Here is a 57671-nt window from a genome sequence, read left to right on the forward strand (position 1 = left end):
TTTCTATAAAAAGGGTTGTCTTCTTTCTTATTCCATTCGTGCCATACTTTCAAATGTTCAAGCAATAACAAACCCCGTGCATCATTTTCCTTTTTGGGCAATCCTCCTAAATATGTACTATTCAAAAAATTTTCATCTACCGATGCAAGGATTATTCCTTTGGAAGCAAGCAATTCTCCAAGATATTCATATCCAGTATCTGAATAAACTTGCATATTGGTCGCTCCATGGGCAATAAGAGCCAAAGGAAAAGGGCCTTCTCCTTCAGGATACCAAACACGAGCATTTAGAGGTAAAGATTTGGAATCGAATCCAAAGTATTTTTTAATATACCAACCACCAATACCTTTCCAATCATCAATAAAGGCAAGGCCGTTAACAGAATCAGTTTCTATATCAACTTCTTCTCCGTATTCAGGTCGATGTAAATCTTTACCACTACCATATGTTAATGTCTTTACAGTATATGGCCCTTTTTGGGATGGAGAAACAGCCTTGATCTGTTCAACATTTGAATCTGAGGATAGTGCCGCATTTGTAATCGGATCAAAATCAAAACCATCTTGATAATATAGAACCCCAACAGCAATGAATCCGCCAAAACCTATAATCATTCCCAAACCTGCAATAATCCTTTTCGACTTTGACAAATTTTGAAATTTGGTTCTTTTCAAAACTAATATGACAGCTCCACAAAGTGAAGCTAAAACTATAATTATAGCAGGGATAATCGATTTGGAGCTCATAAGAATTAGCAATGGCAATGTGATAAAAAGCGCCAATCTGTAAAAAGCTGACACCTTATTTATAAGTATAATAACCCATCTAATCACAAAGGCAAACAATACGACAGCTAGAATGGAGAGCAAACTTAATAAGAGTACCCATGGATCATTGAGCTTTGTATAAATTCTAATAGAGTAAATCAGCCATAAAATAACTGTTACCATCAACAAACCTAATGAAGCTCCATTTACAGCATTCTTACCTGGTGTAATAGCTTTGATTCGGAGGTTTAGCCATTGGACAATCTGTTTGTATTTTTTCTGCATATTTAAGTTTGACTGCTAACAATTGGTTAAACCCACCATGTTAGGTCTATTACTGTTTTGTTAGTTTTACGAATTTAAACATTTGTAGTTAAAAGCATAGTCCTTTAAAACGGCCATTTTAGGGTACTATTGAAGCAAAATCCAAAAATATCCGTTCTCAGTTCCATTTGTCGTTCCATTTAGTAGTTTCGTTAATTGACTTTTTATGGGACACTTTTCGTAAGCACTAAAACCTAGAATAGCATTAATTGAAATCCATTTTTAATTTAGGAATCAAATTCGCAGCCTCCTTCATTTTATTGTCGATAATTTTGGCATAGATCTCCGTAGTTCTAATTTCGCTATGACCAAGGAGTTTGGAAACGGTATAGATATCCGTTCCATTTTCCAAAAGTAAAACGGCATTGGTGTGCCGGGTCGAATGGAAGGTGATATGTTTGCTGATTCCGGCAAACATGCACCATCGGAGTAATTGCATATTCATATGGGCGCTATAACGGAGACCCTTGAAAACCCGGTCCTTTGGTCCCTTCCGTTCACCAAGGAGCCCCCTAGCCTGCTGTGAGATATACAAATATGGGAAAACAAAAATCTAAAAACTATTGACAAGTGCTTGATTTACAACCATTTGTAATCATATGATATCAAATAAAAACAGTGTCTATTTCCCAATGCAAAAATTGGCAAAAATATTTCCCAAAAGTTCGTCATTGGTCACTTGTCCCGTAATTTCCCCTAGATGGTAAAGGGCTTCCCTGACATCTATGGCCAAGAGATCGCTGGGTGTATCCTCATCCATGCCAAATTGTACCTTTTCTATCTCTTCCAGGGCCTTTAAAAGGGAACTGTAATGTCTGGTGTTGGTTACAATGGTCTCGCTATTGCGCAGGGCTCCCGTATTTACAAAATCCAATAAGCGCGACTTCAGTGTTTCCACCCCTTGTCCGGTTTTGGCGGACAGCAAATGCAGTCCTGAAATTTGGGATTGTAGATCTTTGATTTGTTCCTTATCCAACCTATCCACCTTATTGGCAATTACCAATAAAGGTTTTTGAGGATATTTAGTTTTTATTTTTTCCAGTTCCTTTATGCTGTTTTTTAACTTATCTGCATGGGTAGCCATTTGCCAAGCATCTACCAATAGTACAACCACCTGGGCCTGTTCTATTTTCTCAAAAGTTTTTTTTATCCCTATACTTTCCACCACATCCTTGGTATCCCTAATTCCGGCGGTGTCTATAAACCGAAAACCTATACCTTCTATCACGATCTCATCCTCTATGGTATCCCTAGTGGTTCCCGCAATATCGCTTACAATGGCCCGTTCCTCATTTAAGAGGGCATTGAGCAAGGTAGATTTTCCCACATTGGGTTCCCCAACAATGGCGATGGGAATCCCGTTCTTTATTACGTTGCCTACTGCGAAGGAATCGATCAAACGCTTTAAGATTCGCTGTATCTTAACGAGTAGTTTCTTAAACTGGGTCCGATCCGCAAATTCTACGTCCTCCTCTGCAAAGTCCAGTTCCAGTTCCATTAACGAGGCAAAGTTTAATAACTGGTCCCTCAATTTTTTTATTTCATTGCTAAATCCACCCCTCATTTGCTGAATGGCGATTTGGTGGCTTGCTTCGTTGTCCGAGGCAATTAGATCCGCGACGGCCTCGGCCTGACTCAAGTCCATTTTACCATTCAAAAAGGCGCGTAGGGTAAACTCTCCTGCAGTAGCCATACGGCAACCGTTTCTTAGGAACAACTGAATAATTTGTTGTTGTATATAAGGGGAGCCATGACAGGAGATTTCCACAACATCTTCACCTGTATAAGAGTGTGGACCTTTAAAAAGTGATAATAGGACTTCATCCAACATCTTGTCATTTTCCGTTATATGTCCCAAATGAATAGTATGGCTCCTTTGTTTTTTTAAATCCTTGCCTCTAATCGATTTGAAGAAGGGATCTGCCAGGGCAATGGCATCTTTCCCAGAAATACGGATTACTGCTATGGCACCGGCCCCTGAGGGGGTAGCCAAGGCAATGATGTTGTCGTTGGTAGTCATAGCATTAAAATTGATGGTAAAAATACAATATAAAATTTTCAAACCATTTCTTAATTACCTATAGGCCCTATCGATTTTTAATTGTTTATGGGTTGTTATGGGAATGTTGTATCCCCAAGAATACCTCTATGCCGACAAGGCGGGCTAAAGGCCAGAGTAACTTTAATTGATTGATAATCCGTTATTCGGCATTTGCCTTATTTCGAACCCACGCTATAAAGTCCAATACAATGATTTTAATCATGATAATTGTAGGATAAATTGCGTAATTTCGATGGTGATCAAAAACAACGTAAAAGAACCTTATAACGCTTGGGTATCCAGGGGTTTTAGGTCATTCAATTTAATACTACCTATGAAAATGATTAGAGTTATTACCTTATGTGCAGCGGTTTTTTTCTGCCAAATCACCATGGCACAGGAAACCTCTGTTCCGGTTATTCCTGTGGGAAATACGGAACAGATGGAGCAGGCCAAAATTTTAGAGGAAGCCAAGGAGGCCAAGGAAGTTCAAAAGAGGATAGATAAGGCCGAAAGGGATGCCATGAAGGCAGAAAAAGCACAAAAGAAGGCAGAAAAGAAACTTAAAAAAAGGGAAAAACTAACTTCCGACATAGATTCCAAGAAAAGGTCTATTGCCAAGGATACAAGAAAAATAGAAAAGCTTCAGGAGAAAATGACCAAGGACCAAGAAAAGGGAAAATTATCCCCTTTGGCCATAGAGAAATTGAACCTGAAGATCGACAAATTGGAGAAGGGCATTCAAAAAGACAAAGAGAAATTGGACAGATTGGGGCGCAAACAATAGTAGGCCCATTAGGATTTGTAAATACGGTATACTGGGATATGTAACAAATGGGGAGTTTATTCGTCCTATGATTATGGAAACTAAATTATATTACTAAGACATAGTATCTCAGTAAAATTTTTCAACCTATAACAACGTATTAAAAGTAACAGATGAAGGTAGAGAATAGACAATTGTTGGTGTGGACCCATTTGAGTCAATTATTGGATATAGTTACAGGATTTGGTGGGTTTATAGTTCCTTTGGTCTTGTGGCTAACACAAAGGGATGCCATAATGAACATGGATGAAAACGGAAAATCGATTATTAATTTTCAGATCAGCATGTTCATATATATACTACTTTGTATCCCGTTGATATTACTCCTTGGCATTGGAATATTAGGGATAATTGCGGTAGCAGTGCTTTGTTTCGTGTATCCTATTGTCAATGCCATAAAGGTGTCCAATGGCGAAAAACCTCATTATCCGCTGAGCATAAAATTTGTGTAGCTAAAAACATTTTTGTTTAGGACAAAAAAGCCGTATTTCATTTGAAATACGGCTTTTTTTATATAAAAAAAGTGGGGTGTATTTTTAATTCAACTGTTGGGTCGAATATTTATTTCTAACTGTTCAGCATTACTGGCATTACCAACATGGTGACATTTTCACCTTCGTCCAAACCGTCGATAGGGGTAAGGATACCAGCTCTGTTGGGGAGGCTCATTTCCAATTGTACGTCATCCGAAGTAAGGTTGTTCAACATTTCCACCAGGAATCTGGAGTTAAATCCTATCTGCATGTCGTCGCCCTGATAGGAACAGGTCAACCGTTCTTCCGCCTTATTGCTGTAGTCTATATCCTCAGCGGAAATATTAAGTTCCGCGCCTGCAATTTTTAATCGAATTTGGTGAGTGGTCTTATTGGAGAATATGGAAACCCTTCTAACGGAACTTAAGAGTTGCGTCCTGGCAATCGAAAGTTTATTTGGATTTTCCTTAGGGATTACCGCCTCGTAATTTGGGTATTTACCATCGATCAATCTACAGATCAGGATGGTATTTTCAAAACTGAATTTGGCGTTACTTTCATTGTATTCAATAAGTACTTCCGTTTCGCTACCGGCCAAGATCCCCTTTAATAAATTCAGAGGTTTTTTGGGCATGATAAATTCGGCTACTTTGGAAGCGGTAATATCGGTACGTTGGTATTTTACCAATTTATGGGCATCAGTGGCCACAAAGGTTAAACTCTCTGGGGAAAATTGAAAAAAGACGCCGCTCATCACAGGTCGTAGATCATCGTTTCCTGCCGCAAAAATAGTTTTGTTGATGGCAGTAGCCAATATATCCCCAAGTATGGTGGTAGAGCTTGGATTTGATAATTCAACCGATTTTGGAAATTCCGCCCCATCTGCATAGGCCAAGGCATATTTACCGTGGTTAGAGCTGATTTCAACAGTATTGTTATCCTCAACAACGAAAGTTAAGGGCTGTTCAGGAAAGGTTTTTAAAATTTCCAATAACAGTTTTGCGGGAACGGCAATGGTTCCCTCATTGTCAGAATCGACCTCTAATACAGAACTCATGGTGGTTTCCAAATCGGAAGCGGAAACAGTGAGTTCTTTTTGATTTAAATCGAAGAGAAAATTGTCTAGAATAGGTAAGGTATTACTGTTATTGATGACCCCACCTAAAACTTGGAGTTGTTTTAGTAAATAAGTGCTAGATACTATAAATTTCATTGGTTTAATTTTTTTTAAGGAATCTACATTATTGTACAACCTAAAACAGTGTATAATTATCTGTTTGAATCCGCAATATTCCTTCGATTACGGTCAAAACAAAGATATTTTAAATGTCCTTTTTAAGGAAACAAACTTATCAACACTTATACCCCATATTTTTTCTTGCGAATGGCGTTAATTAGGAATCCAAAAATAAGGGTCAAACACAGTGGTAGGCCAATATTTATCAACTGCCATTTGGTTTTTTGGTCGTTAATTTTTTCTTCATCCAAGAAAGGAATGGATACTTTCTTGTTGCGAATGTTTATAAGTCCGGTATCGTCCAATAGGTAATTAAGGCAATTTATGAGAAATTCTTTGTTGCCAAAAAAGTTGTTTGTCCATTTATCATAACCCAATTCCAAAGGTCTCCCATTACGTACTTGGTTTCTGATAAGATCCCCGTCCGAAAGCACTATCATTTTGTTTTCAGGACCTTGATCCACTATTTTGTTCAGCTTAAGTGGTTTTACCCGGTTCAGGAAGGTGGATTGAAAGGTTCCTTCTATTAATACTCCCAATATCTTGTTGCCATCATTATATAAGTCTTTATCCGGCGGTGTATTAATAACGTCCAGTTGAATCTGTTTGGGAACTCCTTCGGTTTTGGATAAGGGCGAGCTACTGAGCAGGATCTGTTTACTATACTTGCCGGCAAGGGTATCCAAACTTCCTGTGAACTGGAATCTGACCGCTTCCAAATTGTTATTTATGGAATGGTCGTTTTTGGAAAATACCATTGGATTGTAGTACCATGGAACAGGGTTGTATTGGGAACTGTTTCCCTCTCCGGTCGCCAAAACTATTTGCGTAAAATATAGGTCGTTCACCAAGTCGGTATTTAACCGAACCCCGTATTTAAAGAAAAAATCGTTTAGGTTAAGATTCCGTGGCATGGCCATGGCGGAGCCAGTTTCATTGAAAAGGCTATCCAGTTCCATGGCCACTTGGTCTATGAGCCAAAGCGACTTGCCTCCTCCGGTAATGTACTGATCTAAAATAAATTTCTCTTCATCGGTAAAGGTCTCTGTAGGTTTAGCAATAAGGGCAAGATCAAACCCCTTTAATTGTTCCAGGACCTTTTCCGGATTGGTGGCCACCGAGTCCAAGGTAATGGCACCTATATTGTAATAATCCCTTATGGAGGTCAAATAATCGGCCATGAAAATATCGCCCAATTCACCATTGCCCTTAATGATGGCTATTTTTTTCTTTTCCTGGATATTCAATTTTGTAAAGGCGTCTGCAAAGGCGTATTCCAAATGTTGGACAGAATTGTTTACCCTCTCTTCCGTGGAGGCACCAAGTTTATTCTTTAATAAGGGAACCTTAACGGTACTATTGTTGTAATTGACCATGGCCCAGGGAAAAATAATCTCCTGGGAAACTTTGCCATTCTGTTCAATGGTAACGTTGGTAGGGGTAAGGCCCAAACCTTGTAAATCTGTGATAACCCCATCAATTTGTGATGCCCCTTCAAGTGGATTAACAAAATTGAACTTTATATTATTGTTTTTTGATGCAAATTCCTCCAACAACTGCCGGGTTTCCAACTTCAACTTTATAAATTCGGGAGGAAGATTTCCATCGAGCAATATATCGATTATCACAGGGGCGCTAAACGCTCCAACAGAATTTATGGATGCCTGGGATAGTGTATATCTACCGTCTTCCGTAAGATCTAATCTTGTGTAGAAAAAACTGGCCAGTATATTTGCGAGTACCAGCAGTGCAAGTGCCTTGGTTATAGATAATAATCTTTTTTTCATTATCTATTTGTATTTTTTAGTTGAATAATGGTCAGGTAGAGAAAGAACAGGGTTAAGCCGGTAAAATAAATAATATCCCTCGTATCCAAGACGCCTCTGGCAATACTTTCAAAATGGGCCTTCATTCCTAACTGTTCCACAAAAAGTATCATGGGGCCTGAGGGCAATATGGTGGACAGACTTTCGAATCCGTACAACATAACGAAGCACAGAACCATACCGATAATAAAGGCTACTATCTGGTTTTCGGACAGGGTAGAGGCAAATAATCCAATGGCGGTATAGCTAGCGATTAAAAATAAGAGCCCAAAATAAGAACCCAGCACCATACCCATATCCAAATTGCCTATGGTTACCCCCAATTGGGAAATGGTATACACATAGAGCAGTGTGGGCAATAAAGCGATCAAAGCCAAACAAAAGGTACCCAGAAATTTTCCAATAACCGTTTCCCATAGGGAGATGGGCTTTATAAAAAGAAGTTCCAAAGTGCCTAGTTTTTTTTCCTCGGAAAAACTTTTCATGGTAATGGCAGGGATCAGAAAAAGAAAGACCCATGGGGCAAGAAGAAAGAAATTGCCAAGATCGGCAAAACCGTATTCAAAAATATTAAAGGGCCCCTTAAATACCCACAGAAACAATCCGTTGAGCACCAAAAATAATCCTACGACCAAATAGCCTATGGGCGAGGTGAAAAATGATTGTATTTCTCTTTTAAATATGGCAATCATGTATACTAGTTAATGGTTTCCTTCTTTGTTAGACTCCAGGCTTCTGGTTTGGCCTCGAATAATAGTTTGGTCTTTTGCCAGACACTCTTAAAAAATTCCGAATTTTTATAGTTTTCCAAATCGGTAGCACTATTCCAGTGACTGTAGGTGAAGAATATGTTCTTATCCTCCTCACTTTGTAACAGTTCTAAAAAAGTACAGCCGTCCACTTGTCGGATTTTCTGCTTATTATTTTTAAAGATGGTCTCAAAACTAGCAATATTTTCTTTTTTGAAGGTTAATTTTACAATTCTTACCAACATTTGTTCCCCGTATTTAAGTAAAACTAATTATTACAGTGTCCCTATAGTCGAGCCCCAAAAGGGTAGAGGCCCCTCCCACGGTATTTAGGTCGCTTTTATAGATAGCGATTTCCACATAGCCTGAAGAATTAAATAGCGCCAGTAATTCGCCAGGGGATTTACGTTGACTTTTATCCAGGTCGTAATTTATAATGTCACTATATTTTTTATGGATATTTTTTATTTTCTTATTTCGGGCATGTAGTTCAAAAGGTCTGCCCTTGCCAATTGTTTTAAAAATGTTCTCTTGAATGTTGGTTACTACATTACCGTAGTTGTCTATATAAATGACACTTCCGGATATGGTCTTGCCGTCATCGGAAATTCTTGGGTTGAACTCCCTAAGGTCCTTGAGGTCTTTAAACGGCCTGCCTATTACTTCCAATTTACCACCTCTTGCAATATGGCTTGCCGCCTTAACAAAAACATCCATTTCCGGAAACGAACTGTCAATGGTATTCGGCAATTGAATTTCTACCACTTTTTCTGGAACTATTTCAGAAATAATAAGTCCTATGACCCCATTGTTGGCCATTATGAAATAGTGGTTGTCCACCAAAACGGCAATATGTTGGTTTTCTGGTGTCAATTCCGAGTCCACCCCTACTATATGGATACTGCCATCAGGAAAGTTTTTATAGGAATTTTTTAGTATGTAGGCGCATTCCTGAATATTGAAAGGTGCTATGGAATGTGAAATATCAACAATCCTTGCATCAGACAATTCCTTGTAAATTGTCCCTTTAATGGCACCTACAAAATGGTCTTTATGTCCAAAATCAGTAGTTAAAGTAATTATCGCCATAGAGGACTGTTGATATGTTTTTGGTTTGGTAAGTTGTTTTTTTACTTAAGTTTGTTAAACAAAATTACACAAAAAATTAGCGAACCAAAATATATATTTCATATCTAATCCTTTATAATACCTCTCTTCTTTGAACGAACTTATAATTGAACTTACTGACATTAGCCCAAGGGAATTTTTTGGACAGAATAATGAGAACATTGATTTATTGAAAAAGCATTTCCCCAAGCTTAAAATTGTGGCCCGGGGAAGTAAAATCAAAGTATATGGTGATGAAGACCTTTTGGACGAATTCGACAGAAGGTTCGACCTGCTAACCGCCCACTATGCCAAGTATAATAAGTTGGATGAAAACAGTATTGAGCGACTCCTTGCCGGCAATGGACAGGAAGTATACGAGTCTTCCGAAATCAGTGGTGAAGTTTTGGTCCATGGCGTAAGCGGTAGACTTATCAAGGCACAAACGGTAAATCAGCGCAGGCTGGTCGATGCCGCTAGGAACAATGATATGGTATTTGCCGTAGGCCCCGCGGGTACAGGAAAAACATATACGGGAGTGGCCTTGGCCGTAAAAGCGCTGAAGGAGAAACAGGTTAAGCGCATCATATTGACGAGGCCAGCTGTGGAGGCCGGAGAGAATTTGGGATTTTTACCAGGAGACCTTAAAGAAAAGCTGGATCCTTATATGCAACCTCTATACGATGCCCTACGGGATATGATAGCACCGGAAAAATTGGCCCATTATATTGAGAATGGTACCATACAGATAGCCCCTATGGCCTTTATGCGGGGTAGGACTTTGGACAATGCATTTGTGATTTTGGACGAGGCCCAGAATACCACCCATGCCCAAATGAAAATGTTTCTTACCAGAATGGGTAAAAACGCCAAATTTTTAATCAATGGGGATCCTGGCCAGATTGATTTGCCAAGACGTCTGATTTCAGGATTGAAAGAGGCCTTACTGGTACTGCAAAATATAGAAGGGATTGAGGTTATTTACTTGGACGATAAGGATGTGATTAGGCATAAATTGGTTAAAAAGGTTATAGAGGCCTATAAAGGAATTGAGCATAACAATTGATAGTAGCAACATGGGTAATACAATAATTGATACGAATTTTCATTTTCCAGGGCAAAAGAGCCTTTATAAGGGAAAGGTTAGGGAAGTATATCAGCTTGAAAACAATATATTGGTAATGGTGGCTACTGATAGACTTTCTGCCTTTGATGTGGTTATGCCAAAAGGAATTCCGTATAAAGGACAAATACTGAACCAGATTGCCACTAAGATGATGGCCGATACGGCCGATATTGTTCCCAATTGGTTAATGGCAACGCCAGACCCCAATGTTGCAGTGGGGTTTGCCTGCGAGCCATTTAAGGTGGAAATGGTGATTAGGGGATATTTATCCGGACATGCAGCAAGGGAATACAAGCTGGGGAAAAGAATGCTATGCGGTGTTGCCATGCCGCAAGGGATGACGGAAAACGATAAGTTTCCCTCTCCCATTATAACTCCTGCTACCAAGGCCGAAATGGGAGACCATGATGAGGATATTTCGAGGGAAGCTATTTTGGAAAGGGGAATAGTAAGCGAGGAAGATTACCTAGTTCTTGAAAAATATACCAAAGCACTATTCCAAAGAGGGACGGAGATTGCTGCTAAAAGGGGATTGATCTTAGTGGATACCAAATACGAATTTGGGAAAACCAAGGACGGTAAGATTGTACTAATTGATGAGATCCACACCCCTGATTCTTCCCGTTATTTTTATGCCGATGGTTACGGGGAACGTCAAAATAGGGGAGAGGCCCAGAAGCAACTGTCCAAGGAATTTGTTCGCCAATGGTTGATCAGCAATAACTTTCAAGGCTTAAAGGGACAGGTCGTACCGGAGATGACCGATGATTATATACAAACGGTCTCTGAACGATACATTGAGCTCTATGAAAATATTACCGGTGAAAAATTTATCAAGGCCGACATTTCGGATATACAGTCCAGAATTGAGAAAAATGTTTTGGGGTATCTGTCCTCCCTTAAATAATTAACCCATTTTTAGGAGGTCCTTTAATCGTAGTAGCCCCTTGCCCTTCAATCGACTCTTAATTTTCAGGAAGGCAATGGCAGTAATGTAGGCATCTCCCAATGCGGTATGCCTATCTTTTTTGGAAATATCGAACTTTTCGGCCAGTTCATCCAGAGAATAGTGCTCTTTCTTTTTGAACACATTTGAGTTTAAAAGTGTTTTTTTGTAAAGATGTGAGGTGTCCAGTACTTTGTTCTTTAACCTTGGAAGTCCGTTTCTTTCCAAGGCCCTATTGATCATTGTAATGTCAAAAATGGCATGGTGTGCTACAATTACCGCATTCTTTAAGAATCCCAATAATTCTTCCAGGGCTGCACTTTCACTTATGCAGGAGGCCCCACCATTTTTTAGGATACCGTGAATTTTTGCGGTTTCCGCATTGTAATGTTCCTGTTTTAAAAAAAGTTCCAAGCTTTGGTTCAGGGCAATATTTTTGTCCACCAAACTTAGGGCGCCGATACAAAGTATCCTATCGTTTAAATAGTCGAAACCTGTAGTCTCGGTATCCAATACCACAAACCTTACCAGGCTGAGGTCCTCTATCGGTTTTTTATTAAAACATTTCTCGTATTCCAGCCAATAGTCGGGATAGTTGTTTACTTTTTTCTTAAAGAAATTTATCATCGCAACAAGTTTGAAACTTTGAACCTAACACTTACCAACTCCTGTATTTCCTTTATCGTCTTAAATGTTCTTTTTAATTTAATTCTTTCCTCTTTGGTTAATTTATCTATCGCAATATACCTGCCGGAATCGTTATGGAGCAGCCCTTGTTTGGTTCTGAACTTCAAAAGGGCCCTAGTGGCATAGGAACAGGCCATAAAGATTTCCTCGTTATTGGGTTCCAGCTCCGCCAATTTTTCAAATCGCTCTGCGGTACTGTTGATGGATTTCACCGAATGCGATAATATCAATACCCTGGCAGCATCGGTCAGAGGCATCAATGCCCTTCTTTTAAGATCAAAAGAATCTTTGTGTTCCCCATCTTCCTCAACCAATAGTTGTCTGAAAAAGCCCGTTGGGGATGGGTTTTGTAAGGCGCCGCTTGCCAAGTGTAAATAGAAGATGGGATACTTTTTGGTGGTTTCAAAAATGTGTTCCGATAATTCGTTCACCAAATTTACCTCACCATAGGCAATATTGTAATCGAAAAATATGGAGGAAAGCAGTACTTCATCCGTCCCTGGATTTATGATCCAATGGGAAATCGTTTTTTTCCATTCCTCCAGGCTTAAACACCAATTGGGGTTGGAAGCCATCATTTCTGCGGGGCAATAATCGTATCCAATATCAAACAATCCTTTGTTAATGAGTTTGGCCAATTTCAAAAAATAGGCGGTTGTTTCTATGAGCTTGCCCTCTGGAACATTTTCAAATACCATGGCGTTGTCTTGATCGGTCTGAAGAAGTTGTTCACTACGCCCTTGGCTACCAAGTGCCAGCCATGCAAATTTTACAGGAGGCTTTGTTGGCATTTCCTCCAATGAAAGTTTAATAATTTGTTTAACGCAGGCATCGTTAAGTTCGGATATTATTTTGGTGGTCAATTTAATGGGAATATTTTGATCCAAATAATCCTGTAGAAGTTGGGTAATACTTTTCCTAATTTGTTTTATCGATTTTATTTTTTTGGCCCTCTTTATAGCTTTGATCAATACTGCCGGATTGTTGCCCAAGGCCACCATAACATCATGCTTGGATAGTATTCCAATGGCTTTGGAGTTGGGAGTGCCGTCTTTGGTTATACATAGATGGCTGATATTGCTTTTCATCATGGCCATCTGTGCCTGGGTTATGGTCAAATGTTTGTTATAAGTGATTACAGGGGAAACCATTATTTCCTGGGCCTTGGTGGTAATGGGATATTTACCGGTTACAATATTGTTTCGCAGGTCTTTGTCCGTTATGATTCCGATGGGGACCTTATCCTTGACCACTAGCATGGCTCCCACTTTTTTTTCGGTCATTCTCTTGGCAATTGTTTTCGCCGAGGTAGTTGCGGAACAGGTTACCAATTTTTTCGAATACTGCACAGATTGTAAATCCAATACATGGGTGTCGGGCGCAATAGGGTTTACATCGTTCACTTCATCATACAGCTTACCGCGATGACTTTTTGAATAAGGATTTCTGGTATTGGAGGCGAAACTTTCTATTAAGAAATTACCAACCGCTATATTTTGTTGGGCGTAGGGCTTAAATATGTCGATGGGAATGGCGTATAGAATGCTTTCTTCATGTGCTTTTGCACTCATTTTGTAATTCTCTTGGGCCATTAAGGGTCTAAGTCCAAAGATATCGCCTTCATCGCACATATCCATGATGGTTTTGTCCGTTCCTTTTTTAAGGGCCACGGCACCCTTGTTCACTACATAGAAATAGGGGTGCGGTTCGTCATTTTCGGCAAAAATAACACTGTCCTTTTCCTTGTAGACAATCGTAATTTCTACGGCAAGTGTTTCAAGATCCTTTTGATCCAAAACATTGAATGGTGGGAAATTTTTCAAAAAATCGGCTACTCTGTGTGAAATGGTATTCTTCATCAAATATTATTTGTTGATCCTTGGCGTATAGTAAAACCATTGTTCCCTTCCCATTTCAAGATTTTGAAATTCAATAGGAGACCAATAGCTATTTTGTTTTGGTGCTTACCAAATATTAATAAGGGTAAAGTTAAATTTTATAAAGCATCATTTAAAGAAAAGTTGATGTGATTTATATTGTTTTGCCCAGAAACCATAAATGTCAATAAGGTTCATATAATATCCAATTGGGCTAATAAATTAAAATGGGGTAATATAATTTTATGGTAACCGTAATTGTTAGCGCTATGGAATTACCCTATTTGGATTGTATAGAGGCTTGTCGTAAATGTATAGCCGATTGTCAATATTGCTTACTTCAAATGTCTGGAAAGGAAAGTAAAAATGATTGCCCCCTTTGTTGCATATTGTGTATTGAATCCTGTACCTCTACATTACAATTTTTAATGGCAGGCAATACCTATGCCAAGGATTATTGTAACCTCTGTGCAAGAGTATGTCAGTGGTGTGCAGAACAATGTGCTCAGCATGACCATAAACATTGCGAGGATTGTGCCAATTCCTGCGTGAAATGTATGGAGGAATGTCAAAAAGTGAATATGATGTTTCCAAATTGAGTTTGGCCCCGATATAAATCACCTTGAGGTAGGTGTTTTGCAACTGCAAATAGTTCTTAATCAAAGCATGTATTGGTTGTTATATACTATCTGTGGTAAGGAGGGGTGTTTTTTGTTTTTGGATTTTAAGGGGTTCGTAATTTAATAGTGATGGGATGACATTGGAAATGGGATTGGTGTTTTTGGTTTTATTTATAACCATAATCTTATTTGCACTGGAAATTTTTCCAGTAGATAAAATTGCGTTTTTTATAATTGTTTCTTTAACCTTATTGGGGCTTGTGAAACCGGAAGAGGCCATAAGCGGATTTTCCAATATTGCTACTGTTGCGGTTTTGGCCTTGATGATCCTGGCCATAGCCATGGAGGAAAATGGGGTCATAACCTGGCTCACTTCCGGTTTGGGTAAAATTAAAGGTTACCCATTGTTTGTAATAGCGCCTATTTTTATGATTGTAACTGCAGGTATATCGGCATTTATAAGTACTACGGCAGTTGTCATTGTTTTTATTAAAATTATCAACCAACTCTCCGATCGCTTCAATATTTCCAAATCCAAATTATTGTTGCCCATTTCTTTTGCAGGAATCTTGGGGGGCTCTTGTACTTTAATGGGTACCTCCACCAACCTTATCGTAAATTCTGTTGCACAGAATCTGGGAGCACCGGCACTGCGATTTTTCGAATTTACGACCTTGGGACTGTTTTTTTTGGCGGTGGCCATTGTGTACCTAAGCTTAATGTTGAGGTGGTTGCCTTGGGGCGGGAAAAGGGAATTGGGAAACGATTATGGTGTTTCGGACTATATTACCAATGTCAGGATAAAATCCGGCTCCAAGTTGATAAACAAAAGGTTGGAGGAAACATTTTTGTATAACAATCCGGAAATATCAATATTGAAATTGATAAGGGACAATAGGATTCACAATTCACCTGGAAAATATATTACCCTAAAGGAAAATGATCAATTACTATTAATGTGCAATATTTTAAGTCTAACCAAATTGAAGGACTCCCAAAATTTACAACTTAACGAGCAAAATTATTGGATGGGAGCGGATCAACACTCTACTGCGGAAGACCAGGTTCCCAAATTGGAGGAACGGGTGTTTGTAGAGCTTTTAATGCTTCCCGGAGCGGCACTCTTAGGCAAGACATTGGAAAATTTAAGGGGCTATATGCAACAGGACATTGTACCTGTGGCTATTAAAAAGCGTAGGACTTTGATCAATATAAAAGAGCGATTGGTTAGGAGCAGTTCCGATAAATTGATGCTCAAAGCCGGTGACCGTTTACTGGTGGATGTAAGTAGGCAAAATATAAAATCTTTGGAGGCCATTGAAAACATAGTGCTTTTGCAGCAGTTTGATTCCCAGAAGACCCATTCCCGATTCGGAAAGATTTTATCCCTGGTTGTTCTTGGTTTAGTGGTCGTTTTGGCTGCTACAGGGGTACTAACTATTATGGTCAGTGCACTGACAGGTGTTTCGGTATTATTGCTGACGAATAATTTAAATTTGGAAAGTGTTTACAAAAAGGTAAATTGGCAAATTTTCTTTTTGTTGGCCGGGATGATACCTTTGGGTATCGCCATGCACAATACGGGAGCGGATATGTGGATTTCGGAAAAATTATTGGGTCTGCTAGTAGGCCAATCCAAAATTATAATTATTGGGAGTCTTTTTTTTGTCACCATGGTCATGAGCGGTGTGGTTAGCAATAATGCCACTGCTATTATAATGACACCGATAGCATTGGCATTGGCAAGCGGATTGAATTTGGATGTTAAGCCATTTATCCTAGCTGTAATGTTTGCTGCCAATTTTAGTTTTTTCACTCCAGTAGGTTATCAAACCAATACCTTGATTTACGGAATTGGTAATTACAGATTCAAACATTTCTTCGTTATAGGGGGGATTTTAAGTCTTATATTATGGATGCTGGCAACCTTTCTTTTAGTAGGAATGGCATAGTTTTTTTTCTGTAGATTAATTCTCCTCTTCATAAATATACACTTTCTAAAACCAATGTAGTGCGCGATATTGACTTCATACTTGAAAATTCGGCAGTATCTTCGTAGATTAGGAAATATTGGGAGGACATTTTTTATCGAATTCCTGTTTATTATATAAAATCGCATGAAGAATATTTTTTCGCTCGCCCTCCTTATAGGCTTGCTATTTTCCTGTTCCGGAAACAAAAAGGAATTACAGGAGACGGAATTCAAGGAAATTCCCGCCACTAATCTCTCGGGAAACCAATTGGCCAAAATTCATTGTTCCAGTTGCCATCTTTTGGTGAAACCGGAATTGTTGCCAAAGTCCGTTTGGCACAACGATGTACTTCCTGCAATGGGCCATCGATTGGGAATTTATAAAGGGCATGTAAGACCAGACAGCCTCTTTGACAAGGGCAGAAGCGGGGAAGTGGTCAAAAAAGCGAATATATTTCCGGAAAGACCACTTATTGCCGAAGCGGATTGGAATAAAATAGTGGATTATTACCTTGACCGTGCACCTGACTCCCTTATACCCCCCAAAAAGACGAAAAAAATTAAAATGTGGCTTGAGCATTTTAAATACAGGGAGCCTGCTTTTTCCCATATTCCCGCCCTAACGACCATGGTGAAAATCCTTCCGGAAAATAGGGGAGTGGTATTCGCAGATAGTAAACGAAATATAAATAGCCTAACATTTCTGACCAAAGATCTTGAAAAGGATTTTGTTCTTGGACTTAAAACGGCGCCTGTGCATTATTACGAAAGTTATGATACTATTTATTTGACAACTGCAGGGAAAAACATTTTTCCCAATGACGTGTCGGATGGGGCTTTACAAAAAATATTTACCAAGGGAACAACAGATTCATACACTTCCAATGAGGTGATTCCCAATTTGCAAAGGCCGGTAAATATGGCATATGGGGATTTAAATAACGATGGATTGGAAGACGTGGTTGCCTGTGAATACGGCAATGAAACCGGAAAACTGGTTTGGTACGAAAATATGGGAGGCGATACATATACGATGAGGGAGTTAGACTATAGGTCGGGTGCCATTACTGCAGTGATAAAGGATGCCAATGGGGATGGTCTCCAAGATATTTTTGTGCTTATGGCCCAAGGGGATGAAGGGGTTGTATTTTATCAAAATCAGGGAGATGGCACGTTTTTGGCCAAAAGATTGTTGTCTTTTCTTCCTCTCAACGGTTCCCAGTATATGGAGTTGGTAGATTTTAATGGCGATGGTTTGGATGATATCTTATATGTCTGTGGGGATAATGCCGATAAAACCCCCATCTTAAAAGACTATCACGGTGTTTATATATTTCTTAACGATGGGGAATTAAATTTTAAGCAATCTTACTTCTACCATTTAAACGGGGCCTATAAAGCAATGCCCAGAGATTATGATTTGGACGGGGACTTGGATATTGCTGCCATTTCATTTTTTCCTGACTATGCCAGCACTCCAGAAGAGAGTTTCGTATATCTGGAAAATAAGGGTAATATGAAATTTGAGGCCTACTCCTTTCCGGAATCGTTCAAAGGACGATGGATCGTAATGGATGCGGAGGATATGGATGCGGATGGGGATATTGACTTGGCCCTTGGGTCTTTTGTGTATTTCTTACCATTAGGGGATACGACTGGCCTGGGCCAAAAATGGCTGTCCAACGGACCGTCAATAATAGTATTGGAAAATACCACGAAATAAATCAAATACATCAGGACAGGATTGGAATATCCAATTCCATTTATTTTTTTGATACTGACTACTGACTACTGACTACTGACTACTGACCACTTTCTACCCCTTCCTGTATTTGTCGTGCAGCCCCAGCCCTTGTAATAGGAGTGCGACACTTTTTTCCAAGCGCGCGATTTTTGTTTTTTCTTGTTTGGCCTCCTTAATGTATTCGCAGTACTCCCTTTGCTTATAGGGTGTTATGCTTTCAAAATTTGTTTTTAAGGCATTGTTGCTTTCCATAGCTTTTTTTAACAAGGAGGGTATGGCAATGGGTATATTTTTTTTGGGAACTAGTACCAATCCTTTTTTTTGGTTGGCAATAGCTTCATGATAATAGGTTAAAACGGCCGCTTTGTCTATATCGGTTATAGAGGTGAACCTCCAATGTCTCATGGCCTTTGTTTTACCCTCTTGGGCATTTTCCAGTACTTTTTTTGGGTCTTTTAAGTAGGCGCCATTATAGAACCATATTCCAAAATGATGTTTAAAGGCCAAAATACCAAGAACATTCTTTTTATCTATGGTGTATACCGGAACACCCCATTTGTAAGTTTCCAAAAGTTCGGTTTTAAGGGCCAATTTCCGCAAAAGCCCTATGGCTTCCTTAAAGGGTTGTTCTTTTGCATAATAGGCTTCTATCTTTTCCTGATTGTTCATGATGCCTTACAGAGATATTAAAAGCAAGGTTTTAGAGCAGTATAGCTTACTCCTTTGCGGCTGTAATTTCGCAAATTTTTACGATAACATCAACCGCTTTCTGCATGCTTTCCACTGGGACATACTCATATTTACCGTGGAAATTATGTCCGCCTGCAAATATATTGGGGCATGGAAGTCCCATGTAGCTCAGTTGCGAACCGTCGGTGCCACCTCGTATGGGTTTGATTATAGGCTTAATATGTAAGCTTTCCATAGCCTCTTTGGCGATATCGACGATATGCATTACAGGTTCAATTTTTTCGCGCATATTAAAATATTGGTCCTTGATATCCAACGTTACGAATTCCCCGTATTCCGCATTTAATTTTTCCGTGATATGATGTAATAGTTCTTTACGCTGTTTAAATTTTTTAAGGTCGTGATCCCTTATGATCAGTTCAATTTCGGCAAGCTCAATTTCCCCTTTAATGTGGTGCACGTGAAAGAAACCTTCCCTTCCCGTAGTTTTTTGAGGAACTTCATGTCCTGGTAATTGGGAAATAAAATCGTTTGCGATCAAAATGGCATTGACCATTTTACCTTTGGCATACCCAGGATGTACACTTTTTCCCTTAATCGTTATTTTGGCACCTGCCGCATTAAAGTTTTCATACTCCAATTCCCCAATTTGGCTGCCATCCATTGTATAGGCCCAATCGGCTCCAAAGGTTGCAACATCAAAATGGTGTGCGCCGCGGCCAATTTCTTCGTCCGGGGTAAAACCTACTCTAATGGTACCATGTTTAATTTCCGGATGTTGTATTAAATATTCCATGGCCGTAATGATCTCTGTAATTCCGGCCTTATCATCGGCACCTAACAATGTGGTGCCATCTGTGGTGATAAGGGTATTGCCCTTGTACAGCAACAGGTCATCGAAATAACTCGGAGAGAGAATAATATTTTCCGCCTTGTTCAGAACAATATCGCCTCCATTATAATCCTTGATTATTTGTGGTTTTACGTCAGTGGCCGTGAAATCTGGAGAAGTATCAAAATGGGAAATAAACCCAATTGTAGGTACCTCTTTTTCCATATTACCGGGTAATGTGGCCATAATGTAAGCCTTGTCATCAATAACAACATCCTCCATTCCTATTTGCTTGAGTTCCTCCACTAATTTATGGGCCAGTGTCCATTGCTTTTCGGTACTAGGAGTGGTATTGGAGTTAGGGTCGCTTTGGGTGTCTATGGTTATATAACTAATGAACCGGTCTATAATGTGTTGCATAAAACTAAATTTTAATCAAAAATACAGCTTATTATTTTTTATTTAGTCCTGCTGTGATAACTGTCTTGGATTATATGGTGGGCCCTATTGCTCGGTGCCATCTGATTTGGCATGCCAGTGTAATGTTCCACTTATGTATTTTATTGGTGAAACTCAATTTTGAGAAGTCGGTAAGACGCACTAAAAATTGCAAGTTGAACTAATCCCGCCTTATTTCGGCGGGATCTAGGTTCAATACCTCTACCCTTGGGTCGATCCCTATTATTGGGTTCAGGGCCTGCCTTTGTCGGCAGACAGGCCTGCCTATGTCGGCAGACAGGCCTGCCCTGAGGTTTAATACCCTTTATTCTTCAATTTGTTTATATTTAAAGATGCCTTATGGCGCGGCAAGTCATTATATTTATACCTTATATTTGTATTTTAAACCAGCACAAAAATCTATGTTCAAAAAAGTTTTTTCAACCTTGGTTCTTATTGTCGGATTTTGTATGTCTACACAGGCGCAACAGGAATGTAGTTTGGCCATTGGAGCTACGGAATCGGATACCATAATACAGATATTTCAACTTAAAGATGATCAGATAACCAACTTGGAGGAGTTTAAGGCGGCACTGGAAATTGAAACCCGATTATTGGACGAAGAACGGAAAAACCTTTTTGAAACCCACCCGCAAAGTACGCCTGAGGATTTAACGGCCTTGGGAGCGAAGTATAAGGTTCTGGAGGAGAGAATGAAGCAAATTTTTAAAAAATACGATCTTAAACTGCTAGCACTTTTCAATGAAAAACAATACCAAAGATACGTTGCGCTTTGTCAGGAAGTATCCCGGAAGCCACTTGAGGTAGTAATGGAATAACTTATGCTAAATGTTAATAAAAAGCCTGTGTTTAAGATGGTTTAGCTCGGGTAGTTTGTATTTTTGCGGAAAATAATTTAAATGTATAAGCAGCTTATCCGCCCAATCCTTTTTCTAATTGATCCAGAAAGGGTTCACCATTTTATTTTTAAGACCATTCGCTTTTTTTCCAGTTTAGGATTTGCCGGGATATTTAGGGCCATATATTTGGTCAATGATCCTCGTTTGGAACGTGAATTGTTTGGGTTGAAATTTAAAAATCCAGTAGGTTTGGCAGCAGGTTTCGACAAGGATGCCAAGTTGTACAATGAACTTTCCGACTTTGGATTTGGCTTTATTGAAATAGGTACTTTGACTCCCAAGCCTCAGGAGGGAAATCCCAAAAAACGCTTGTTTCGCTTAAAGAAGGACCAGGCCATCATAAATAGAATGGGGTTTAATAACCAGGGTGTTTTCGATGCTGTTGAAAATCTTAAAAAGAGGCATCGTGTATTGATCGGTGGCAATATAGGAAAGAACAAGGTGACGCCCAATGAACTTGCAGCAAAGGATTATTTAATATGTTTTGATGCCCTGTTCGACCATGTGGATTATTTTGTTGTAAATGTTAGCTCACCAAATACTCCCGGCCTTAGGGAACTTCAGGATAGGGAACCTTTGACGGCTTTGTTAAAGGAATTGAAAAAGGAAAATACCAAATTGGCAAAAGCTAAGGACAGTAAGCTGAAACCAATACTTTTAAAAATAGCGCCCGATCTAACAAATGACCAATTACTGGATATTATAGGCATTGTCCAGGATACGGACATAGATGGTGTCATTGCTACCAATACAACTATTGCCCGCAATAATTTGAAATCCGATATTTTGTTAAAAGAAGAAACCGGAGGTTTAAGTGGGCGACCACTTGGCAACAGAAGTACAGAAGTTATACGGTTTTTGTCCCAAAAAAGCAATAAAGCATTTCCTATTATTGGGGTCGGAGGAATTCATTCAGCGGAAGATGCTCTTGAGAAATTGGACGCTGGTGCTGATTTGGTCCAATTATATACAGGTTTTATCTATGAAGGCCCGGCGCTTATAAAGAGAATCAATAAGGCCATTATTAAAAGGTCCATCAACTGAAAGGGATAGTTCTTGTTCCTTATATTTTTTTAAAATAAAAACAGGCTTATCCCGTAATGGGCAAGCCTGTTTTTATTTCCTATTTTTCTTTGGAAGCCTCAATAAATGACGCCTATTTTTTTTATTTGGTCCAATAATCCACCACGGTAACATCTTCCAAATGTGGAGTCAATATAGCGCCAAAAGCCTTATGGTCTGGGTGGGGTAGATATATGGCACGATCTTCTTCGCTGTTGAAAGTCAGGAAAAAACAATGGGTAAACCCTTTGTCCAAACCTTCAGGGCTATTGTTAAGGCCCCATTCATAACCTACTATCTGCGGTATTTTAGCAGGTAGGGCACTAAAAGCGGCCTCTACTTTTGCAATGTCCTCTTTGGAGGTGTTGGCCTTAAATTTAAAAAGTACTACATGGCGTAATACGCTGTCCTGTTTTTTGGAATTTTCCATACTTGTATCCTCTTTCAAATTATAGGTATTAGGGCTGTTAAAACTCATTAATAATATTGCAGCCAATAAGCTTGCGGTATAAAAAACTGGTTTCATAATTTAATTTTTGTGGAAGATATAAAAAAGATACATAAGGTAGTTCGTTGGTGGGATATTTATCCACCGTTTAGGTTACGGAAGTAGGTCCAAAGCCATTGGCTTAAAGAAATACAATAATGGAACAGATGCTGTTTCTATGGTACGGTTTCTGGTTGATTCCGCTGGTCCTTGAGTCGGTGTCTTTAAGAAGACCAAGTCTTTTCCTGCGATTTATGCCATATATTTATATGAAAAACTACTAATTATTGATAATTTCAGACCTTTGTCCATTCATAAATAACAGCAAATTGAATTACGATATTTTATTAACGTTCGTATTGGCTACGGCAGCGTTGGCTATATCCCCGGGGCCGGACAATATTTTTGTGCTGATCCAGAGTATGACCAATGGCAAGAAATATGGAATAGCCACGGTCGCGGGACTAATGACGGGCTGTTTGGTACATGCCACCTTACTGGCCTTTGGGGTTTCCGCTATAATTAAGCAAAATCCAAATTTATTTTTTGTCATAAAGTTGTTCGGAGCTATTTACCTGGTCTTTTTGGCGTATAAGGTATTTAGGAGTAGTGATCATCTGGAAATATCCGATAGGGGCGTGAAAAGGAAATCATTGGGGACCCTTTATAAACAAGGATTTATAATGAACGTTCTTAATCCCAAGGTTACAATATTTTTTCTGGCTTTTTTTCCTGGGTTTTTGTTCAGTAATTATTTAAATATTGTTGTGCAGTTCTACGTGCTCGCCGGGATATTCATATTGGTGTCATTTACTATTTTTAGTGTTATAGCCATCCTTTCGGGAACTATTTCGAATTATTTATCTGAGCACAGGCAATTGGGGAAAATCTTAAAATGGCTTCAGATTGTGGTTTTTTTGGGTATTGCTGTTTATCTGTTGATATCTGATAAATAATATTAATTTTGATAAAGCTTAAGCAGGGGAATGTCCAATACCATTAAAATAATAGAATGTCCAAGAGATGCCATGCAGGGTATCAAAACTTTTATTCCAACAGAAAAAAAGGTAACGTACATTCAATCCCTTTTGAATTGTGGTTTTGATACTATCGATTTTGGGAGTTTTGTTTCGCCGAGGGCGATTCCACAAATGGTGGATACGGCCGAAGTACTATCCCGATTGGACCTGTCCATGACCAGCAGTAAACTATTGGCTATAGTTGCCAATGTGAGGGGAGCAATGGATGCCGCTGAACATAGTTCCATTGACTATTTGGGTTATCCTTTTTCCATATCGGAGAATTTTCAAATGCGAAATACACACAAGACCATTGCTCAATCGGTAGCTACCTTGGAAGAGATATTAAGGATAGCAGATGACTCAGGCAAGGAAGTGGTTACCTATATTTCCATGGGGTTCGGTAACCCTTATGGGGATCCGTGGAGTGTTGGGGTAGTAGGAGAATGGACTACCAAATTGGCAGGAATGGGAGTGAAGATTTTATCACTTTCGGATACGGTGGGATCTTCGACCCCAGAAGTAATCGACTATTTATTTTCCAACCTGATTCCAAAATTCCCTGAAGTTGAATTTGGAGCGCATCTGCATACTACACCGGCAAAATGGCATGAAAAAGTCGATGCTGCATATCAGGCAGGCTGTCGCAGATTTGATGGAGCCGTACAAGGTTTTGGGGGATGCCCTATGGCAAAGGATGAGCTAACAGGAAATATGCCCACAGAAAAAATGTTATCCTATTTTACAGCTGTCAAGGCCGACACCAGTGTTAATTGGATGGCTTTTGAAGCGGCATATAATAAGGCATCGGACTTATTCTCCCAGTATTGAAAAGACAATCGTAAAAATATGATCCTGGTCGTATTAGGGCAGGTGGCAACCTATTGGTCAAAAGTATAATATGTATATGATGCCGATATATTGATTATATTGTTGCAGAACCAACATCCTAACTACTCCAAAATGAAAAATCAATATCTTCTAGTACACTCCTTATTGTTTTATTTACTATGTCCATTTGTATTATTGTTTTCACCCTTGGTCCATTCCCAAGAAAATTATGAAATAGGGCCTAATTCCAAATCCTATGAAGGAATACCAAAGGGTAAGGTGAGTAAATATAATTGGAAAAGCAAAATTTATCCCAATACCTCCAGGGACTTTTATCTTTATATACCTAGTCAGTACAATAATGACGTGCCAACAGCTTTAATGATATTTCAGGATGGCCATGCCTATGTGGACACCTTGGGCCAATTTAAAGTCCCCGTAGTTTTTGACAATCTTATTGCACAGGGGAAGATGCCTGTGACCATTGGGCTGTTTGTAAATCCTGGACATGCCTTGGATGCTCCTGAAGTGGAAAGCCCTTGGAGATCTTCAAATAGAAGCCTGGAATATGATACGGTTTCGGATACTTATGGAAAATTTCTGATAGAGGAGATGATACCCGAAATTGAAAAAAAATATAATATTTCCAAGAATCCTGAGTCCAGGGCCATTGCAGGAATGTCATCAGGGGGTATATGTGCCTTTTCGGCTGCCTGGTTTTATCCTGAGGCGTTTCATAAGGTAATGAGCCATATTGGAAGTTTCACGGATATAAGGGGTGGACACAATTATCCTTCCATGATCAGAACCCAGAAGGCCAAAAACATCAAAGTTTTTTTACAGGACGGTTCCCAAGATCTGAACAATCAATACGGGGATTGGTGGTTAGCAAACCTACAGATGGAATCGGCCTTGGCGTATAAAGGATACAATTTTAAGTTTGAAAGGGGTACGGGAGGTCATAACGGGCAACATGGAGGCGCAATTTTACCGGAATCCCTGGCCTGGCTATGGAGTGATGTAGTTCCCAAAAGGATAAGGGAGGGAGTTTACCAATCTACGGACAGTGCTACCGATTATTCAATGGTAAAAGGGGAGACCGTACATTTTTCCGAAATGGAATTTAAAATGGTACAACTCTTAGATAAATTGGATATCCAAAAAGTGTATCATCGGGATAGGGAGCAGATATTGATTGTTAAGGAAGGGCAAATCCAAGTAAAAGTCAAGGGCAAAAATAAAATGGTGGGCAAAAACAGTGTGATAGTTATAATGCCCGGTGATAAAGGTGCTGTAAAAAGTATAACTCCAAAAAGTACCTACTATACGATGATTTATAAATCAAAATCCGAACTGGATTTGAAAAGGGGTAAAAAGGATGGTGGATCACAGATAGTTGATTTTGCTGCTTTGGAATTTAAAGCACATGACAAGGGAGGGGTTAGGAATTACTTTCATCGTTCCACGGCCATGTGTCCTTATTATGAAATGCATGTTACAACATTAAATCCAGATATAAAGAGCCATGAGCCCCATACCCACTATGCTGCAGAGGTCGTGCTGGTAATTAGTGGGCAAACCGAAATGGAAATTGGAAACGAGGTTTATAGGGCCAATAAGGGCGACTTATATTTTCTGCCTTCAAATGTACCCCATGCCATTAAGAATGTAGGTTCCGAACCATGCGAATACTTTGCATTCCAATGGAATTAATCTCACTTTAATCCCGATAAAAAAACATACAACAATGGGTTTCGCCAATTGTTAAATTTTCTCATTTATTTAGATTTAGTATAAATTAACTTTGCCAGATTGGTCGGGGCACTTATATTTGCACCCGAAAATTATATTTATCCAATCCAAATAAGAACAAACGTATAATGAAAAGAATTTCGTTACTATTCGGTTTACTATTCGCAACTGCTGTATTTGCTCAAACCGCTAATGATTCAATCACCTTAGATCCCCAGAAACAATTGAATGCGGCCCAACGTTTACTTTCTGGTAATTATGGGTCGGCTGTTACTGTAGGGGCTTATGGGGAAATGCTTTACAATCAGCCTGAAGGTGACAATGGAGAGTTGGATGTTCAAAGGTTGGTACTGCTTTTGGGATATAGATTCAATGATAAGGCCCAATTTGTTACTGAGATAGAATTTGAGCACGTTGAGGAGGTATACATAGAACAGGCCTTTGTTAACTATAATCTTGGAAATAGTGTTAATTTAAGAGGTGGACTTATGTTGGTGCCAATGGGAATCGTTAACGAATACCATGAACCCACAACTTTTAACGGTACAGAACGTCCGGCCATGGACAATGTTATAGTCCCCACCACCTGGAGGGAGCTTGGTGTTGGTGTTTTTGGTAGGTTAAACGATCTTTCTTTGGGGTATCAAGCCTATATATTCAATGGCTTTAAATCTACCGAAGCGGATGGCGAAGGAGGCATCAGTGGAGCATTGAAAGGCTCCAGTGGATTAAGGGGCGGAAGACAAAAGGGAATCAAATCTACAGTAGATAGTCCAACCCTTTCAACCAAATTGGATTATTATGGAATCCCCGGCCTACGCTTGGGACTTTCCGGATATTTTGGAAAAACCCAGGCAACCGATGATGTTGAGGAACTTACAGGAGCAAATATTGGAATATCAATGGTTGGCTTGGATGCACGATATGCATTGGGGAATTTTACCGCTAGGGGGCAATTTATATATGCCTCCCTTTCCGATACAGAGGATTATAATGCCTTGACGGGTGGAAATTTAGGTAGCGCCTTGCAAGGTTGGTATGTGGAAGGTGCCTATAACCTATTGCCAGCTGGCAAGGAACAAAAATTGTTCGCTTTTGCCAGATATGAAAAATTTGATACCCATGCCGATACAGCTGGTGGACTAATAAGGAACGATGCTTATAACAGAACGGATGTAACAACAGGTCTTACCTATCATTTGGCCCCTGGGGTTGTGTTGAAAGGGGATTACCAATTTAGATCCGACGAAGTGGACAATAGTGATCTGCAGAATGTATTGAATTTTGGTATAGGGGTTTGGTTCTAATCCAGAAAAAGAGGTTTTCGATGCATTTCGCTAAATATCCTCAACATTATTAAAAATGATTCTAAATTGGTATATTTGGGGCATGAATTCTCGAAAACGGATAACAGTTGTTTTTACAATATTTTCAATGGTATTTTTTGGGTTTGGAATCCCGAAAAATGTCCAGAAGAAAATGGATAAGGAAGTGGAGAGGGTATTTGATACTACCAACTATACCTTCATACCCGTTACGGTTTCAAAGACAGTTAACGAACAACTTCCAACCAAAATTACCCAGGATAATTTCTTTCAAATAAAACAGGGCAAAACCTTGTTGGGTTATGCCTTTGTTGATCAGGCCCCCAGTAAAACGGCGCAGTTCGATTATCTGGTCATCTTTAATCCCAATTTGGAAATCATCCACTCAAAAGTCTTGATTTATCGAGAGGAATATGGTGGGGAAATCGGAAGTAAAAGATGGCTGGGACAGTTTACCGGAAAAACGGGAAAGGATAGGGTTAGTCATGAAACCAATATAGACGGTATTGCAGGCGCAACAATTTCGGTGCGATCCATGACTACATCACTGGATAATCTTTTGCAAACCGTTGGAATCCTGCAAGAAAAAAAGATGTTTTAATGGGGTATGATGGTCTATTACTGACATTGCCCAAGGGAATAAAATGGTTTGTTGCCACTTTTGTTCTGGTTTTGAGCATCGGTTTTTATACCGGCCTGTTATTTGTTTCCGAAACAAGTACGACCTCACCCCATGGAATTGTGGAAAATTATTTGGGAAATGAGAACGATGAACAGGCCGAGGTAATGAAGTTTAAAAAAGGGAAACGGGAAATGCTAACCATAATCCATACCCATATTCTTTCCATGTCGCTCATTTTTTTTCTACTTGGCGGTCTCGTTTGGCTTACCAAAATACCCTATAAACTTAAAATGTTCTTGACCATTGAACCATTGTTATCCGTGATTTTAACTTTTGGAGGCATTTATTTATTGTGGTCGGGGCTATTGTGGATGAAATATGTGGTTATTCTTTCCGGAATTGTAATGACCATCAGCTATAGTATTGCTGCCTTCTTGGTGGTCTATCAATTGTGTAAGAAAAGGGTAATTGTCAATTAACACAATATCTGTTTATCAGTTCCTTAAAATGTAGTATATTTGCACGCAATTAATCTTTAATTGCTATGCAAGCTCACCTAAATAAAATTGTTGGAGAAGGTCTTACGTACGATGACGTACTTTTGGTTCCAGCTTTTTCAGAAGTACTTCCCAGGGAAGTCAATATTCAAACAAAATTTACTAGAAACATTACGATCAATGTTCCCATCGTTTCGGCAGCTATGGATACCGTTACCGAATCGCGTATGGCCATTGCCATTGCCCAGGAGGGTGGAATTGGTGTATTGCATAAGAACATGACCATAGAACAGCAGGCGCTGAAGGTACGCAAGGTAAAACGAGCGGAAAGTGGTATGATCATAGACCCGGTTACCTTACCTTTAAATTCGAAGGTCAGGGATGCCAAAGCAAACATGAAGGAATTCAGCATAGGTGGAATACCTATTGTAGATGGCGAAGGTAAATTGATCGGAATTGTCACCAATAGGGATCTGCGTTTTGAAAAAAATAATGATCGACCCATTTCCGAGGTCATGACTTCCAAAAATCTTGTTACCGTAGCGGAAGGGACCTCCTTAGAGCAGGCAGAGGATATTTTACAGGTAAATAAAATTGAAAAATTACCAGTTGTAGACAAGGATTACAAGCTTGTTGGATTAATTACCTTTAGGGATATTACAAAGCTTACCCAAAAACCTATAGCCAATAAAGATCATTATGGAAGATTACGGGTAGCTGCGGCATTAGGTGTTACCGGTGATGCCGTTGATAGGGCGGAAGCTTTGGTGAACGCAGGGGTAGATGCCGTTGTGATAGATACTGCACATGGCCATACCAAGGGTGTGGTAACGGTATTAAAGGAAGTAAAAAAGAGATTTCCCGATTTGGAAGTTATTGTAGGTAACATTGCAACAGCGGAAGCCGCGAAGTATTTGGTAGAGGCGGGAGCCGATGCTGTGAAAGTCGGTATAGGTCCCGGTTCCATTTGTACCACTCGTGTGGTAGCAGGAGTTGGCTTTCCCCAATTTTCGGCGGTCTTGGAAGTAGCTGCCGCTATTAAGGGAAGTGGGGTGCCGGTGATTGCCGATGGAGGAATACGATATACTGGAGATATACCCAAGGCTATCGCCGCTGGCGCAGATACGGTAATGTTGGGTTCCTTGTTGGCAGGGACAAAAGAGTCACCAGGTGAGACGATTATCTATGAAGGGCGTAAGTTTAAATCCTATAGGGGGATGGGTTCTGTGGAAGCCATGAAACAAGGTAGTAAGGATAGATATTTCCAGGACGTGGAAGATGATATCAAAAAATTGGTGCCGGAAGGAATTGTAGGTAGGGTACCGTATAAAGGAGATCTTTATGAAAGTATCCATCAGTTTATAGGGGGTCTTCGTGCCGGGATGGGATATTGCGGGGCCAAGGATATTGAAACGTTAAAAGAGACAGGAAGATTTGTTAAGATTACAGCAAGTGGCATCAATGAGAGCCATCCACATGACGTAACTATTACCAAGGAATCACCCAACTATAGCAGGTAGGTTATACTTGGATATATGGATAAATAAAAAAAGCCGGTTTACCGGCTTTTTTTATTTATCTATATTTTTCGTCCTACTATTTGCTTTCACTATCATAGGTGTTCCAATCTTTCTCCTTGTGTATATTGTCACCAAAATATTTAGCTATTTTCAGGAAAGGTTCGGGTTTTTGATAGCCCGGAACAGGAGAGAGCATATTCATTTTTTCATCTAAAAATATGGTTGTGGGATAACTCATTTTACCTTGCATCAGTGCGGCTGCAAATTCGTGGTACCCATTTCTGCCGGAAGGAACAAACTTAAAGGTTTTGCCCTTAAAGACTATGGGTTCCTTACCTTCACCATCCAACTTTACCATGTAGTAGTTTTTGGACATATATTCCGCAACTTCTGCATTCTGAAAGGTGTCCTTGTCCATTTTTTTGCACCAACCGCACCAATCGGTATAGACGTCAATGAAAATTTTCTTTGGATTTTGATCAGTTTCCGCCAGTTTGGCCGCTTCATCCCAACTAAGCCATTTTACTTCCTGTGCCATGCTACCGATGGGTAAAATGGCTAGGCCAAATAAAACAACTATTTTGAAAAATGTATTGGAAACTGATTTCATGACCATTTTTTAAAGGATTAGTCCGTTAACATCAACAAAACTAACGAAAATTCAGCAATTTTATTTTGCTATTACCTTTTCTTTAACAGCTGTGAATAGGTCCTTTACATCGATCTGATTTTTTATAAGGTCGTCAAAAGATTCCCTTTCCCTTATAAGGATTGCCTTTCCTTTATGCCATAAAACCTCCGGGGGTCTAAATCTGGAGTTGTAATTGCTGGCCATAGTGAAACAGTAGGCGCCCGCATTTTTGAAACAAAGGATGTCACCTTCTGAAATCTCGCTGATGCGTTTATTGCTCGCAAACGTATCCGTCTCACAAATATAGCCTACAATGGAGTAATAGCGTTCACGTCCTTCCGGGTTGGAAATATTTTCAATGCTGTGATTGGCTCCATAAAACATGGGACGGATAAGATGGTTGAATCCAGAGTCGATACTGGCAAAAACAGTTGATGTGGTTTGTTTTACCACATTAACTTTTGCCAGGAAGAAACCGGCCTCACTTACCAAAAATTTACCGGGTTCAAAAGCCAAGGTCAATTCCCTGCCATACTCCTTGCAAAAAGAATTGAAACGTTTTCCTAATTTTTTGCCCAACTCCTCAATATTGGTTTCAATATCCCCCTCTTTGTAAGGAACTTTAAATCCACTTCCAAAGTCTATAAACTCGAGATCTTGGAAATTTTTGGCCGTTTCGAAAAGAATTTCGGAGGCGTAAAGGAATACATCTATATCCAATATATCGCTTCCCGTGTGCATGTGTATCCCATTCACCTTCATTTTAGTCAAGTTGACGATACGGAGCAAATGGGGTATTTGGTGAATGCTGATGCCGAATTTGGAATCTATATGACCTACGGAGATTTTGGAATTTCCTCCGGCCATTACATGTGGATTTATCCTAATGCATACAGGAATATCCGGATGCTTGCTTCCAAACTGTTCCAAAATGGATAAATTGTCAATGTTGATGCGGACTCCCAATTTGGCAGCTTCTTCAATCTCTTCCAAGGATACCCCATTTGGCGTAAAAATAATGGAGGCGGGTTTAAAACCGGCCATGAGCCCCAATTGTACCTCTTGTATGGAAACTGTATCCAAGCCACTTCCCAAACTGTTCATCAATCTTAAAATGGCTATATTTGAAAGTGCCTTTGTGGCGTAATTTAATTGTAATTTCTTTACGTCTTTAAATGCATTGGTCAATCTATGAAACTGGGAAATTATTTTTTCAGAATCGTATACATAGACTGGATCACCATAAGTTTTTGCTATCTTTAATAAGTCAGTGTTTCGCATTTTTAAAAATTTTATGCAAATCTAGACTACTTATTGTTTTTGAGCAAAAATATATAGCAATAGTTGAAAAATGTAACATATTGTTAATAATGTAACATTTTTTGAGTTGTACTTGATTAATTGTTGAGTTGTCCCTTGTAATTTGTAACAAAATTTTATGCTGCTACCTATGTTTCCTTTACCGTCCGTTTTTTTTCCGGGTGAAATTGTGGCCCTTCACATTTTTGAAGAGCGCTACAAACAATTGATAAGGGATGTTAGGGAAACGACTACGAATTTTGGGGTTCCAGTATATATTGAAGGGGAAATGGAATACGGAGCGGAACTGGAATTAAAGGAAATAATAAAAACCTATGATACAGGAGAACTCGATATTATTTGTATTGGCCGGCGCACCTTTAAAATAAATACCTTCCAAAAAATTATGGACGGCAAATTGTACGCTGCTGGTAGGGTGGAGTATATGCCCTATTTTGACGACAGTGTTGCAAGTTTAAAGAAAAACGTCCTTGATCTGATCGTTGAACTTTATGGCCTAATGGATGTGTCCATCATGGGGCTTACGGATGAAAATTTCAATATTTATCAATTGATTCATAAGATAGGACTTTCCCTGTCACAGGAATACAAACTCTTGAAAATGGCCTATTTTAGTGAGCGCCTCTTGTTTATTAAAGCACATTTAACAAATACCATTCAGGTGTTGAAACAGGTAAACCAATCCAAGGAAATGATAGGGATGAACGGACATTTTAAAAATTTCGACCCTATAGATTTTATGGATTTTAAAATTTAGCTTGATCTCGGATGGCCAGGTTTGCTCTTGGAAATTTATTATTCTGTAATATTCTTGCAGGTTCGTGGAAATATCCAATTGTTATGGCCTGTTTCAAAATTAGAAATGTATAGAAATGCGATGGAGGTACGGATATGCTGTAATTTTGGCTTAGTTTCTGACGTGATGCCTTGACTCTTGGCCTTTTTCCATAATTGATTGGCAGGGTTTGTTTTGGAGTTTGCGTCTTTGCAATTTGGAAACACCTGGCCTGATTATTTGTCCATTTCAATCTAACTGACTGTCCAAGTTGCTTGTCTGTGGCGGTATGCATTTTTCTGTTTTATTTAATTAGGGTAAATCCGTTGTGTTTCCTATTTTTGCAACTGAACAAATAGAACCTTCAATTTATGAACCTTCACGAATATCAAGGAAAAGAGATTTTAGCGAGCTTTGGAGTACGCATTCAACGCGGTTTAGTGGCTTATAATGCCAAGGAAGCAGTGGACGCTGCCAAACAATTGACCCAGGAAACCGGAACCGGTTGGCATGTAATTAAAGCCCAGGTACACGCAGGTGGCAGGGGAAAAGGAGGAGGAGTTAAATTGGCGAAGAACTTACGTGAGGTAGAAGATATTGCTGGAGCTATCATAGGCATGAGTTTAGTTACTCCGCAAACCTCGGCAGAAGGTAAAAAAGTACATAAGGTTTTGGTTGCCGAGGATGTTTATTATCCTGGAGATAGTGAAACCAGTGAATTTTATATGTCCGTTTTATTGAACAGGGCCGCAGGGAGAAACATGATTATGTATTCTACCGAAGGTGGAATGGATATAGAGGAGGTGGCAGAGAAAACGCCCCACTTAATTTTTACCGAGGAAATAAATCCGGCTACCGGACTTTTGCCTTTTCAGGCAAGAAAAATAGCTTTTAACTTGGGGTTGTCCGGTACGGCTTTTAAAGAAATGACCAAGTTTGTTACAAGTTTATATAAGGCTTATGTTGAGAGCGATGCGAGTTTATTTGAAATAAACCCTGTTCTCAAGACTTCCGATGATAAGATCATGGCCGTGGATGCAAAAGTATCCATTGATGATAATGCACTTTATCGAAGAAAGCAATATGCTGAAATGAGGGATCTGCTAGAGGAAAATCCAATTGAGGTAGAGGCAAGGGCCGTAGGACTCAACTACGTCGATTTGGATGGAAATGTAGGTTGTATGGTGAACGGTGCAGGATTGGCAATGGCAACCATGGATCTTATTAAAATGGCCGGTGGCGAACCAGCCAACTTTTTGGATGTAGGTGGAACCGCAGATGCCAAAAGGGTAGAAGAGGCCTTTAGGATTATATTGAAGGACCCTGCTGTTAAATGTATCCTGATCAATATTTTTGGAGGTATTGTTCGTTGCGATCGTGTAGCGCAAGGAGTAGTGGATGCCTATAAAAATATGGGAGATGCCATAAAGGTGCCTATTATTGTAAGATTACAGGGAACCAATGCCGAATTGGCCAAGGAAATTATCGATAATTCTGGTTTGGCCGTACATTCCGCGGTTCAGTTTCAAGAAGCGGCAGATAAGGTGAAGGAAGTTTTGGCCTAATGCCCCGTAAGCATAGAAATCAACAAAAAAGGCCGCACTGTTACAGTGCGGCCTTTTTTGTTGAATAGGGTTTTACAAATATCGTTCAATAAGCGTCCAACGTACCAAGCCGGTTGTGGCCATTTCAAAAATATAGGTTAAATGGTATGCCCAATGATAGCTGTGTTTATATTATTATAAGTTGAGAAAAAAACGGAAGGTTATCCGGCCCAGTCTTGGAAGATCAGGACTTTTTTTTGTTTTTGTATTTAACTGGGGTAATGTCGTGGTCTATTTTCTTTTTTTGTTGCTCCTTGAATCCTGGTTTTTGATGGGCTTTGAAAATGGGCTCTTTTTTAGGTTTGGGCAAAGATAATTTCGGGTCTTTTGGATTCTCCCTGGTTCCACGGTAATGTATGACCAGCCCATTTAAAAAATTACGTAAAATTTGGTCGCCACATTCCACATAGTTGGGGTGATCTTCTTTTCTAAAAAAAGCGCCCAACTCGCTTTTAGTAATTTTAAAGTCGACTAATTTTAAAATTTCTACAATTTCATCATCCCTTAATTTTAAGGCAACCCTTAATTTTTTAAGAACATCATTATTGGTCATATAATAAATTTTTTCACAAGATATTACAAAAAAATAGGATGTGGTGCTAGTTTGGGTGTACTTTCCTGCAACTAAAACAAGAAATCCATCCTATTTAACGTAACTTAGTGTTAAACTGTAATTTATGAGTACGTATCTTGAGAAGTTGGGCATTCTTTCCCAAATGATTTCTTTTGCAAAGGTAGACAAGGAGATCAAGGATTCGGAATATGATTTTTTGCTGGGCGTAGCGAAACAATTGGATGTTGACAAGGAAACCTTCGATTCCCTCTTTCATAAGAAGGTTGAAAAGGTTATGCTTAAATCCGAAGCGGAGCGTATCCTTCAGTTTCATAGATTGGTACTGCTTATGAATGTGGACCAGGAACAGCGTTTGGTCGAAATAGAACTGCTGCACAATATAGGTCTGGGATTTGGTCTTCCCCAAGCGGCCATAGAACAGGTTCTTACGGTGATGCACAATTATCCTGACAAGGTAGTCCCGCCCTCCGTCCTTATCAATATATTCAAGGCTTATAATAATTAACAGGGTGACATAATGGCTTGTTTTGTCCTCAATAAGACGACATAATGTCATTAAAATTCATTCGGTACAACATTTGCCTTTTAGCTCATGAGAATTTAAAGTATAACTTAAAATATAAAAATCATGAGTCTAGTAAAAAGAAATAATGTTGTGTTTCCATCCTTAATTAATGAATTTTTAAGACCAGATTGGTTTGGTGGGGTAGATCACTTTAAACAGAGCGTACCTGCCGCCAATGTAAAGGAAACTGATAGTGAGTATGTATTGGAGCTGGCAATACCTGGTAGGAAGAAGGAAGATTTTAATGTGGAAATCGACAATGACATCCTAACAATTTCCTCCGAAGTAAAAAATGAGGAAAATAAGGAAGATGACGGGTATACCAGGAAGGAATTTACTTTTTCATCTTTCAAGAGAGTGTTTAGTTTACCAGAAACAATTTCCCTGGATAAAATTAACGCTACCTACGAAGATGGAATCCTAAAATTTGTTCTTCCCAAAAAAGAAGAGGCCTTGCCAAAGCCTAAAAGGTTAATTGAAATAGCATAAGTTTACAAGTAGTTGTGTGTCCTGTGTGACATACAATAGTTTGGTTGGTTGGTTGGAAAAGCGCTTCGGGAAATCGAAGCGCTTTTTTGTTGTGGAAAATTAAGGTGAAAGATCAATTCAACGATCGTGATGGATTTTTATTCCTGTTCCTGAAGCGATTTAATTTCGTCCCTTAACTTTGCCGCTTGCATAAAATCCAATTCCTTTGCCGCTTTTTCCATAGCCTTTCTTTTGTCCCTTATCATTTTTTCCCTTTGCTCATTGGTCAGATATAATAAGTCGGGTTCTGCTGCCTTCATTTCTTCATTTTCGAAATGATAGGTGGAAACGGAATTTTTGGCCAAAACACTGTCCAAACTTTTATTTAGGGCCGTGGGTGTAATATTGTTCTCTAGATTATAGGTGCTTTGTTTTTCACGTCTATAGTTCGTTTCGTCTATTGTTTTTTGCATGCTGTTTGTAATCTTATCCGCATACATTATGGCCTTTCCATTTAGGTTTCTGGCTGCACGCCCAACGGTTTGGGTGAGGGATCTTGCACTTCTCAGAAATCCTTCCTTGTCGGCATCCAATATGGCCACTAGGGAGACCTCTGGAAGATCCAGACCTTCCCTTAGCAAGTTCACTCCAATGAGTACGTCAAAAATACCTTTGCGCAGATCTTGCATTATTTCTACCCGTTCCAAGGTATCCACATCACTGTGTATGTAACGACAGCGCACATTTATTCTTGTCAAATACTTGGCTAATTCTTCGGCCATTCGTTTGGTCAAGGTGGTTACCAAGGTACGTTCATCCTTTTCCACCCTTATGTGGATTTCCTCTATGAGATCATCAATTTGGTTCAAGCTGGGGCGCACTTCAATTATGGGGTCCAATAGCCCTGTTGGCCTAATTACCTGCTCTACATATACCCCTTGACTTAGTTCCAATTCGTAGTCGGCGGGGGTGGCACTTACATAGATAACTTGATTTTGAAGGGCTTCAAATTCCTCAAATTTTAAAGGACGGTTATCCATGGCTGCTGGTAGCCTGAAGCCGTATTCCACCAAGTTCTCCTTTCTTGATCTATCGCCCCCATACATGGCGTGTACCTGTGGGATGGTAACGTGGCTTTCATCAACAACCATTAAATAATCTTTTGGGAAATAGTCCAACAAACAAAAGGGTCGGGTTCCGGGTTCGCGGCCATCCAAATACCTGGAATAGTTTTCGATCCCTGAACAATATCCCAATTCCCGTATCATCTCCAAGTCAAAATTAGTACGCTCTTCCAGGCGTTTTGCTTCCAAGTGTTTCCCGATTTCTTTAAAATAGGCCACCTGCAGTACCATATCCTCCTGAATTAGATGAATGGCATTCTGTAGTACATCCGGGGAGGTTACGAACATATTGGCCGGATAAATATTTAGTTGTTGATACTTTTCCAGAATTTTGTTCTTGTAGGGGTCAAAGGCCTCAATTTCTTCAATTTCGTCCCCAAAAAAGTGAATTCTGAAGGCATGATCGGCATAACTCGGAAAAACGTCTACTACATCGCCCTTTACCCTAAAATTTCCGTTTCTAAAATCGGCAGTAGTTCTCGAGTACAGGCTTTGTACCAATTGATGTAGGAATTTAGTTCTGGAAATAACTTGGTCCTTCTCAATTCCTATAACATTTTTCTGAAACTCCACAGGATTTCCTATACCGTATAAACAGGAAACCGAGGCCACTACCAAAATATCCCTTCTACCCGATAATAGGGAAGAGGTGGCACTCAAGCGCAGTTTTTCAATATCTTCATTAATGGAAAGGTCCTTTTCTATATAGGTGCCGCTTGATGGAATATAAGCTTCGGGTTGATAGTAGTCATAGTAGGAGACAAAATATTCAACCGCGTTCTCAGGAAAAAACTGCTTAAATTCAGAGTATAATTGAGCGGCTAAGGTTTTATTATGCGCCAATACCAAGGTAGGTCGCTGTACCTGCTCTATGACATTGGCAACTGTAAAAGTTTTTCCGGAACCTGTTACTCCAAGAAGGGTTTGATAGCGCTCATCTGCCTCAAGCCCCTCTTTTAATTGTTTTATGGCCTGGGGTTGATCACCAGTAGGTTTAAATTCGGAAACAACTTTAAATTTCATGTACAGTGTATTCTGGTATTCCTATGATCTGGTCCAATCTTTTCCTTGGAGGGATTAGGCTAAACAATCATATTCGTTTTATGACCTAAAATTAATAAATAGTGGGCAATACGGTAGTACTTCTACAACTAATTGCAGACATAGTTATATTCATTGTACTAAATAGTGCCGAAAGGGCTTTGTGTTCACACTACAGGCTTTACAGATCGCGTCTTTTAAGCAGGGCATAGGAAAGATATATGAAAATTACCGTCCAACAAACCACAATCAATATTTCATAAGAATGTACGGCATAGTCTTTATTAAATTGTTCTCCTACTTGCTCAACCATACTTTGTACTGCTTTAAACCTTGAGGCGGGTTCTTTGATCAGGTTGCTCATGGATTCCAAGGGGAGGTATTTCATTACGGAAGCGGATGCTTCCTTTCCGGCCAGCCACCAGACTAAAAACCGGATACCCAAATTTTCAATAGCGAACCAAATAATTAAAAAGCCCAGGGCGAAGGCAGATCGTTTTACCAAAATTCCCAGGAAAAGACAGAAGGAAAAGAAACCCAATAATTTAAAAAAATAAGCCAATAAATATTCCAAATCGGAAAATATGATGGATACTTCCGTGAAATCGGAATAAAAAAGTCCTAAAACCAATGAAACTATAAAAACGAAAAGGGTGGAAATAACCGAAAAGGCAAAAACGGTCAAGAATTTAGAGGCAATAAATTCTTTCTTGCTCAACCCATCTATTAGATTTTGCTTTAAAGTTTTATTGCTGTATTCATTTGCCATCATGGATACAATGATAATCGCAAAAAAGAGCTTCAATCCACTTGCAATCCAAGTATTCAAATGCCATATATATGGAAAATTGAAAATGCCCTGTTCGGCCACGTGGAACTGTATGGGGCCAATGTCAAATTTTATAGCGGCCAACAAGGCCATGCAGAGGATAAGGACAAAATAGGAAATGATAAGTACCCTGCTTGCATTATTGTTCCATAATTTAATAAATTCTATCTGTAATAATCGTAACATAACTATATGCGTTTAAGGGTGTTATACCAGTTATTCCTTATGGTTGGTCAAGCTAAGGAATTGTTCCTCAAGACTTTCTTTGCGTTTCACCAAATGCGATAGCACAATCCCATTATTAAATAAGTCTTGATTTAAGGTACTTGCCTGCATTTCTTCCTTCAAAATTGCGGTAATCACGCCATTTTCCTGTTTAATGGGGCCAAAACTGCCTTGGTTGCGCAAGTAGGTCAACAATGCAGGTTCATCTGTTGCCTTTAGCTCAAAGAAACCATAACTGGTCAACATTTCGTCAACCCGGCCCGAATAGAGTTTTTCGCCTTTTCTAAGGATAATTACATGACTGCAAACTTTCTCTACCTCGTCCAATAAGTGCGATGCCAAAAGAATAGTAGTGCCTTGTGCCGCAATTTTTTTTATGATCTCCCTTATTTGATGTATTCCCTGCGGATCCAGACCATTGGTAGGTTCGTCCAAAATTAGAATTTCCGGATCGTTGAGAAGGGCAGAGGCAATGGCCAAGCGTTGTTTCATTCCCAGGGAGTAAGTTCTGAACTTGCTGTTTTTTCTTTCCAGTAGTCCGACCATTTCCAATTTTTCTTCAATTTTATCCTGTGGTACCTCTTTGATCTTACAGACCAATTTCAGATTTTGGATGGCCGTCATATATGGATAGAAATTGGGGCGTTCAATAATGGCACCTACCTTTTTGAGGGCATCGTGGGTGGAGATAGTGCCTCCGAACCATGAAAAATTACCAGCGGTTCTATTCACTACATTCAATACAATTCCCAGGGTGGTCGATTTTCCACTACCATTGGGCCCTAAGATGCCATATACGTTGCCTTTTTCAATACTAAAGGAAAGGTTTTTTACGGCAGTTAGATATCCAAATGTTTTGGTAAGTTGGTTTACGGTCAGTATAGTTTCCAAAATGGGATAGTTTTTATGATAGTTTGTACTTACTTGTCGAAGAAATCGTTATTTTGTTACAAATTAAAGTTTTTTCCATGTCCGAAAGATTAATGTCCAAGAAAAAGCCTGCCTTTCCAGTCAATAGTAAATTGGATGCCTATTTGGAGCACTATAGCAGAAAAATTGAAATTCCAATTTTTTATGAGGATCTGTTGCGCTTTTCAGGGTCTATTGTGGTCTACGATTCCAAAGAGGAGGACACGCTATGGGTGCGGGTGTATTACAGTGAGTTCGACAGGACTGAAATTGATATTAGTCTTAAGAAAGTATATTCCATACTTCATTCCGATGGAAGCAATAGCATTTTTCCATTTTTAAATGTAGATGCGGTAGACTACTGTACTTTTGGTAATTCCAAGCCCTTTAGGATCAAGGTAAGGAATATACTGAATGACAATTTTACTTATTTCTATGTAAAAAGGACCGATGCCTCCAGGATTTATGGACTGGAACTGGAGCATATGTTATCGCCCTATAACCTTAACTTTTTGGTATATGGGGATACGTTGATAGAGGAACATATTGCCGGTATTCCGGGTGATGTGTTTATCAAGGATTTTTTACCTAAATGTACGGAATCGGAAAAATCACAGTTGGCCAAGGAATTTGTCAAGTTCAATGAACGATGTATGATACGTCTTTTAGGGGATATGCGGTCCTATAACTATGTTATTGTCCCTACCCACGATTTTGATCATGTGGTATATAAAATAAGGGCTATAGATTTTGACCAGCAGTGTTATGAGGGAAAATTGAAAGTGTACAGGCCCCAATTTTTTAAGGAGAACTATAAAATGGTTATGTTGGTCAAGGAGAAGTTACAACGTAATTCCGTTGATCAATACAAAATAGAGGAGCGTTCCATTGTGGCCAAAAGAATTCTGAGTTCTGGGAACCGTATTAAGAGATTAATTTCGATTGTCAAGACCGATGATATATCCAATGACGATAATATTGCGGCCCTTTCACAGCACATTTATGATCTTACAGGGGATATCGACTTTAAAAAATGTAAGACCATGGGGGAAGTCCTGGCACTTGCATTGGATTTCGTTAAGAGAAATTATGAAGATGTTAGTATGAAACAAATTATAGAGAACAAGATCAATTTATAGGTCCACACTCCATATTTTTTGATAACCTCTTTAAATATATTTTAAAGAATAGGGCCGAAGACATATTTCTCGGCCTTTTTTTGTAACCCTGGATACCTTTTAACTATATGGGGCAGATAGTTTATGGAAATTTCTAGCTTTTCTGTTCTTTGTTAAAGTAGACTAGATAATAGTACATTTGGCGCTCTTCGTCCCAGCCTTTTTCTACAAATTTTTGGGCCGATTCCGGATTGATGAAATCAAGTTTTATCTGGATATTGGTATCTAGATTAATGACGTTTTTAATTTTTTTTCTGGCGTCGGAAACCGCTTTGTTGGCAATGTCAAAAGTAGAGACATCCTCGATACTGTACTTGGGCCCTTTTTCCACTTTGTAGTGTTTAAATTCAGGAATCAGTTCCGGGTTCTCCATAACCTCGTTTAGGAAATTGGTCTCTTCAAAAGAGTCATTTTTGGCAAAATGATTCACGGCCCTGTTCATGAACAACACCTCTTGCTGCTTGTCCTCGGCCGGTAAAACTACATCTTTGGCAAAGTTCTGGCAGAATTTCAAGTAGTTTTTGGTCTTAAAATTATCGTCGGACAAAGCATCCACCCCTAAGAAATTTTCCAACCAGTATTTGGTATCGTATCGATTGCTGTCTACTGAAAGTACTTTAAAGCCTTCTTCCTTATCCGTATTGAAAATGAGGCAGCCCTTGTCCAATTTATTGATATTGATGCCCTGCTGCACCAAAATATCCAAACTGTTTCCCTTTTCCTGAAATTGTAGAAAATCGTGTTTAAGTTCGCTTTTGAATATGCCCACAGCATTCACCTTTACGTTGTCCAACATTAAATCTGTAAGATAGGCAACATAAACCTCACCGCTTTTAATGTGTGGATGGTTGGATTGGTCGAATAATTGTGTCGCAATTTTTTTTGAATTGGCATGAAGGCTACTGGGCTCTTCAAAAATGTCGGAAACAATTTTGTAGACTTCGTTAAATTCAAGGTCGGATTCATGGGAGAAACAATAGTAATTCTCCTCTTTTTCCCTAAAAGGTTTAAAAAAGTACTCCTTTAACAGCCCTGTAGTTTCATCGTTAAGCGAGAATGGTTCCTCGGAAAGAAAAATACCTTCGCTTTTATTTTTGTTTCCCACACGATGTATGGAAATAGTTTCAATTTGGGTAGGATATAAGTTGATCATGGATTTATGGGAAATATTTAATGGTTATTTGTGTTAATGGCCGATGCTAATGTGCCACTATCTTTCTCTGCAGCTACATGAATTATTAGTTCCAATTTTCATCAAAATCCAAATCTTCGTAATTGTCAAGGGTATTGTCAAAATCAAATTCGTCTTCATCTGCTTCAAACTTTTTTTCTGGTGGGGAGTCAGGTAATTCCCCAAAACTGAAAAGGGTATTGGGGTAGGTCTGTGCATCCACTTTTTCCACTATATCGGCCAACTCAACGAAGAAGGTCCACATACTTAAAAAGTCATAGACATAAATTAGCTTGGGAGAATGTTCGGTAAGTATGTCCTGTAATGCAATCTCGTTCATTAAACGAACATCGGAGCCATTTTCGCTCATATCAAATAAGGCAATTTCCTCATCTTGTCTCCATTCCTCATCACAGGTGTAAAATGAGGCCATTTCATTTCCTAAAAAGCCAAAAGCTTGGGTAATGGCATTGTGAAGGTCTTCCATAGAATTACTGTCCTCAATTTCAATATCCCTAAAAATATCATCCTCTGCATCCAGAATAATCCTTATTTTATAAATCATCGGCTCCTTTTTTTTGTGGTGGCAAAGTTACAAAGTTTTGATGGTTTTAAAAGCATTTAGAGCTTCCAAAACCAAATAGAATTGAAATCCGAATAAAACAGATGCGAGTACAAGATGTAATGGCTGGGTGGCAAAAGGAAAATCCAAATAGTACATGGCCATCCCGGAAATAACCTCCAAGAGTAGAAGGACCAATACCCATTTTATTTTGGAATAGCCAAGGTTTAATTTATAGATTCTTATTGCAAGGACCAAGTTCAAAAGGACTACGATTATAGAAAATGAACGGTGGATATAAAATGATAGGGTGGCATTATGTAGCCATAAGTTGGGGGCGTCTTCACCATAAAGGTCTGTTTGAACGTCTACAAACTGTCTCACTTGTGTGCCCAAAATAACCTGTACCAAGGTGGTTAAAAGAACAAAGATCATTAGGTTTCTCGTTACCTTTTCAGGTGTTAAAGACTTCCTCCCGATACTGGTAGCATTGATCAAGTACAGGATAAGGGCTACTATGACCAGCGCCATGACCATGTGGATGGTTATTTTGGCCGGAGCTAAAACAGAATATACCACCGTGGCGCCAAGCCACGCTTGGAAACCCATTCCGAAGACTACCACCCAGGAAAGTATAGTGATACTGGGCCTTTTCTTCCAATATGTTATAGAGGCTATGGCCATTATAAAGGTACCCAGCCCTGCAAGTGCACCAAATAGCCTGTTGATAAATTCGGTCCATGTATGGGATGGATTAAAAATAGCGTAGTCGTGCTTAGTGTAAGGCGCCCAGTTATTGGCATTATAACTAGAGGAGGTACTGAAGTCGCCCTTGGCTACCCATAAGGCTTCGTTTACAATAATGACCTGTCCTTTTTTAAATTCCTTTTTCGGTTGCCACTGCAATTCCGATATATCTGTAGGGGGAATATAATAACCAAAACATTTTGGCCAATCAGGGCATCCCATACCGCTACCTGTCATTCTTACCACTGCGCCGGCCACAATTACCAAGTAGACCAAAACTAGACTGATCTTGGCGATTTTTGTAAATTTTTTTTGCATTTGGATCTTTCAAAGGGTCCTACAAAACTACCACTCTTTTCTTAAAAAAACCGCTAAGGCAATGGGGAATTTATTTGTACGGCCCTTATATTAAAAGTAGTAATTGTGTTATAAGTTGATACTGGAGCCATCCCCATAATTTTGGTTGTTTACGGAGACGCATATCCCTTTCCTGTGGTTAGGAACCAAGGATTTATCCCAGAGGTAAATATCGTTTCACTGGAGGAACAGGTTTTTTATAAATGTAAAACGCACCGGAAGGTTTATTCGGCTTTGAGTCCCATTTCCTTTCCTTTGTGCAACATTAGGGTATAGGCTGCATTGTATTCGTTGGGAATATCACCTTCCAAAATAGCTTCCTTTATGGCTTCCTTGATCATTCCTATTTCCTTGGAAGGTCTTAGGTTAAAAGTTTTCATAATTTCCTCCCCACTAATTGGGGGTTGAAAATTCCTTATATGATCCCTCTCTTCGACCTCTTCGATTTTTTGACGGACAATCTTAAAATTGTTCCTGTATCTTTTCTGTTTTTTTGGATTCTTGGTAGTGATATCGGCTTCACAGAGGGTCATTAAATCTTCTACATGCTCACCTGCATCAAAAATCAGCCTTCGAACGGCCGAGTCGGTTACAAAATCCTCGGAAAGCACAATGGGCCTAGAGCTCATAAGTACCATTTTTTGTACGAATTTCATTTTTTCGTTCAAAGGAAGCCTAAGTCGCTTAAATAATTTGTAAACCATTTTGGACCCTACAAATTCGTGTGCATGGAAAGTCCATCCAATTTTTTTATCGAATTTTTTGGTAGGGGCTTTTCCAATATCATGTAATAGGGCAGCCCAACGTAGCCACACATTATCCGTATTTTTGGAAATGTTGTCAACCACTTCCAGGGTATGCCAAAAGTTATCCTTGTGCCGTTGCCCTTCAATCTCCTCAATGCCTTGAAGCGCAACCAATTCGGGCATTATATAAGATAAAAGTCCAGTTTCGTGCAAGAGGGCAAACCCGATTGAAGGTTTGCTACTGGCCAAAATTTTATGTAATTCGTCCACGATGCGCTCATTGGAAATAATTTTAATTCTTTCCTTATTATCCAAAATGGCCTGTAAGGATTCAGGATGAATAATAAAATTTAGCTGGGTAGCAAATCTTATGGCGCGCATCATTCGCAAAGGATCATCGGAATAGGTGATCGACGGGTCCAAAGGAGTTCTTATCAATTGTCTTTTTAAATCCCCAATTCCGTCAAAAGGGTCTAAAAGTTGTCCGTAGTCCTCAGGGTTAAGTGAAATGGCCAAGGCATTTATAGTGAAATCCCGCCTTTTTTGATCATCTTCCAAACTTCCATTTTCAACAACAGGTTTTCTACTGTCCCTGTGGTAGCTTTCCTTTCTTGCCCCTACAAATTCAATTTCGGTGTCTTTAAATTTGATCATAGCGGTTCCGAAATTTTTAAAGATGCTAACTTCCGAACTTCCGGGTAATTTCTTGGCGACCAATTTTGCCAATTCTATTCCGCTGCCTATAGCAACAATGTCTATATCCTTAGGGGTTCCCCTTTGTAACAAATAGTCCCTAACAAAGCCTCCGATTACGTAAGAATCCAATGAAAGTTCCCTGGCTGCGTCGGAAATGATAGAAAATACTGGGTTGTTTAAGGCTTCTTCGTGCTGTCTATATGTCATTTTTATTCTCGGATCACTTTTACGGTACCATCATTACCGAGCATAATAATGGAAGATGGGGTACTATTAATTTTATCGCGGTCCAAATTTACTATATAGTCCACACCTTTTAAAATCCCATCGGATATTTCTTTGTAAGAAATGGGGGTTGGCTGCCCCGCTATATTGGCAGAAGTGGATACGATCGGTTTTTTAAATTTCTTTATCAGGTACTGACAAAATTGATCAGAAGCTACCCTAATGGCCAAAGTGTTATCATTGGCGATTAAATTTGAAGCGACGCCCTTAGGTGATTCATATACAATGGTGGTTGGTTTGGTAGCAAGATCCATAATATCATAGGCCAGCTCCGGTACTTTTTCAACATGCTGTTCCAACATAAAATCATTGGCCACCAAACAGATCATGGTCTTGGAATTGGCTCTTTGCTTTAGGGTATAAATTTTTTCTACGGCAGCCACATTTGTTGCGTCACAGCCAATACCCCAAACGGTATCCGTGGGGTACAGAATTATACCTCCCTTTGTAAGTATATCACAGCATTGGTTTACTTCGGAAAGCAAATCTTTCATAATTGTCTATTGTCTTATATTCCTTAATCTCTTTAATTCCTTGTACCGGGAATATACTCCCAAGGCGTTTAGATAGCATATGATTATCCCTTTTTTGCCGTCAAGGATGCCAAATCTTAAAATATAATGATTAAAAAATTTGTAAAATGGGCGGAATACAAAGTGGTAAAAGTTGGGATCGTAATCTTTCTTAAGTTCCTCCACTGCCTTCATTTGTCCATACTTTATCATTTTCCCCCTATAGTCTTCGTAATTCTTATAGGAGTAATGAATTAGCTTGTTTTTGAGCACATCGGATTGTCCGTCCACCACCAATGTTTCGTGTACTATCCTATCTTCTGTAAAGTGTACTTTACTTTTCTTGAAAAGTCTATAATTCTTATCCCGCTGCCAGCCACTAAAACGCAAAACCTTATTTTTGAACATAAAGGTTCTGTAAAAGTAATAAGCATCTGCTGTTGGTTTGCCGGAATTAACGGTTTCCAATATCTCATTTCTAAGCCGATCCGGAACCCTTTCATCCGCATCCAGAAAAAGTACCCAGTCATTTGTTGCCTGTTGGAGGGCATAGGACTTTTGATCTGTATAATTAACAAATGTACGTTGGATCAATTTTACCTCCGGATGCTCCTTTATCTTTTCGATAGTGCCATCCGTACTATAGGAATCCACAACAATAATCTCATCTGCAAATTTTACGTTTTCCAAAACGGCATTGATATGGATATCCTCGTTATACGTAATGAGAATAGCAGAAATTTTATTTCTTTTTTCACCAACATAGATGTTCTTGGTTGGTTTACCGAACATGGAATTTATTTTGATCCTTCTGGCCAGGGATAGTTTTCTTTTTTCGGGCACTCCATGGATTTCTAGATGCTCTTTTACCGCATTTACCATGCGAAGTGCCGAATTTCCATCCTGGTAAGGGTGAAATTGCATGTTTATGTATGCCCTTTCCGCAGCGTGGGGATCAAAGTGAAAATTATCCAAAACTTTCTCGGTAAGCCCGGTGTATGCTTTTGAGTTGTCCCACAATACCTTCTCGGCAATATTCTTAAAGGATATTACAGGTTTGTTCAGGAGAATGAATTCGTATATTACAGAAGAGGTGTCGCTAACCAATATATCTGCCTGTAACAGCGATTTAATTATGTTTCTGTCCTCTTTGAAAAGTACATTGTGTATTTCATTGGACAATCTTTTGTACTCCTTTATCCATTTTTGGTCCATGAGGTCATGGAACTTTATGAGGACTACATACCCAGTGGTCTCGGCAAGATTTCTTATTTCTTTTATGAGATATGGGGCAGAGGTAAGGCTGGGAGAAAAGGTAGGGGCATACAGAACAATTTTATCCGTGTTAAATTGCTGTAGTATGGCTTTCTTTTCAAAATCGTATTTATTTTTTTCCGTGCTGTATACATCCAATTTTGGCCAGCCTGTCTCAATCACATCAAAATTCTTGTGTATTTTTTTTAGCTCGTTGAATTTATCCGTGAAATACGGGCCTTGGGTAAGATAGAGATCAAAGTAGTGCCGTATCCTGAAATGCCCTTTTTTTTCACCGGCAAGACCATGAAAAACCTGGACTTTAAGTCCCCGAACATAATAAGGTACTTCATTGCCAGGCACAAAAATGGCATCACTTTTATAGAGTTGTAAGTCTAATGTGCTAACCGTATAATCTTCATTTTTATACGGAAAATTGTCCAAAAGTTTCCCGGAAATGTACCAAAGAAAGTCGTGTCCCTGTTCCAGTAGTACATCCCGAATGGGAGCTAGGATACCAAAGGCATATGCATTTTGGCAAAATAAAATTACTTTCATTTTTGAAATAGGGTATTGGCATTTTCCAAATCTTCTTTAAAATCAACTTCCATACAATTATAATCGGAAATGTCAACAGCACTAATTTTAAGATTGTCTTTTTCTATGGCTATTTCCAAACCTCTTTCAAAATAATCATTGTCATCGCATTCTTCAAGCCGGGTGATAAAACTCTTTATATCCTGGGCTGCAATAAAATTGATGCCTACTGCTTCCCCTAACCCATTTTTTACCGTCTTGGACAATTTCTCAATATAATTGTTCTTTAATGTATATTTAACCTCTTCCTCTGCCACTTTACTGGTATTTACGGCAACAAACGATTGATTGTTAGTAATGTATGGTTTTAGGATCGATAAAAGATTTACGTCAAAAACAACATCGCCATTAAGCCAAAGCACGGATTTGTCCCTATTTTTTCTTAGAGCCTGTAAAAGGCTTTTGGAAGTATTGGTCTGATCAAAAAAAGGATTGTATATATAGGTTAGTTCCGGAAAGCGTTCCATTATTAAATCTTTTTTAAAACCAACTACAACGTTAATGTCATCTAAGTCGAAAGCATCATCCAGATTGTTGACCTGCATCTCCATGATACATTTTCCATTTTTTAAAGGGGTTAGTGGTTTAGGAAATGGGTTTCCAAGTCTTGATCCAATACCTGCTGCTAAAATGACAATTTTCATGATTTTTATATTTTTTTAATGACTAGTCCAGAACAAGACAGGTCCTATACTTTTTAACTATAACTTAATGCAAAGTTAAGGGTGGGGGCAAAGATATGTAAATAATGGTTTATAATTTTTAAGGATAGATAGCAGGAAGTCTTCAAGGGATTTGACCCTTGGCACAGATCATCCGCAGATTGATAGGATCAGGAACCAACGGGATCAAGGTAAATCAAAATAAGGAATAAGTGAACAATGCCTTGATTAAGGGATATTGATATGGGAGGAATATTTATGTGGATCCGGGGAAATAATCTCCTGAGGAATTCTATATGCAATTATGATTCTACTAAAAAATAGGCCATTTTTTCTTTTTTACCCAAACGCTGTAATTCCCTGTACCTTTCAAAATCGCCCAGGGCATTCAAATAGCATATGGTAATACCTTTTTTTCCATCCAGTATTCCCAATCTAATTATGTAGTGGTTGAAAAATTTCCAAATCGGCTTGAAAATTAAAAGAAGGTAGTTGAATTTTTTTTCTTTCTGGTGGGCTTCCTTAGCTTTTAGTCGCCCGTATTTTAGCATTTTATATCTATAATCTTCGTAGTTCTTGTAGCAATAGTGCATTAATTTCTGTTTCAATATTCCAGTGGAACCCTTTACAATAAGCGTTTCATGTACTATTTTTTCCTTACTGAATTGAGCCTTACTTTTTCTGAAAAGGCGATAATTCTTATCGGTTTGCCATCCACTAAAGCGCAGGCGGCTGTTTTTGAACATAAATTTCCTATAGAACCAATATGCGCAATGTTCGGAATCCTTCTTGGCCTTACATTTTATTTCCTTCCTCAACTTGTCCGTAACGACTTCATCGGCATCCAGGAAAAGAACCCAATCGTGTGAAGCCTGTTTTAGGGCGAAGGATTTTTGGGCAGTGTAATTTTCAAATTCGTGTTGGATAACCCTAACCTTGGGGTGATTGTTTAGATATTCATAGGTGCCATCCGTACTATACGAATCCACCACAATAATTTCATCTGCAAACGCTATGGAATCGATACATTTTTCAATATATCCCATCTCATTATAAGTGATTATTAAGGCCGATATTTTTTCCCTCTGATCTATCATGCATTCGAAATTTGTACCACTTATTAGATAGTAATATTAGAAATAGTTGCGTTGAAATCACTAAAATCCATAATGATCTTACTCAATAGATAACAAAAAAAAAACAATTATAGTATATCAAATTACAAGTAGTTTACATAAGATGGAACAACAAAAGGCTAATTGTTACTGGGAATTTCTTTGAAACAATTGGACTTTTCTACAAGGGCATTGGCAGTGCATAGCTATGTGGGTCTGGTGGAGTTGGTAAATTACTGAGGCTTTTGTTATGATAATTTTATAAATAGGGGAGTTGGATAGACCAATATGTAATAACTTAGGTAAAATAAATTTTGTCCAATACCGTTTATTACCTTTACACATTATATACAAACTTTAGGATTATTTAAAAATGACTGAAACTTATCTGTACATTCTTACTTCGAAATATCCAAACTGGAACTTTGTTACTGATCCGGATGATCAGGTAGCGTTGTATATAAGCTGTAAGTGTGAATTTGATGACGCTTTGTCAGAGATGTTGGAGATTGTAAAGAATATTGGAGTTTTTTTTGATAATAAAAATTACATTATAAAACTTAAGAAGGGTAATACCCTTGCTATAAAGGTAAAGCACAGTAAAAAGGTTAAAAAATATAATAAAATGTATACGTCCGGTTGTTTTGATATTTTTCATTTTGGACATCTTAACATTCTCAAAAGGTCAAAGCAAATGTGCAGTCATTTAATTGTGGGCGTTTCTACCGATGAACTTATTTTGAAAGAAAAAGGGAGGTTGCCTATTATCCCTTTTACGGAAAGGGTAAAACTAGTCCAGGCAATAAACTATGTGGATGAAGTTATACCCCAGACAGATAAAAATAAACAACGTATAGTGGATGAGTATAATATAGACGCCATTTCCGTTGGGGACGATTGGAAGGGCAAATTTCCAAAAACGAATTGCCCTGTGGAATACGTTGCCTATACAGAAAATGTTAGTAGCACTATCTTAAAGGAAACATTACAATTGCAGCCCCAAGCCACTTAGGCTATTGCATTGTCATCTTTGGAAGTATCCCAATTTTTCACCTGTTTTTGCCAATCTCCATATCTATAGCTAAGATATTCTTCTGTCAGTGCTGGTATTTTGTAATCGAAACCTTTAAATGTAATATGGTCAAAGGTGCGATAAAACTTGCTAGGGACAAATTTTGTTTTATTGTCAATTTCCCAGTAACTATTCCCCCAATGTTCATACTTAATAAAAACATCCAGGCAAACATCTCCTTTGATCAATCCAAAAAATCGGCGTTCCCTTATTTTTAACATTCTGATGTTGCCCTTGGTAAAAAATTCGGAAGTTTTATCAAAGTACCTTGTTCTTGTCCTATAACCAGCCTTTTTTAATTCTGAATAAAAACAGTCCAATTTATCCAATTGGTCATGGTTCATGGACATATCCACGTCGTTATCCCAAGGCAACAATCTGTTTTCCCTTTTAATACCCAATAATGTTCCACCTTCAATCCAATAGTCAATATTGCATCGGTCGAAAATAGTAGCCATTTTTTTGAGCATTCTTTCGGCTATAACTTTATTTTTTCCTTCTAGGGTTATGTTATATGCCATAATGCGGGAATGTTTGGTCTAAATTGTTATTTAGGAAAATTCGGAGTCCATCCAGATTATGTTCCTTGTTGTAAGGAAAGGTCTTTATACCAACGGAGGTGGCAGAATTTATAGCTTCTACATGATGTTCAAAATAGACAACCTCATTGGGTTTTAATTTAAAATGATTTAACATTTTTAGATAATATGCCTTATCGGTCTTGTTGGGATTATGATCCAAACTAAAAACTTGATAAGGCATATTTACAATTCCAAAGCTAATACATTCCTGTTTACTGGCATTTGTCAAGATGATTTTGGGATTGGGATAAGTGTCCAATAATTTTTTTAGATCGTAATCCATTCCCTTTTCAGTAACAAAGGTATTCCAAGCATCTACAAGAATTGTTTTCATTTTCTGGCTTTAAACAGCAACGTCGTATTCCCTTAGCGCATCATTTAGGGAGGTTTTTTTGTTGGTACTCTCTTTTCGGGTACCAATGATCAAGGCACATGGAACCTGATAGTCCCCGGCCGGAAAAGTTTTGGTATAACTTCCTGGGATAACGACCGATCTTGCAGGTACCAATCCTTTACGTTCTATAGGTTTGTCCCCGGTAACATCTATAATTTTAGTGGAGCCGGTAAGGACCACGTTGGCTCCCAACACGGCTTCTTTTTCTACACGCACACCTTCCACAACAATACATCTGGATCCAATAAAGGCATTATCTTCAATAATTACCGGGGCCGCCTGTAAGGGTTCCAAAACCCCTCCAATTCCTACTCCGCCACTAAGGTGTACATTTTTACCGATTTGGGCACAACTACCAACGGTGGCCCAAGTATCTACCATGGTGCCTTCATCCACATAGGCTCCAATATTAACATAACTGGGCATTAAAATAGTACCTGCGGAAATATATGATCCATGTCTGGCAACTGCATTGGGTACAACGCGAATGCCTTTTTCGGCATACCCCCTTTTTAGTGGCATTTTATCGTGATATTCAAAGATACCCGCTTCCAAGGTTTCCATTTTTTGTATTGGAAAATATAGTACCACTGCCTTTTTTACCCATTCATTTATTTGCCAACCGTCGGCAATAGGTTCTGCACAACGCAAGGTACCGTTATCCAAAAGATCTATGACTTTCCGTATAGCGGTTTGAGTTGGAATGTCCTTAAGTAGGTCCCTATTTTCCCAGGCTGTTTCTATTGTTTTTCTTAGTTCTTTCATCTTTAATAATTCAAATTTTAGCAAATATAAGGGCTAGTTGGTAATTAACCTTTTGTTTTTGCACTTATAACAATTTATCCCTTATTTTTGCAAAAAATTTGTGTGGGAAGGATTTTAGCATTGGATTATGGAAAGCAGCGAACGGGAATTGCCGTTACGGACGAGTTGCAATTAATCGCCTCTGGCCTGACTACCGTTGATACAAAGGAACTTTTGAATTTTCTAAGGAAATATGTCAGCGAAGAGAAAGTTGAAAAATTTGTGATCGGGGAACCAAAGCAAATGAATAACCTTCCTTCCGAATCCGAGGAATTGATCAAGCCCTTTTTAAGAACCTTGGAAGGTGTCTTTCCAAAGATACCTGTAGAACGTCAGGACGAGCGTTTTACTTCCAAAATGGCGTTTCAGACCATGATTGACAGTGGCCTTAATAAAAAGCAAAGAAGGGATAAGGCCTTGGTCGATGAAATTAGTGCCACCATTATCCTTCAGGCGTATTTAAATAGAAAATAGTAGTATGATTTTACCAATAGTTGCTTATGGAGACCCGGTACTAAGGAAGGTAGCGGATGATATAGACAAGGATTTTCCAAGATTTGAAGAACTGGTGGCCAATATGTGGGACACAATGTACAATGCCAATGGTGTAGGTTTGGCCGCTCCCCAAATTGGGTTGCCGATTAGGTTGTTCCTAGTGGATACCACTCCATTTGCGGATGACGACGATCTTACGGAAGAAGAACAAAGTGCATTAAAAGGGTTTAGGAAAGTTTTTATCAATGCGCGTATTGAGGAGGAGACCGGTACGGAATGGGCCTTTAACGAAGGTTGTCTTAGTATTCCGGATGTCAGGGAAGATGTTTCTAGAAAAGATACCATTACCATATCCTATTTGGATGAGAATTTTAAATCCTATAAGGAAACCTATAATGGTCTTTTGGCCAGGGTAATCCAACATGAATATGACCATATAGAGGGTATATTGTTTACCGATAAATTATCGTCCTTAAAAAAACGTCTTTTAAAGGGTAGGTTGGCCAATATTTCCAAAGGAAAAATAAAGGTGGAATATAGAATGCGTTTTCCCAACATAAAAAAAGCACGTTAAAACTATTTCTATTATAAACAAAAAGTAGCATATTTGCCGCTGAAACTAAAATAACAGATGGGTTTAAATAAAATTTTATCAATTGCGGGTAAGCCGGGACTTTTTAAATTATTAACGCAAACCCGTTCAGGTTTTGTGGCCGAATCCTTGTTGGATGGGAAAAAAGTTACCGTAAGTTTTAAAAACAATGTAAGTGTCTTATCTGAGATTGCAATCTATACCTTGGAGGAGGAAGTGCCATTAAAAGTGGTTTTCGAAAAGATTAAAGAAAAGGAAGAGGGAGGAAAAACAGCGGTAAGCCATAAGGACGACAAGATTAAATTGGAAGAATATTTGTTCGAGGTGCTGCCCAACTATGATGAGGACAGGGTTTATGCCAGTGATATCAAAAAAATCATTCAGTGGTATAATTTATTACATGAGCATGGAATTACGGAATTTGCGGACGAGGAAGAAAAGGAAGAGGCTTCCAGGGAAGCAGAATAGATTTAATATATTTATATGAATTGAACCTTCGTTTACGAAGGTTTTTTTATATCCCATATTTTAGTTTTTTCCTCCAGTATTGAGTGGGGCAATAGCCCCGACTATACATTTATTCTCCATTTAGCTTCGGGCATTTGTTATTGGTCTAAATTGTTGGGCAGCGGCCTACTAATTATGGAAATTAATGTTTTAATTCCTTAATAAGTTTTATCATGGCTAAATTTTATAAGAAAAGTGCTATTGTTTTTGTAATGCTCCTTGTCCTCCCCTTTTTTCTGATCGGGCAACAACGAACAGGAAATATTGTGGAGTATTTCGGAAAGGAAAAGGTGGAGGAGATCCATGAAGGAAAGGTGGTCCATGTATTCAGCAAAGCCCTCGCTTTGACCATACCCAGTTTCGGTTTTGAATCGTCCACATTTCCTGTGGATCCGGTTTTTGATCAATTCCTGATGAACCCTGGGAAAAAAGTTTCGGATGGGGAGGTGTTTGATATTGATTATTCGGGAAATGAAATAAAATGGACAGCAATAAAGGTAGATAGTACCAATAGTTTTTCGGGTAGGGGACTAAGATCGGGCTACGTATATCTTACCTATAATTCTGGATCTGAAAAAACGGTTCTATTTGAAGCTTCCGGACATTCTTTGGCATCCATTAACGGATATCCATATGAAGGCGATCACTACGATTTTGGTTGGAACCTAATTCCCATGAGGTTAAAAAAAGGGATCAATAGTATTGTTTTAAAGGTAGGTCGTTTTCCTAGGATCCGGGCACGCATACTGGAGCCTAAAGCCGAGGTACAATTTACTACACGCGATGTAACTGTTCCCGATCTTTTATTGGAGGAGGATATGGAATATAAGGCCGCCATAAGGATTATAAATGCTTCTGATAAGTGGGTCAGGAAGCACGCCATTGTGGCCAAGGTGAATGGGAAAGAACTCAAAAGTCAGGTTATGGACATTCCACCATTCACGGTCTATAAGGTCCCTTTTTCCATTCCTTCGTCCCCCTTGGACACTAACCTTGAAAAGGTAAATGTTGATCTACAATTGCTACATGGCAACGGACAGCAGGTTTCTGCCGAAACCTTGACTTTAAATGTGAAATCGAAATATAAGCATCATAAGAGAACTTTTATAAGTGATATAGATAAAAGTGTACAATATTATAGTGTAGCTCCGAACAAAAATGGCTATAAGGAGGGTACGGCACTTTTTCTTTCAGTGCACGGGGCTTCTGTTGAGGCGGTAAATCAGGCCAATGCCTATAAACAAAAAGATTGGGGGAATTTGGTTGCCCCAACCAATAGACGACCATTTGGATTTGCCTGGGAGGATTGGGGCAGATTGGATGCCTTGGAAGTGCTGGCAGAGAGCAAAAGACTCTTTAAACCAGACCATAGTAAAATTTATTTGACCGGGCATTCAATGGGCGGTCATGGAACATGGTATTTGGGAGCTACCTACCCCGATCACTTTGCTGCTATTGCGCCCTGTGCCGGATATCCGGATTTGCTGTTGTACAGAGGAGGACGGTCCGAGAGAATAGCCGAACTTACCGAGGAACAAAGAAACCGATATGGAATTACTCCTAAAATGTTCGAACGTATGACGGCAGAATATGTTCCTAATGCGGTAGAAAATATTGTGGAAAGGGCTGGAACACCTAGTAGAACCCTAAAATTGATTCGAAATTATCTGCATCATGGGGTGTACGTGCTGCATGGTGAAAAGGATAATGTGGTTCCAACTTCAATTGCCCGTGATATGAGAGAGCGTTTGGGGCAATTCCATCCAGATTTCACCTATTATGAATATCCATGTGGTACCCATTGGTATGGAGACCACAGTGTGGATTGGGAACCAATTTTTAACTTATTTAAACAACGGACCATTCCTCAGGCCAAGGATATTAAAAAATTGGAGTTTAGTACAGGTTCTCCGGGGGTATCTGCATCCTCACATTTTATTGCTATCCATCAGCAACAGATTCCTTTTGAGGTTAGTTCATTTGATTTCTCATGGGATACCGTTCTTAAAGTAGATACCAAAAATGTGTCCTTGTTGGAAATAGATTTTACCCAATTGCCAGGGGATATCAATAATATTGAAATTAACGGATTGGCTGTAAAAATTCCTGTTAAAAAAAGTACATTTTTTAAGGAATTGGACGGGGAATGGGAAATAGTGAACAAACCCACTTTAAAAGAAAAAGGACCCCATAGATATGGAGGCTTTAAGGATGCCTTTAGAAACGACGTGGTTTTTGTTTATGCAACCAAAGGGTCACAAGCCGAAAATGATTGGTATTACAATAAGGCAAGATTTGATGCGGATACCTTTTGGTACAAGGCCAATGGCAATATTGAATTGGTTGCGGATACCGATTTTTCCCTGAAGGACTATCCTAACCGAAATGTTGTTGTGTATGGTAATAAAAACAATAATGACGCATGGGACAAATTGTTAAAAGATAGTCCGGTTCAAGTATTCAATAATAAATTAAATTTTGGAAGCAGAAGTATCAGTGGTAACAACTGGGGACTGTATTTTATAGTTCCGAGAGCGGATAGTGATGTGGCCAGTGTTGGAGTGGTAACTGCAACGGGAATTCTTGGCATGAAAGCGGCCTATGCCAACCATTATTTGGTAAACGGAACTACTTTTCCAGATTTGCTTCTTTTTGATGAAACCGTTTTGACCCAAGGAACTTCTGCAGTAAAATGCGCTGGATTCTTTGGAAATGATTGGACTATTGAAAAAGGAGATTTTGAATGGAAATAGGTTGGTATCGTCCAAGTAAATAAGACTTCAGGTTAATTTAAAATCTTTTGGCCCTTTTATTTGGACGATTCCCTAAGTATTATTTTGAGGTGTTAAGGATAAAAGTGGATACGTCTTTTTTGAATTTTTCCATGGAAGGTTTGTGGGTGTACATCATATGTCCGGCCTCATAATATTCCATAATTATATTATCCTTGATCTCCTTTTTA

55 protein-coding genes and 1 pseudogene (2 of these 56 cut by a window edge) are annotated in these 57671 nt (G+C 39.0%); 25 read left to right on the forward strand and 31 right to left on the reverse strand.

The features are described from left to right. The 3 genes and pseudogenes from QSE00_RS12760 to mnmE form a co-directional block, all read right to left on the reverse strand. On the reverse strand, nucleotides 1–1052 hold the start of the coding sequence (locus QSE00_RS12760) for an alpha/beta hydrolase (RefSeq protein ID WP_286106260.1). Its footprint begins 1297 nt before the window's first position; 1052 of the gene's 2349 nt are visible here — the first part of the coding sequence; its start codon is at nucleotides 1050–1052; the stop codon falls past the left edge of the window. Between the two features lie 244 nt (nucleotides 1053–1296). After that, a pseudogene (locus tag QSE00_RS12765) lies at nucleotides 1297–1629 on the reverse strand (tyrosine-type recombinase/integrase); the annotation flags it as partial. Nucleotides 1630–1713: 84 nt separating this feature from the next. Further along, a complete protein-coding gene (gene mnmE / locus QSE00_RS12770) occupies nucleotides 1714–3111 on the reverse strand; it encodes a tRNA uridine-5-carboxymethylaminomethyl(34) synthesis GTPase MnmE (protein ID WP_286106261.1) in 1398 nt (465 codons plus the stop codon). Between the two features lie 355 nt (nucleotides 3112–3466). On the opposite strand from mnmE, the gene QSE00_RS12775 reads away from it, so the two are divergent. Both QSE00_RS12775 and QSE00_RS12780 read left to right on the forward strand, forming a co-directional pair. Beyond that, complete coding sequence (locus QSE00_RS12775) at nucleotides 3467–3919, forward strand: hypothetical protein (protein WP_146216292.1); 453 nt, start codon at nucleotides 3467–3469, stop codon at nucleotides 3917–3919. 152 nt (nucleotides 3920–4071) lie between these two features. After that, on the forward strand, nucleotides 4072–4410 hold the full coding sequence (locus QSE00_RS12780) for a DUF4870 domain-containing protein (RefSeq protein WP_110355943.1): 339 nt from the start codon (nucleotides 4072–4074) through the stop codon (nucleotides 4408–4410). Nucleotides 4411–4525: 115 nt separating this feature from the next. Here QSE00_RS12780 and dnaN read toward each other — a convergent pair whose 3' ends face one another. The 5 genes from dnaN to QSE00_RS12805 all read right to left on the reverse strand — a co-directional run bounded on the left by dnaN (nucleotide 4526) and on the right by QSE00_RS12805 (nucleotide 9332). Then, nucleotides 4526–5644 carry a DNA polymerase III subunit beta gene (gene dnaN, locus QSE00_RS12785; RefSeq protein ID WP_110356072.1) on the reverse strand — a complete coding sequence of 373 codons (1119 nt, stop codon included), beginning with the start codon at nucleotides 5642–5644 and terminating at the stop codon, nucleotides 4526–4528. Between the two features lie 146 nt (nucleotides 5645–5790). After that, a complete protein-coding gene (gene gldG, locus QSE00_RS12790) occupies nucleotides 5791–7455 on the reverse strand; it encodes a gliding motility-associated ABC transporter substrate-binding protein GldG (RefSeq protein ID WP_286106262.1) in 1665 nt (554 codons plus the stop codon). Beyond that, entirely contained in the window at nucleotides 7455–8186 is a 732-nt protein-coding gene (gene gldF / locus QSE00_RS12795) for a gliding motility-associated ABC transporter permease subunit GldF (protein ID WP_286106263.1), read from the reverse strand. Before gldF ends, gldG begins: the two co-directional genes overlap by 1 nt. Before the next feature lie 5 nt (nucleotides 8187–8191). Beyond that, a complete protein-coding gene (locus tag QSE00_RS12800; protein WP_286106264.1) occupies nucleotides 8192–8488 on the reverse strand; it encodes a putative quinol monooxygenase in 297 nt (98 codons plus the stop codon). Nucleotides 8489–8501: 13 nt separating this feature from the next. Next, a complete protein-coding gene (locus QSE00_RS12805; RefSeq protein WP_110355939.1) occupies nucleotides 8502–9332 on the reverse strand; it encodes an SAM hydrolase/SAM-dependent halogenase family protein in 831 nt (276 codons plus the stop codon). Nucleotides 9333–9462: 130 nt separating this feature from the next. On the opposite strand from QSE00_RS12805, the gene QSE00_RS12810 reads away from it, so the two are divergent. Together QSE00_RS12810 and QSE00_RS12815 are read left to right on the forward strand one after the other, a co-directional pair. Then, entirely contained in the window at nucleotides 9463–10416 is a 954-nt protein-coding gene (locus tag QSE00_RS12810) for a PhoH family protein (RefSeq protein WP_110355938.1), read from the forward strand. Between the two features lie 10 nt (nucleotides 10417–10426). Continuing rightward, nucleotides 10427–11383 carry a phosphoribosylaminoimidazolesuccinocarboxamide synthase gene (locus QSE00_RS12815; protein WP_110355937.1) on the forward strand — a complete coding sequence of 319 codons (957 nt, stop codon included), beginning with the start codon at nucleotides 10427–10429 and terminating at the stop codon, nucleotides 11381–11383. On the opposite strand, the gene QSE00_RS12820 is transcribed toward QSE00_RS12815, so the two are convergent. After that, on the reverse strand, nucleotides 11384–12049 hold the full coding sequence (locus QSE00_RS12820) for a 3'-5' exonuclease (protein ID WP_110355936.1): 666 nt from the start codon (nucleotides 12047–12049) through the stop codon (nucleotides 11384–11386). Further along, on the reverse strand, nucleotides 12046–13968 hold the full coding sequence (locus QSE00_RS12825) for a DUF294 nucleotidyltransferase-like domain-containing protein (protein ID WP_110355935.1): 1923 nt from the start codon (nucleotides 13966–13968) through the stop codon (nucleotides 12046–12048). Before QSE00_RS12825 ends, QSE00_RS12820 begins: the two co-directional genes overlap by 4 nt. Before the next feature lie 772 nt (nucleotides 13969–14740). Between QSE00_RS12825 and QSE00_RS12830 the strand changes: the two genes are divergently transcribed. After that, entirely contained in the window at nucleotides 14741–16558 is a 1818-nt protein-coding gene (locus QSE00_RS12830; RefSeq protein ID WP_286106265.1) for an SLC13 family permease, read from the forward strand. Nucleotides 16559–16723: 165 nt separating this feature from the next. Further along, on the forward strand, nucleotides 16724–18301 hold the full coding sequence (locus tag QSE00_RS12835; RefSeq protein WP_286106266.1) for an FG-GAP repeat domain-containing protein: 1578 nt from the start codon (nucleotides 16724–16726) through the stop codon (nucleotides 18299–18301). Nucleotides 18302–18394: 93 nt separating this feature from the next. Here QSE00_RS12835 and QSE00_RS12840 read toward each other — a convergent pair whose 3' ends face one another. Next, complete coding sequence (locus QSE00_RS12840) at nucleotides 18395–18991, reverse strand: DUF1801 domain-containing protein (protein WP_286106267.1); 597 nt, start codon at nucleotides 18989–18991, stop codon at nucleotides 18395–18397. Between the two features lie 46 nt (nucleotides 18992–19037). After that, nucleotides 19038–20264, reverse strand: coding sequence for a peptidase T (gene pepT / locus QSE00_RS12845; RefSeq protein ID WP_286106268.1), 1227 nt, complete (start codon nucleotides 20262–20264; stop codon nucleotides 19038–19040). A gap of 440 nt (nucleotides 20265–20704) precedes the next feature. Between pepT and QSE00_RS12850 the strand changes: the two genes are divergently transcribed. Both QSE00_RS12850 and QSE00_RS12855 read left to right on the forward strand, forming a co-directional pair. Next, the gene (locus QSE00_RS12850) at nucleotides 20705–21121 is read left to right on the forward strand and encodes a hypothetical protein (RefSeq protein WP_146216291.1); all 417 of its coding nucleotides are present in this window, start codon (nucleotides 20705–20707) and stop codon (nucleotides 21119–21121) included. A gap of 81 nt (nucleotides 21122–21202) precedes the next feature. Further along, complete coding sequence (locus QSE00_RS12855) at nucleotides 21203–22246, forward strand: quinone-dependent dihydroorotate dehydrogenase (RefSeq protein WP_286106269.1); 1044 nt, start codon at nucleotides 21203–21205, stop codon at nucleotides 22244–22246. Between the two features lie 121 nt (nucleotides 22247–22367). Here the strand turns inward: QSE00_RS12855 and QSE00_RS12860 are convergent, their stop codons facing one another. Continuing rightward, nucleotides 22368–22790 (reverse strand): Dabb family protein, encoded by a 423-nt coding sequence (locus tag QSE00_RS12860; protein ID WP_459076841.1) that lies wholly within the window; start codon nucleotides 22788–22790, stop codon nucleotides 22368–22370. 290 nt (nucleotides 22791–23080) lie between these two features. Between QSE00_RS12860 and QSE00_RS12865 the strand changes: the two genes are divergently transcribed. From QSE00_RS12865 to guaB, 7 genes are all read left to right on the forward strand, one after another. Next, nucleotides 23081–23707: a LysE family translocator gene (locus QSE00_RS12865; protein ID WP_286106270.1), complete on the forward strand. Its 627-nt coding sequence runs from the start codon at nucleotides 23081–23083 to the stop codon at nucleotides 23705–23707. 30 nt (nucleotides 23708–23737) lie between these two features. Continuing rightward, nucleotides 23738–24601 (forward strand): hydroxymethylglutaryl-CoA lyase, encoded by an 864-nt coding sequence (locus QSE00_RS12870; protein ID WP_286106271.1) that lies wholly within the window; start codon nucleotides 23738–23740, stop codon nucleotides 24599–24601. Between the two features lie 132 nt (nucleotides 24602–24733). Further along, a complete protein-coding gene (locus QSE00_RS12875) occupies nucleotides 24734–26314 on the forward strand; it encodes a cupin domain-containing protein (protein ID WP_286106272.1) in 1581 nt (526 codons plus the stop codon). A gap of 167 nt (nucleotides 26315–26481) precedes the next feature. Further along, complete coding sequence (locus QSE00_RS12880; protein WP_286106273.1) at nucleotides 26482–27660, forward strand: porin; 1179 nt, start codon at nucleotides 26482–26484, stop codon at nucleotides 27658–27660. A gap of 55 nt (nucleotides 27661–27715) precedes the next feature. Then, nucleotides 27716–28279, forward strand: a complete 564-nt coding sequence (locus QSE00_RS12885; RefSeq protein ID WP_258364808.1) for an FMN-binding protein — start codon at nucleotides 27716–27718, stop codon at nucleotides 28277–28279. Continuing rightward, entirely contained in the window at nucleotides 28279–28779 is a 501-nt protein-coding gene (locus QSE00_RS12890) for a hypothetical protein (RefSeq protein ID WP_110355924.1), read from the forward strand. Before QSE00_RS12885 ends, QSE00_RS12890 begins: the two co-directional genes overlap by 1 nt. A gap of 65 nt (nucleotides 28780–28844) precedes the next feature. Then, nucleotides 28845–30317: an IMP dehydrogenase gene (gene guaB, locus QSE00_RS12895; protein WP_110355923.1), complete on the forward strand. Its 1473-nt coding sequence runs from the start codon at nucleotides 28845–28847 to the stop codon at nucleotides 30315–30317. A gap of 76 nt (nucleotides 30318–30393) precedes the next feature. On the opposite strand, the gene QSE00_RS12900 is transcribed toward guaB, so the two are convergent. Together QSE00_RS12900 and lysA are read right to left on the reverse strand one after the other, a co-directional pair. After that, the gene (locus QSE00_RS12900) at nucleotides 30394–30927 is read right to left on the reverse strand and encodes a thioredoxin family protein (RefSeq protein WP_110356069.1); all 534 of its coding nucleotides are present in this window, start codon (nucleotides 30925–30927) and stop codon (nucleotides 30394–30396) included. Nucleotides 30928–30987: 60 nt separating this feature from the next. Beyond that, on the reverse strand, nucleotides 30988–32229 hold the full coding sequence (lysA, locus tag QSE00_RS12905) for a diaminopimelate decarboxylase (protein ID WP_110355922.1): 1242 nt from the start codon (nucleotides 32227–32229) through the stop codon (nucleotides 30988–30990). 157 nt (nucleotides 32230–32386) lie between these two features. On the opposite strand from lysA, the gene QSE00_RS12910 reads away from it, so the two are divergent. Both QSE00_RS12910 and sucC read left to right on the forward strand, forming a co-directional pair. Continuing rightward, nucleotides 32387–33025: an LON peptidase substrate-binding domain-containing protein gene (locus tag QSE00_RS12910; protein WP_286106274.1), complete on the forward strand. Its 639-nt coding sequence runs from the start codon at nucleotides 32387–32389 to the stop codon at nucleotides 33023–33025. 389 nt (nucleotides 33026–33414) lie between these two features. Further along, nucleotides 33415–34608 carry an ADP-forming succinate--CoA ligase subunit beta gene (gene sucC, locus QSE00_RS12915; protein WP_286106275.1) on the forward strand — a complete coding sequence of 398 codons (1194 nt, stop codon included), beginning with the start codon at nucleotides 33415–33417 and terminating at the stop codon, nucleotides 34606–34608. A 223-nt stretch (nucleotides 34609–34831) separates the two neighbouring features. Here sucC and QSE00_RS12920 read toward each other — a convergent pair whose 3' ends face one another. Then, on the reverse strand, nucleotides 34832–35200 hold the full coding sequence (locus QSE00_RS12920) for a DUF1456 family protein (protein ID WP_110355918.1): 369 nt from the start codon (nucleotides 35198–35200) through the stop codon (nucleotides 34832–34834). Nucleotides 35201–35324: 124 nt separating this feature from the next. Here QSE00_RS12920 and QSE00_RS12925 point away from each other — a divergent pair, with 124 nt between their 5' ends. Next, nucleotides 35325–35726, forward strand: coding sequence for a TerB family tellurite resistance protein (locus tag QSE00_RS12925; RefSeq protein ID WP_110355917.1), 402 nt, complete (start codon nucleotides 35325–35327; stop codon nucleotides 35724–35726). 123 nt (nucleotides 35727–35849) lie between these two features. Continuing rightward, nucleotides 35850–36275: an Hsp20/alpha crystallin family protein gene (locus tag QSE00_RS12930; RefSeq protein WP_110355916.1), complete on the forward strand. Its 426-nt coding sequence runs from the start codon at nucleotides 35850–35852 to the stop codon at nucleotides 36273–36275. 137 nt (nucleotides 36276–36412) lie between these two features. On the opposite strand, the gene uvrB is transcribed toward QSE00_RS12930, so the two are convergent. The 3 genes from uvrB to QSE00_RS12945 all read right to left on the reverse strand — a co-directional run bounded on the left by uvrB (nucleotide 36413) and on the right by QSE00_RS12945 (nucleotide 40364). Beyond that, nucleotides 36413–38401 (reverse strand): excinuclease ABC subunit UvrB, encoded by a 1989-nt coding sequence (gene uvrB / locus QSE00_RS12935; protein WP_286106276.1) that lies wholly within the window; start codon nucleotides 38399–38401, stop codon nucleotides 36413–36415. Nucleotides 38402–38600: 199 nt separating this feature from the next. Continuing rightward, nucleotides 38601–39434 carry an ABC transporter permease gene (locus tag QSE00_RS12940; RefSeq protein ID WP_286106277.1) on the reverse strand — a complete coding sequence of 278 codons (834 nt, stop codon included), beginning with the start codon at nucleotides 39432–39434 and terminating at the stop codon, nucleotides 38601–38603. 30 nt (nucleotides 39435–39464) lie between these two features. After that, nucleotides 39465–40364: an ABC transporter ATP-binding protein gene (locus tag QSE00_RS12945; protein ID WP_110355913.1), complete on the reverse strand. Its 900-nt coding sequence runs from the start codon at nucleotides 40362–40364 to the stop codon at nucleotides 39465–39467. A gap of 77 nt (nucleotides 40365–40441) precedes the next feature. Between QSE00_RS12945 and QSE00_RS12950 the strand changes: the two genes are divergently transcribed. Continuing rightward, a complete protein-coding gene (locus tag QSE00_RS12950) occupies nucleotides 40442–41521 on the forward strand; it encodes a hypothetical protein (protein ID WP_110355912.1) in 1080 nt (359 codons plus the stop codon). Between the two features lie 133 nt (nucleotides 41522–41654). On the opposite strand, the gene QSE00_RS12955 is transcribed toward QSE00_RS12950, so the two are convergent. The 8 genes from QSE00_RS12955 to QSE00_RS12995 form a co-directional block, all read right to left on the reverse strand. Then, nucleotides 41655–42713 carry a nucleoid-associated protein gene (locus tag QSE00_RS12955; RefSeq protein WP_110355911.1) on the reverse strand — a complete coding sequence of 353 codons (1059 nt, stop codon included), beginning with the start codon at nucleotides 42711–42713 and terminating at the stop codon, nucleotides 41655–41657. Nucleotides 42714–42798: 85 nt separating this feature from the next. Next, entirely contained in the window at nucleotides 42799–43296 is a 498-nt protein-coding gene (locus tag QSE00_RS12960) for an IS1096 element passenger TnpR family protein (protein ID WP_110355910.1), read from the reverse strand. Nucleotides 43297–43323: 27 nt separating this feature from the next. Next, complete coding sequence (locus tag QSE00_RS12965; protein ID WP_286106278.1) at nucleotides 43324–44358, reverse strand: COX15/CtaA family protein; 1035 nt, start codon at nucleotides 44356–44358, stop codon at nucleotides 43324–43326. A gap of 263 nt (nucleotides 44359–44621) precedes the next feature. Further along, entirely contained in the window at nucleotides 44622–46046 is a 1425-nt protein-coding gene (locus QSE00_RS12970; protein WP_286106279.1) for a CCA tRNA nucleotidyltransferase, read from the reverse strand. A gap of 2 nt (nucleotides 46047–46048) precedes the next feature. Continuing rightward, nucleotides 46049–46618: an L-threonylcarbamoyladenylate synthase gene (locus QSE00_RS12975; RefSeq protein WP_110355907.1), complete on the reverse strand. Its 570-nt coding sequence runs from the start codon at nucleotides 46616–46618 to the stop codon at nucleotides 46049–46051. Nucleotides 46619–46624: 6 nt separating this feature from the next. Next, on the reverse strand, nucleotides 46625–48448 hold the full coding sequence (locus tag QSE00_RS25205; RefSeq protein ID WP_110355906.1) for a CDP-glycerol glycerophosphotransferase family protein: 1824 nt from the start codon (nucleotides 48446–48448) through the stop codon (nucleotides 46625–46627). After that, nucleotides 48445–49131 (reverse strand): phosphocholine cytidylyltransferase family protein, encoded by a 687-nt coding sequence (locus tag QSE00_RS12990; protein ID WP_110355905.1) that lies wholly within the window; start codon nucleotides 49129–49131, stop codon nucleotides 48445–48447. Before QSE00_RS12990 ends, QSE00_RS25205 begins: the two co-directional genes overlap by 4 nt. A gap of 320 nt (nucleotides 49132–49451) precedes the next feature. Next, on the reverse strand, nucleotides 49452–50246 hold the full coding sequence (locus QSE00_RS12995) for a glycosyltransferase family 2 protein (RefSeq protein WP_110355904.1): 795 nt from the start codon (nucleotides 50244–50246) through the stop codon (nucleotides 49452–49454). 391 nt (nucleotides 50247–50637) lie between these two features. On the opposite strand from QSE00_RS12995, the gene QSE00_RS13000 reads away from it, so the two are divergent. After that, entirely contained in the window at nucleotides 50638–51276 is a 639-nt protein-coding gene (locus QSE00_RS13000; RefSeq protein WP_286106280.1) for an adenylyltransferase/cytidyltransferase family protein, read from the forward strand. Here the strand turns inward: QSE00_RS13000 and QSE00_RS13005 are convergent. From QSE00_RS13005 to QSE00_RS13015, 3 genes are read right to left on the reverse strand one after another with little or no spacing between them, the layout of a single operon-like run. Further along, entirely contained in the window at nucleotides 51273–51857 is a 585-nt protein-coding gene (locus QSE00_RS13005) for a LicD family protein (protein ID WP_286106281.1), read from the reverse strand. The two genes, QSE00_RS13000 and QSE00_RS13005, sit on opposite strands and share 4 nt — an antisense overlap. Then, the gene (locus QSE00_RS13010; protein ID WP_286106282.1) at nucleotides 51847–52251 is read right to left on the reverse strand and encodes a hypothetical protein; all 405 of its coding nucleotides are present in this window, start codon (nucleotides 52249–52251) and stop codon (nucleotides 51847–51849) included. Before QSE00_RS13010 ends, QSE00_RS13005 begins: the two co-directional genes overlap by 11 nt. Nucleotides 52252–52260: 9 nt before the next feature. Further along, entirely contained in the window at nucleotides 52261–53076 is an 816-nt protein-coding gene (locus QSE00_RS13015; protein ID WP_110355901.1) for a 2,3,4,5-tetrahydropyridine-2,6-dicarboxylate N-succinyltransferase, read from the reverse strand. Between the two features lie 102 nt (nucleotides 53077–53178). Between QSE00_RS13015 and ruvX the strand changes: the two genes are divergently transcribed. The 4 genes from ruvX to QSE00_RS13035 all read left to right on the forward strand — a co-directional run bounded on the left by ruvX (nucleotide 53179) and on the right by QSE00_RS13035 (nucleotide 57462). Then, nucleotides 53179–53589 carry a Holliday junction resolvase RuvX gene (ruvX, locus tag QSE00_RS13020; protein ID WP_110356067.1) on the forward strand — a complete coding sequence of 137 codons (411 nt, stop codon included), beginning with the start codon at nucleotides 53179–53181 and terminating at the stop codon, nucleotides 53587–53589. Nucleotides 53590–53593: 4 nt separating this feature from the next. Then, entirely contained in the window at nucleotides 53594–54184 is a 591-nt protein-coding gene (def, locus tag QSE00_RS13025) for a peptide deformylase (protein ID WP_110355900.1), read from the forward strand. Between the two features lie 57 nt (nucleotides 54185–54241). Further along, nucleotides 54242–54670 carry a DUF5606 family protein gene (locus QSE00_RS13030; RefSeq protein ID WP_286106283.1) on the forward strand — a complete coding sequence of 143 codons (429 nt, stop codon included), beginning with the start codon at nucleotides 54242–54244 and terminating at the stop codon, nucleotides 54668–54670. Nucleotides 54671–54882: 212 nt separating this feature from the next. Further along, nucleotides 54883–57462 (forward strand): carboxylesterase family protein, encoded by a 2580-nt coding sequence (locus tag QSE00_RS13035; RefSeq protein ID WP_286106284.1) that lies wholly within the window; start codon nucleotides 54883–54885, stop codon nucleotides 57460–57462. 79 nt (nucleotides 57463–57541) lie between these two features. On the opposite strand, the gene QSE00_RS13040 is transcribed toward QSE00_RS13035, so the two are convergent. Next, nucleotides 57542–57671, reverse strand: partial view of a S10 family peptidase gene (locus tag QSE00_RS13040; RefSeq protein WP_110355898.1) — the end only. 1376 nt of this gene lie beyond the right edge of the window; 130 of the gene's 1506 nt are visible here — the last part of the coding sequence; the start codon falls outside the window, past its right edge; the stop codon is at nucleotides 57542–57544.

Origin of the sequence: Arenibacter flavimaris (assembly GCF_030291335.1) — a bacterium.
Classification (GTDB): Bacteria; Bacteroidota; Bacteroidia; order Flavobacteriales; family Flavobacteriaceae; genus Arenibacter.

Excerpts from the sequence above, each read along its gene's own strand:
- mnmE (WP_286106261.1), bottom strand. The coding sequence starts at position 3,111 with ATGACTACCAACGACAACATCATTGCCTTGGCTACCCCCTCAGGGGCC.
- QSE00_RS12775 (WP_146216292.1), top strand. The coding sequence starts at position 3,467 with ATGAAAATGATTAGAGTTATTACCTTATGTGCAGCGGTTTTTTTCTGC.
- QSE00_RS12780 (WP_110355943.1), top strand. The coding sequence starts at position 4,072 with ATGAAGGTAGAGAATAGACAATTGTTGGTGTGGACCCATTTGAGTCAA.
- dnaN (WP_110356072.1), bottom strand. The coding sequence starts at position 5,644 with ATGAAATTTATAGTATCTAGCACTTATTTACTAAAACAACTCCAAGTT.
- gldG (WP_286106262.1), bottom strand. The coding sequence starts at position 7,455 with ATGAAAAAAAGATTATTATCTATAACCAAGGCACTTGCACTGCTGGTA.
- gldF (WP_286106263.1), bottom strand. The coding sequence starts at position 8,186 with ATGATTGCCATATTTAAAAGAGAAATACAATCATTTTTCACCTCGCCC.
- QSE00_RS12800 (WP_286106264.1), bottom strand. The coding sequence starts at position 8,488 with ATGTTGGTAAGAATTGTAAAATTAACCTTCAAAAAAGAAAATATTGCT.
- QSE00_RS12805 (WP_110355939.1), bottom strand. The coding sequence starts at position 9,332 with ATGGCGATAATTACTTTAACTACTGATTTTGGACATAAAGACCATTTT.
- QSE00_RS12815 (WP_110355937.1), top strand. The coding sequence starts at position 10,427 with ATGGGTAATACAATAATTGATACGAATTTTCATTTTCCAGGGCAAAAG.
- QSE00_RS12820 (WP_110355936.1), bottom strand. The coding sequence starts at position 12,049 with ATGATAAATTTCTTTAAGAAAAAAGTAAACAACTATCCCGACTATTGG.
- QSE00_RS12825 (WP_110355935.1), bottom strand. The coding sequence starts at position 13,968 with ATGAAGAATACCATTTCACACAGAGTAGCCGATTTTTTGAAAAATTTC.
- QSE00_RS12830 (WP_286106265.1), top strand. The coding sequence starts at position 14,741 with ATGACATTGGAAATGGGATTGGTGTTTTTGGTTTTATTTATAACCATA.
- QSE00_RS12835 (WP_286106266.1), top strand. The coding sequence starts at position 16,724 with ATGAAGAATATTTTTTCGCTCGCCCTCCTTATAGGCTTGCTATTTTCC.
- QSE00_RS12840 (WP_286106267.1), bottom strand. The coding sequence starts at position 18,991 with ATGAACAATCAGGAAAAGATAGAAGCCTATTATGCAAAAGAACAACCC.
- pepT (WP_286106268.1), bottom strand. The coding sequence starts at position 20,264 with ATGCAACACATTATAGACCGGTTCATTAGTTATATAACCATAGACACC.
- QSE00_RS12850 (WP_146216291.1), top strand. The coding sequence starts at position 20,705 with ATGTTCAAAAAAGTTTTTTCAACCTTGGTTCTTATTGTCGGATTTTGT.
- QSE00_RS12855 (WP_286106269.1), top strand. The coding sequence starts at position 21,203 with ATGTATAAGCAGCTTATCCGCCCAATCCTTTTTCTAATTGATCCAGAA.
- QSE00_RS12860 (WP_459076841.1), bottom strand. The coding sequence starts at position 22,790 with ATGAAACCAGTTTTTTATACCGCAAGCTTATTGGCTGCAATATTATTA.
- QSE00_RS12870 (WP_286106271.1), top strand. The coding sequence starts at position 23,738 with ATGTCCAATACCATTAAAATAATAGAATGTCCAAGAGATGCCATGCAG.
- QSE00_RS12875 (WP_286106272.1), top strand. The coding sequence starts at position 24,734 with ATGAAAAATCAATATCTTCTAGTACACTCCTTATTGTTTTATTTACTA.
- QSE00_RS12880 (WP_286106273.1), top strand. The coding sequence starts at position 26,482 with ATGAAAAGAATTTCGTTACTATTCGGTTTACTATTCGCAACTGCTGTA.
- QSE00_RS12885 (WP_258364808.1), top strand. The coding sequence starts at position 27,716 with ATGATTCTAAATTGGTATATTTGGGGCATGAATTCTCGAAAACGGATA.
- QSE00_RS12890 (WP_110355924.1), top strand. The coding sequence starts at position 28,279 with ATGGGGTATGATGGTCTATTACTGACATTGCCCAAGGGAATAAAATGG.
- guaB (WP_110355923.1), top strand. The coding sequence starts at position 28,845 with ATGCAAGCTCACCTAAATAAAATTGTTGGAGAAGGTCTTACGTACGAT.
- QSE00_RS12900 (WP_110356069.1), bottom strand. The coding sequence starts at position 30,927 with ATGAAATCAGTTTCCAATACATTTTTCAAAATAGTTGTTTTATTTGGC.
- lysA (WP_110355922.1), bottom strand. The coding sequence starts at position 32,229 with ATGCGAAACACTGACTTATTAAAGATAGCAAAAACTTATGGTGATCCA.
- QSE00_RS12910 (WP_286106274.1), top strand. The coding sequence starts at position 32,387 with ATGCTGCTACCTATGTTTCCTTTACCGTCCGTTTTTTTTCCGGGTGAA.
- sucC (WP_286106275.1), top strand. The coding sequence starts at position 33,415 with ATGAACCTTCACGAATATCAAGGAAAAGAGATTTTAGCGAGCTTTGGA.
- QSE00_RS12920 (WP_110355918.1), bottom strand. The coding sequence starts at position 35,200 with ATGACCAATAATGATGTTCTTAAAAAATTAAGGGTTGCCTTAAAATTA.
- QSE00_RS12925 (WP_110355917.1), top strand. The coding sequence starts at position 35,325 with ATGAGTACGTATCTTGAGAAGTTGGGCATTCTTTCCCAAATGATTTCT.
- QSE00_RS12930 (WP_110355916.1), top strand. The coding sequence starts at position 35,850 with ATGAGTCTAGTAAAAAGAAATAATGTTGTGTTTCCATCCTTAATTAAT.
- uvrB (WP_286106276.1), bottom strand. The coding sequence starts at position 38,401 with ATGAAATTTAAAGTTGTTTCCGAATTTAAACCTACTGGTGATCAACCC.
- QSE00_RS12940 (WP_286106277.1), bottom strand. The coding sequence starts at position 39,434 with ATGTTACGATTATTACAGATAGAATTTATTAAATTATGGAACAATAAT.
- QSE00_RS12950 (WP_110355912.1), top strand. The coding sequence starts at position 40,442 with ATGTCCGAAAGATTAATGTCCAAGAAAAAGCCTGCCTTTCCAGTCAAT.
- QSE00_RS12955 (WP_110355911.1), bottom strand. The coding sequence starts at position 42,713 with ATGATCAACTTATATCCTACCCAAATTGAAACTATTTCCATACATCGT.
- QSE00_RS12960 (WP_110355910.1), bottom strand. The coding sequence starts at position 43,296 with ATGATTTATAAAATAAGGATTATTCTGGATGCAGAGGATGATATTTTT.
- QSE00_RS12965 (WP_286106278.1), bottom strand. The coding sequence starts at position 44,358 with ATGCAAAAAAAATTTACAAAAATCGCCAAGATCAGTCTAGTTTTGGTC.
- QSE00_RS12970 (WP_286106279.1), bottom strand. The coding sequence starts at position 46,046 with ATGACATATAGACAGCACGAAGAAGCCTTAAACAACCCAGTATTTTCT.
- QSE00_RS12975 (WP_110355907.1), bottom strand. The coding sequence starts at position 46,618 with ATGAAAGATTTGCTTTCCGAAGTAAACCAATGCTGTGATATACTTACA.
- QSE00_RS25205 (WP_110355906.1), bottom strand. The coding sequence starts at position 48,448 with ATGAAAGTAATTTTATTTTGCCAAAATGCATATGCCTTTGGTATCCTA.
- QSE00_RS12990 (WP_110355905.1), bottom strand. The coding sequence starts at position 49,131 with ATGAAAATTGTCATTTTAGCAGCAGGTATTGGATCAAGACTTGGAAAC.
- QSE00_RS12995 (WP_110355904.1), bottom strand. The coding sequence starts at position 50,246 with ATGATAGATCAGAGGGAAAAAATATCGGCCTTAATAATCACTTATAAT.
- QSE00_RS13000 (WP_286106280.1), top strand. The coding sequence starts at position 50,638 with ATGACTGAAACTTATCTGTACATTCTTACTTCGAAATATCCAAACTGG.
- QSE00_RS13005 (WP_286106281.1), bottom strand. The coding sequence starts at position 51,857 with ATGGCATATAACATAACCCTAGAAGGAAAAAATAAAGTTATAGCCGAA.
- QSE00_RS13010 (WP_286106282.1), bottom strand. The coding sequence starts at position 52,251 with ATGAAAACAATTCTTGTAGATGCTTGGAATACCTTTGTTACTGAAAAG.
- QSE00_RS13015 (WP_110355901.1), bottom strand. The coding sequence starts at position 53,076 with ATGAAAGAACTAAGAAAAACAATAGAAACAGCCTGGGAAAATAGGGAC.
- def (WP_110355900.1), top strand. The coding sequence starts at position 53,594 with ATGATTTTACCAATAGTTGCTTATGGAGACCCGGTACTAAGGAAGGTA.
- QSE00_RS13030 (WP_286106283.1), top strand. The coding sequence starts at position 54,242 with ATGGGTTTAAATAAAATTTTATCAATTGCGGGTAAGCCGGGACTTTTT.
- QSE00_RS13035 (WP_286106284.1), top strand. The coding sequence starts at position 54,883 with ATGGCTAAATTTTATAAGAAAAGTGCTATTGTTTTTGTAATGCTCCTT.